Source organism: Streptomyces sp. NPDC050549, assembly GCF_040655035.1.
Taxonomy (GTDB): Bacteria; Actinomycetota; Actinomycetes; order Streptomycetales; family Streptomycetaceae; genus Streptomyces.
In genome coordinates this window covers 1-57,671 of the sequence record NZ_JBFAJD010000019.1, presented here as the reverse complement: position 1 = coordinate 57,671, position 57,671 = coordinate 1, and the positions used below count along the sequence as shown (strand labels likewise).

49 protein-coding genes and 1 pseudogene (1 of these 50 running past the window's edge) are annotated in these 57,671 nt (G+C 70.3%); 26 read left to right on the top strand and 24 right to left on the bottom strand.

All coding sequences use genetic code 11. From position 1 onward, the window contains the following. Together AB0I51_RS26390 and AB0I51_RS26385 are read left to right on the top strand one after the other, a co-directional pair. Positions 1 to 423 carry the 3' portion of a glycoside hydrolase family 2 TIM barrel-domain containing protein gene (locus tag AB0I51_RS26390; protein ID WP_362979131.1) on the top strand. It extends 2,676 nt beyond the left edge of the window, so the window shows 423 of its 3,099 coding nt (coding positions 2,677-3,099); its start codon lies off the left edge, out of view; it ends in the stop codon at positions 421 to 423. Positions 424 to 582: 159 nt separating this feature from the next. Further along, the gene (locus AB0I51_RS26385) at positions 583 to 2,826 is read left to right on the top strand and encodes a glycoside hydrolase family 9 protein (RefSeq protein ID WP_362979129.1); all 2,244 of its coding nucleotides are present in this window, start codon (positions 583 to 585) and stop codon (positions 2,824 to 2,826) included. 470 nt (positions 2,827 to 3,296) lie between these two features. Here AB0I51_RS26385 and AB0I51_RS26380 read toward each other — a convergent pair whose 3' ends face one another. Together AB0I51_RS26380 and sigJ are read right to left on the bottom strand one after the other, a co-directional pair. Then, positions 3,297 to 4,763: a cytochrome bc complex cytochrome b subunit gene (locus AB0I51_RS26380; RefSeq protein WP_362979127.1), complete on the bottom strand. Its 1,467-nt coding sequence runs from the start codon at positions 4,761 to 4,763 to the stop codon at positions 3,297 to 3,299. Next, positions 4,760 to 5,683 (bottom strand): RNA polymerase sigma factor SigJ, encoded by a 924-nt coding sequence (sigJ, locus tag AB0I51_RS26375; protein ID WP_362979125.1) that lies wholly within the window; start codon positions 5,681 to 5,683, stop codon positions 4,760 to 4,762. The genes AB0I51_RS26380 and sigJ overlap by 4 nt, the downstream gene beginning before the upstream one ends. Before the next feature lie 167 nt (positions 5,684 to 5,850). Between sigJ and AB0I51_RS26370 the strand changes: the two genes are divergently transcribed. The 4 genes from AB0I51_RS26370 (at position 5,851) to AB0I51_RS26355 (ending at position 8,778) form a co-directional block, all read left to right on the top strand. Further along, positions 5,851 to 7,464, top strand: a complete 1,614-nt coding sequence (locus tag AB0I51_RS26370) for an MFS transporter (RefSeq protein ID WP_362979123.1) — start codon at positions 5,851 to 5,853, stop codon at positions 7,462 to 7,464. After that, positions 7,461 to 8,072, top strand: a complete 612-nt coding sequence (locus AB0I51_RS26365; protein ID WP_362979121.1) for a hemerythrin domain-containing protein — start codon at positions 7,461 to 7,463, stop codon at positions 8,070 to 8,072. The genes AB0I51_RS26370 and AB0I51_RS26365 overlap by 4 nt, the downstream gene beginning before the upstream one ends. Positions 8,073 to 8,154: 82 nt before the next feature. After that, entirely contained in the window at positions 8,155 to 8,400 is a 246-nt protein-coding gene (locus tag AB0I51_RS26360) for a hypothetical protein (protein WP_019068554.1), read from the top strand. Positions 8,401 to 8,403: 3 nt separating this feature from the next. Continuing rightward, entirely contained in the window at positions 8,404 to 8,778 is a 375-nt protein-coding gene (locus AB0I51_RS26355; RefSeq protein WP_362979119.1) for a toxin Doc, read from the top strand. 3 nt (positions 8,779 to 8,781) lie between these two features. Here AB0I51_RS26355 and AB0I51_RS26350 read toward each other — a convergent pair whose 3' ends face one another. Next, positions 8,782 to 9,654 (bottom strand): helix-turn-helix transcriptional regulator, encoded by an 873-nt coding sequence (locus tag AB0I51_RS26350; RefSeq protein WP_362979117.1) that lies wholly within the window; start codon positions 9,652 to 9,654, stop codon positions 8,782 to 8,784. 134 nt (positions 9,655 to 9,788) lie between these two features. On the opposite strand from AB0I51_RS26350, the gene AB0I51_RS26345 reads away from it, so the two are divergent. Next, positions 9,789 to 10,670: an oxidoreductase gene (locus AB0I51_RS26345; protein WP_362979115.1), complete on the top strand. Its 882-nt coding sequence runs from the start codon at positions 9,789 to 9,791 to the stop codon at positions 10,668 to 10,670. A 388-nt stretch (positions 10,671 to 11,058) separates the two neighbouring features. Next, a complete protein-coding gene (locus AB0I51_RS26340; RefSeq protein ID WP_362979113.1) occupies positions 11,059 to 12,687 on the top strand; it encodes an RICIN domain-containing protein in 1,629 nt (542 codons plus the stop codon). Between the two features lie 192 nt (positions 12,688 to 12,879). Here the strand turns inward: AB0I51_RS26340 and AB0I51_RS26335 are convergent, their stop codons facing one another. Both AB0I51_RS26335 and AB0I51_RS26330 read right to left on the bottom strand, forming a co-directional pair. Then, positions 12,880 to 14,466 carry a cytosine permease gene (locus AB0I51_RS26335; protein ID WP_362979111.1) on the bottom strand — a complete coding sequence of 529 codons (1,587 nt, stop codon included), beginning with the start codon at positions 14,464 to 14,466 and terminating at the stop codon, positions 12,880 to 12,882. Between the two features lie 202 nt (positions 14,467 to 14,668). Beyond that, complete coding sequence (locus tag AB0I51_RS26330) at positions 14,669 to 15,220, bottom strand: hypothetical protein (RefSeq protein WP_362979109.1); 552 nt, start codon at positions 15,218 to 15,220, stop codon at positions 14,669 to 14,671. A 359-nt stretch (positions 15,221 to 15,579) separates the two neighbouring features. On the opposite strand from AB0I51_RS26330, the gene AB0I51_RS26325 reads away from it, so the two are divergent. Further along, complete coding sequence (locus AB0I51_RS26325) at positions 15,580 to 16,017, top strand: protease inhibitor (protein WP_362979107.1); 438 nt, start codon at positions 15,580 to 15,582, stop codon at positions 16,015 to 16,017. Between the two features lie 138 nt (positions 16,018 to 16,155). Here the strand turns inward: AB0I51_RS26325 and AB0I51_RS26320 are convergent, their stop codons facing one another. From AB0I51_RS26320 to AB0I51_RS26305, 4 genes are all read right to left on the bottom strand, one after another. Further along, positions 16,156 to 16,533: an STAS domain-containing protein gene (locus tag AB0I51_RS26320; RefSeq protein WP_362979105.1), complete on the bottom strand. Its 378-nt coding sequence runs from the start codon at positions 16,531 to 16,533 to the stop codon at positions 16,156 to 16,158. Positions 16,534 to 16,753: 220 nt separating this feature from the next. Continuing rightward, entirely contained in the window at positions 16,754 to 18,256 is a 1,503-nt protein-coding gene (locus AB0I51_RS26315; protein WP_362979103.1) for an MFS transporter, read from the bottom strand. Positions 18,257 to 18,421: 165 nt separating this feature from the next. After that, positions 18,422 to 18,679: a hypothetical protein gene (locus tag AB0I51_RS26310; protein ID WP_362979101.1), complete on the bottom strand. Its 258-nt coding sequence runs from the start codon at positions 18,677 to 18,679 to the stop codon at positions 18,422 to 18,424. A 532-nt stretch (positions 18,680 to 19,211) separates the two neighbouring features. Continuing rightward, positions 19,212 to 19,877 carry a helix-turn-helix domain-containing protein gene (locus AB0I51_RS26305; protein ID WP_362979099.1) on the bottom strand — a complete coding sequence of 222 codons (666 nt, stop codon included), beginning with the start codon at positions 19,875 to 19,877 and terminating at the stop codon, positions 19,212 to 19,214. An 87-nt stretch (positions 19,878 to 19,964) separates the two neighbouring features. Here AB0I51_RS26305 and AB0I51_RS26300 point away from each other — a divergent pair, with 87 nt between their 5' ends. The 3 genes from AB0I51_RS26300 (at position 19,965) to AB0I51_RS26290 (ending at position 21,418) form a co-directional block, all read left to right on the top strand. Beyond that, complete coding sequence (locus tag AB0I51_RS26300) at positions 19,965 to 20,405, top strand: VOC family protein (RefSeq protein WP_362979097.1); 441 nt, start codon at positions 19,965 to 19,967, stop codon at positions 20,403 to 20,405. Positions 20,406 to 20,503: 98 nt separating this feature from the next. Then, positions 20,504 to 20,884 carry a metalloregulator ArsR/SmtB family transcription factor gene (locus AB0I51_RS26295; protein ID WP_362979095.1) on the top strand — a complete coding sequence of 127 codons (381 nt, stop codon included), beginning with the start codon at positions 20,504 to 20,506 and terminating at the stop codon, positions 20,882 to 20,884. Positions 20,885 to 20,890: 6 nt separating this feature from the next. Next, positions 20,891 to 21,418 (top strand): SRPBCC family protein, encoded by a 528-nt coding sequence (locus tag AB0I51_RS26290; protein ID WP_362979093.1) that lies wholly within the window; start codon positions 20,891 to 20,893, stop codon positions 21,416 to 21,418. 46 nt (positions 21,419 to 21,464) lie between these two features. Here AB0I51_RS26290 and AB0I51_RS26285 read toward each other — a convergent pair whose 3' ends face one another. The 4 genes from AB0I51_RS26285 to AB0I51_RS26270 form a co-directional block, all read right to left on the bottom strand. Then, positions 21,465 to 24,281 (bottom strand): NHLP bacteriocin export ABC transporter permease/ATPase subunit, encoded by a 2,817-nt coding sequence (locus AB0I51_RS26285; RefSeq protein ID WP_362979091.1) that lies wholly within the window; start codon positions 24,279 to 24,281, stop codon positions 21,465 to 21,467. A 1-nt stretch (position 24,282) separates the two neighbouring features. Beyond that, entirely contained in the window at positions 24,283 to 26,505 is a 2,223-nt protein-coding gene (locus tag AB0I51_RS26280) for an NHLP family bacteriocin export ABC transporter peptidase/permease/ATPase subunit (RefSeq protein ID WP_362979089.1), read from the bottom strand. After that, the gene (locus AB0I51_RS26275) at positions 26,502 to 27,308 is read right to left on the bottom strand and encodes an HlyD family efflux transporter periplasmic adaptor subunit (RefSeq protein ID WP_362979087.1); all 807 of its coding nucleotides are present in this window, start codon (positions 27,306 to 27,308) and stop codon (positions 26,502 to 26,504) included. The genes AB0I51_RS26280 and AB0I51_RS26275 overlap by 4 nt, the downstream gene beginning before the upstream one ends. Before the next feature lie 106 nt (positions 27,309 to 27,414). Continuing rightward, positions 27,415 to 27,630 (bottom strand): type A2 lantipeptide, encoded by a 216-nt coding sequence (locus AB0I51_RS26270; protein WP_362979085.1) that lies wholly within the window; start codon positions 27,628 to 27,630, stop codon positions 27,415 to 27,417. A 761-nt stretch (positions 27,631 to 28,391) separates the two neighbouring features. Here AB0I51_RS26270 and AB0I51_RS26265 point away from each other — a divergent pair. Further along, positions 28,392 to 29,786: a S1 family peptidase gene (locus tag AB0I51_RS26265; protein WP_362979083.1), complete on the top strand. Its 1,395-nt coding sequence runs from the start codon at positions 28,392 to 28,394 to the stop codon at positions 29,784 to 29,786. Positions 29,787 to 29,867: 81 nt separating this feature from the next. Here AB0I51_RS26265 and AB0I51_RS26260 read toward each other — a convergent pair whose 3' ends face one another. Continuing rightward, complete coding sequence (locus tag AB0I51_RS26260) at positions 29,868 to 32,018, bottom strand: SpoIIE family protein phosphatase (protein ID WP_362979081.1); 2,151 nt, start codon at positions 32,016 to 32,018, stop codon at positions 29,868 to 29,870. Between the two features lie 171 nt (positions 32,019 to 32,189). Here AB0I51_RS26260 and AB0I51_RS26255 point away from each other — a divergent pair, with 171 nt between their 5' ends. The 6 genes from AB0I51_RS26255 (at position 32,190) to AB0I51_RS26230 (ending at position 38,796) form a co-directional block, all read left to right on the top strand. Continuing rightward, complete coding sequence (locus tag AB0I51_RS26255) at positions 32,190 to 34,622, top strand: SpoIIE family protein phosphatase (RefSeq protein ID WP_362979079.1); 2,433 nt, start codon at positions 32,190 to 32,192, stop codon at positions 34,620 to 34,622. Between the two features lie 81 nt (positions 34,623 to 34,703). After that, positions 34,704 to 34,988, top strand: a complete 285-nt coding sequence (locus AB0I51_RS26250) for a hypothetical protein (protein WP_362979077.1) — start codon at positions 34,704 to 34,706, stop codon at positions 34,986 to 34,988. 91 nt (positions 34,989 to 35,079) lie between these two features. Continuing rightward, a complete protein-coding gene (locus AB0I51_RS26245) occupies positions 35,080 to 36,147 on the top strand; it encodes a glucose-1-phosphate thymidylyltransferase (RefSeq protein WP_362979075.1) in 1,068 nt (355 codons plus the stop codon). Continuing rightward, a complete protein-coding gene (gene rfbB, locus AB0I51_RS26240) occupies positions 36,144 to 37,115 on the top strand; it encodes a dTDP-glucose 4,6-dehydratase (protein WP_362979073.1) in 972 nt (323 codons plus the stop codon). Before AB0I51_RS26245 ends, rfbB begins: the two co-directional genes overlap by 4 nt. Then, positions 37,115 to 37,996: a dTDP-4-dehydrorhamnose reductase gene (gene rfbD, locus AB0I51_RS26235; protein WP_362979071.1), complete on the top strand. Its 882-nt coding sequence runs from the start codon at positions 37,115 to 37,117 to the stop codon at positions 37,994 to 37,996. Before rfbB ends, rfbD begins: the two co-directional genes overlap by 1 nt. Beyond that, entirely contained in the window at positions 37,993 to 38,796 is an 804-nt protein-coding gene (locus AB0I51_RS26230; protein ID WP_362979069.1) for a class I SAM-dependent methyltransferase, read from the top strand. Before rfbD ends, AB0I51_RS26230 begins: the two co-directional genes overlap by 4 nt. Here AB0I51_RS26230 and rfbC read toward each other — a convergent pair. The 4 genes from rfbC to AB0I51_RS26210 all read right to left on the bottom strand — a co-directional run bounded on the left by rfbC (position 38,786) and on the right by AB0I51_RS26210 (position 42,700). Further along, positions 38,786 to 39,394: a dTDP-4-dehydrorhamnose 3,5-epimerase gene (rfbC, locus tag AB0I51_RS26225; protein WP_362979067.1), complete on the bottom strand. Its 609-nt coding sequence runs from the start codon at positions 39,392 to 39,394 to the stop codon at positions 38,786 to 38,788. The two genes, AB0I51_RS26230 and rfbC, sit on opposite strands and share 11 nt — an antisense overlap. A 51-nt stretch (positions 39,395 to 39,445) precedes the next feature. After that, positions 39,446 to 41,410 carry a glycosyltransferase family A protein gene (locus AB0I51_RS26220; RefSeq protein WP_362979065.1) on the bottom strand — a complete coding sequence of 655 codons (1,965 nt, stop codon included), beginning with the start codon at positions 41,408 to 41,410 and terminating at the stop codon, positions 39,446 to 39,448. 137 nt (positions 41,411 to 41,547) lie between these two features. Further along, positions 41,548 to 42,141: a hydrolase gene (locus tag AB0I51_RS26215; RefSeq protein WP_362979063.1), complete on the bottom strand. Its 594-nt coding sequence runs from the start codon at positions 42,139 to 42,141 to the stop codon at positions 41,548 to 41,550. A gap of 97 nt (positions 42,142 to 42,238) precedes the next feature. Next, the gene (locus AB0I51_RS26210; protein ID WP_362979061.1) at positions 42,239 to 42,700 is read right to left on the bottom strand and encodes a MarR family transcriptional regulator; all 462 of its coding nucleotides are present in this window, start codon (positions 42,698 to 42,700) and stop codon (positions 42,239 to 42,241) included. A gap of 128 nt (positions 42,701 to 42,828) precedes the next feature. On the opposite strand from AB0I51_RS26210, the pseudogene AB0I51_RS26205 reads away from it, so the two are divergent. Both AB0I51_RS26205 and AB0I51_RS26200 read left to right on the top strand, forming a co-directional pair. Next, positions 42,829 to 43,645: pseudogene (locus tag AB0I51_RS26205) on the top strand (SAM-dependent methyltransferase). Positions 43,646 to 43,671: 26 nt separating this feature from the next. Next, positions 43,672 to 44,172, top strand: coding sequence for a metallophosphoesterase (locus tag AB0I51_RS26200; protein ID WP_362979060.1), 501 nt, complete (start codon positions 43,672 to 43,674; stop codon positions 44,170 to 44,172). 8 nt (positions 44,173 to 44,180) lie between these two features. On the opposite strand, the gene AB0I51_RS26195 is transcribed toward AB0I51_RS26200, so the two are convergent. Beyond that, positions 44,181 to 45,287, bottom strand: coding sequence for an XdhC/CoxI family protein (locus AB0I51_RS26195; protein ID WP_362979058.1), 1,107 nt, complete (start codon positions 45,285 to 45,287; stop codon positions 44,181 to 44,183). 177 nt (positions 45,288 to 45,464) lie between these two features. Between AB0I51_RS26195 and AB0I51_RS26190 the strand changes: the two genes are divergently transcribed. Both AB0I51_RS26190 and AB0I51_RS26185 read left to right on the top strand, forming a co-directional pair. After that, positions 45,465 to 47,432 carry a translation factor GTPase family protein gene (locus AB0I51_RS26190; RefSeq protein WP_362979057.1) on the top strand — a complete coding sequence of 656 codons (1,968 nt, stop codon included), beginning with the start codon at positions 45,465 to 45,467 and terminating at the stop codon, positions 47,430 to 47,432. A gap of 87 nt (positions 47,433 to 47,519) precedes the next feature. Next, entirely contained in the window at positions 47,520 to 49,376 is a 1,857-nt protein-coding gene (locus tag AB0I51_RS26185; protein WP_362979055.1) for a cellulase family glycosylhydrolase, read from the top strand. A gap of 50 nt (positions 49,377 to 49,426) precedes the next feature. Here the strand turns inward: AB0I51_RS26185 and AB0I51_RS26180 are convergent, their stop codons facing one another. Next, positions 49,427 to 50,674, bottom strand: coding sequence for a YncE family protein (locus AB0I51_RS26180; RefSeq protein ID WP_362979053.1), 1,248 nt, complete (start codon positions 50,672 to 50,674; stop codon positions 49,427 to 49,429). Between the two features lie 163 nt (positions 50,675 to 50,837). Between AB0I51_RS26180 and AB0I51_RS26175 the strand changes: the two genes are divergently transcribed. Continuing rightward, on the top strand, positions 50,838 to 51,491 hold the full coding sequence (locus AB0I51_RS26175; RefSeq protein ID WP_362979051.1) for a TetR/AcrR family transcriptional regulator: 654 nt from the start codon (positions 50,838 to 50,840) through the stop codon (positions 51,489 to 51,491). Here the strand turns inward: AB0I51_RS26175 and AB0I51_RS26170 are convergent. Continuing rightward, complete coding sequence (locus tag AB0I51_RS26170) at positions 51,488 to 52,462, bottom strand: YafY family protein (protein WP_362979049.1); 975 nt, start codon at positions 52,460 to 52,462, stop codon at positions 51,488 to 51,490. The two genes, AB0I51_RS26175 and AB0I51_RS26170, sit on opposite strands and share 4 nt — an antisense overlap. Positions 52,463 to 52,569: 107 nt before the next feature. Between AB0I51_RS26170 and AB0I51_RS26165 the strand changes: the two genes are divergently transcribed. Next, positions 52,570 to 52,968: a VOC family protein gene (locus tag AB0I51_RS26165; RefSeq protein ID WP_362979047.1), complete on the top strand. Its 399-nt coding sequence runs from the start codon at positions 52,570 to 52,572 to the stop codon at positions 52,966 to 52,968. A gap of 121 nt (positions 52,969 to 53,089) precedes the next feature. Here AB0I51_RS26165 and AB0I51_RS26160 read toward each other — a convergent pair whose 3' ends face one another. Beyond that, positions 53,090 to 54,316, bottom strand: coding sequence for a glycosyltransferase (locus tag AB0I51_RS26160; RefSeq protein ID WP_362979358.1), 1,227 nt, complete (start codon positions 54,314 to 54,316; stop codon positions 53,090 to 53,092). Between the two features lie 181 nt (positions 54,317 to 54,497). On the opposite strand from AB0I51_RS26160, the gene AB0I51_RS26155 reads away from it, so the two are divergent. Continuing rightward, positions 54,498 to 56,456: a ricin-type beta-trefoil lectin domain protein gene (locus AB0I51_RS26155; RefSeq protein ID WP_362979045.1), complete on the top strand. Its 1,959-nt coding sequence runs from the start codon at positions 54,498 to 54,500 to the stop codon at positions 56,454 to 56,456. A 49-nt stretch (positions 56,457 to 56,505) separates the two neighbouring features. On the opposite strand, the gene AB0I51_RS26150 is transcribed toward AB0I51_RS26155, so the two are convergent. Continuing rightward, positions 56,506 to 56,856, bottom strand: a complete 351-nt coding sequence (locus tag AB0I51_RS26150) for a hypothetical protein (protein WP_362979043.1) — start codon at positions 56,854 to 56,856, stop codon at positions 56,506 to 56,508. Next, on the bottom strand, positions 56,853 to 57,671 hold an 819-nt coding region (locus tag AB0I51_RS26145; RefSeq protein WP_362979041.1), incomplete at its 5' end, for a cbb3-type cytochrome c oxidase subunit I. The genes AB0I51_RS26150 and AB0I51_RS26145, both read right to left, overlap by 4 nt.

The window sequence follows — 57,671 nt, the reverse complement described above, 5'->3', positions numbered from 1 at the left end:
TACTCGGGCCGCCCCGACACCCTTCCGGCCACCGTGCTGGACGGCGACCCGGCCACCGGCTGGTCCAACGCCTTCGCCAAGTCGGCCACGGCCCTGCTGCCCGCCTTCAGCGGTGCCCGCGAGCAGGACTGGTTGTCGGTGGACTGGGGGAGGACGCGGTCCTTCGACCGGGTTGAGGTGTCGTTCACCGTGGACGCGACGCACAGTCTGCCCGCGGCGGTGGCGGTCGCGGTGTGGGACGACGGTGGATGGGTGCCGGTCGAGGGAACGGCCGTCGACTGGGCCACGGCCTCGGACAGCCCGACCGTCGTCACCTTCGACGCCGTGCGCGGCTCCCGGCTGCGGCTGACCTTGACGAGCAGCCGTCCGGGGGTGGCCCAAGGGGCGGTGCGGATCGGCAAGTTGGAGGCTCCCGCCGGATAGCGGGCAGTCGCTCGGTCAACGGTCCGGACGGAAATCTGGCCTGTCCGGACCGTTGACGGGATGTCATGTCTAGAACAGCATGGCCTGCGTCCGCATCTGGGAGCGCTCCCATCGTGCATGGCGTCGGAGCGCGCCCCCACCTCCCCGAGGAGCCCAGACGTGAAACGACGCAGAACGACCCTGCTCGCCGCCACTGCCCTCCTCGCGGCGGCCCTCACCGCCCTGCCGGCGGGCCCGGCCGGAGCCGACGAGATCGAACAGGTCAGGAACGGCACCTTCGACACCACCACCGCACCCTGGTGGACGACGAGCAACGTCACCGCGGGCCTCTCCGACGGACAGCTCTGCGCCGACGTCCCCGGCGGCACGACCAACCGCTGGGACGCCGCGATCGGCCAGAACGACATCACGCTGGTCAAGGGCGAGTCGTACAAGTTCGCCTTCACGGCGTCGGGTTCGCCCGAGGGACACGTGGTGCGGGCCATCGTCGGGCTGTCCGTGGCGCCGTACGACACCTACTACGAGATCAGCCCCGAGCTGAGCACATCGGGCAACTCCTCTGCGTACACGTTCACTTCGCCCGTCGACACCACACAGGGGCAGGTCGCCTTCCAGGTCGGCGGGAGCGCGGAGGGCTGGCACTTCTGCATGGACGACGTGTCCCTGCTCGGCGGTGTACCGCCAGAGGTGTACGAGCCGGACACCGGACCCCGTGTGCGGGTCAACCAGGTCGCCTATCTGCCGGGCGGGCCGAAGAACGCGACGCTGGTGACCGCGTCGACGGCCGTGCTGCCCTGGGAGTTGAGGAACGCGGCCGGTGCGGTGGTCGCGCACGGGCGGACCGTGCCGCGCGGCACCGACGTGGCGTCCGGGCAGAACGTGCAGTCCATCGACTTCGGTGCGTACCGGGGGCGCGGCGAGGGCTTCACACTGGTGGCGGACGGCGAGACGAGCCGGCCCTTCGACATCGGGACCGCCGCCTACGAGCGCTTGCGGCTCGACTCGTTGAAGTACTACTACACGCAGCGCAGCGGCATCGCGATACGCGACGACCTGCGCCCCGGGTACGCCCGTCCGGCCGGTCACCTGAATGTCGCCCCCAACCAGGGCGACGCGAACGTGCCCTGCCAACCCGGCCTGTGCGACTACACACTTGACGTCACCGGCGGCTGGTACGACGCGGGGGACCACGGCAAGTACGTCGTCAACGGCGGTATCTCCGCCTGGGAGTTGCTCAGCACCTACGAACGCTCACTGCTGGCCCGTACCGGACAGCCCGCGAAGCTGCGCGACGGAACCCTCGCCATCCCGGAGAGCGGCAACAAGGTGCCGGACGTGCTCGACGAGGCCCGTTGGGAGCTGGAGTTCCTGATGAAGATGCAGGTGCCGGACGGGCAGCCGCTGGCGGGCATGGCCCACGACAAGGTCCACGACGAACAGTGGACCGGGCTGCCGCTGCTGCCGAGCCAGGACCCGCAGAAGCGCGAACTGCACGCGCCGACCACGCAGGCGACGCTGAACCTGGCGGCGACGGCGGCGCAGGCGGCCCGCCTGTACCGGCCCTACGACCGTCAGTTCGCGGCGAAGGCGCTCAAGGCGGCGCGGAAGGCCTGGGCGGCGGCGCTGGCACACCCCACGGTCTACCCGGACCCGAACGACGGCACCGGCGGTGGCGCCTACCCCGACGACAACGCCACCGACGAGTTCTACTGGGCGGCGGCCGAGCTGTATCTCACCACCGGGGAACGGCAGTTCGCCGACCAGGTCACCAACTCGCCGCTCAACACCGCCGACATCTTCGGCAGCCTCGGCTTCGACTGGGCGCGGACGGCGGCCCTCGGCCGGCTCGACCTCGCCACCGTCCCCAGCCGACTCCCCGGCCGGGACAAGCTCCGCCGCTCCGTGATCGAGGGCGCCGACACCTACCTGGCCACGCTGCGGAGCCAGCCCTACGGCATGCCGTATGCACCGCCCGGCAACCTCTACGACTGGGGCTCCAACAGCCAGATCCTCAACAACGCGCACGTCATCGCCACTGCGTACGACCTGACCGGCGCCGCGAAATACCGTGACGGCGCGCTTCAGAGCATGGACTACATCCTCGGCCGCAACGCCCTCAACATGTCGTACGTCACCGGCTACGGAGAGGCCAACTCCCACAACGAGCACAGCCGCTGGTACGCCCACGAACTCGACCCGGTCCTCCCGAACCCACCGAGTGGAACCCTTGCGGGCGGCCCCAACTCGTCCATCCAGGACCCCTACGCACAGAGCAAACTCACCGGCTGCGTCGGCCAGTTCTGCTACATCGACGACATCCAGTCGTGGTCGACGAACGAGACGGCGGTGAACTGGAACGCGGCGCTGGCGTGGATGGCCTCGTTCGCGGCGGATCAGGGATGATCTCCGGACGAGCACATTCGCCGAGGTCGTCGTGCCGGCCCCGTACGCGCCGAGGTGAGGGAGCCGCTGACCCGGGACGATCCGGAGCGCACCCGGCGTGGCCGGTTCGTTCCGATCCAGAGCCAGTGGGGGACGTCGTTCGGCGCGGGATGGGCCACCGGGTTCGAGCGCATGCGCTCACGGGAGGGGCTCCTGAAGCATCTCGAGTCGCTCCCGCGGCCCATGCCGGAGAGCGTCCAGGTGCTGATCCACGACCAGGACGACGAGTGCTTCGGCCTGTGGATGCTCCATGACGGGAAGCTCGTGGAGGTAACCCTCCCGCGCACCGTCAGGTTCCACCAACCGGCCCCGCCCACAGAGGAGTTCCCGCCTGATCCGGGCTGCCTTCTGCGGACGGACCAGGACCGCGAGCTGCCCGAGCGGACCCCGGTGCACCTCCAGGATCCGCGGCCGGCCCGGCAGCGGACGCGCTACGGCTCCCGCTCGACCAGTTCCCTCGGCCGTTTGTGCGCGGTGAGTGTGTGGAGTTCCGCCTGGTCCAGTGGCCGGTGGACCTCCACGTACCCGCCGTGCGGCAGGCGCTTGATCACGCCCGTCTCGCGGCCGTGCAACACCAGTTTCGCGTCCCGGAGTTGGAGGCCCAGGCAGATGCGGCGGGTGACGGCGAAGGAGAGGACCGGGACGGCGAACACCGCCACCCGCACCGTCCACGTCACCGTGTTGATCGACAGATGGAGGCGCGTCGCCACGATGTCGTTGCCGCCGCCCGCCAGGAGGATCAGGTAGAGGCTGATCCAGGCGACGCCGAGGCCCGTGCGGTTGGGACGGTTGCGGGGGCGGTCCAGGAGATGGTGTTCGTGGTGGTCGCCGGTTCGCCGGGACTCCAGGAACGGGTACGCGCCGATGAGGACGAGGAGGAGCGGGAAGACCACGATAGGGATCAGTACGCCGAGCACCAAGGTGTGGCCCCACAAGGTGACTTCCCAGCCCGGCATCACGCGGACCAGGCCCTCCGCGAAGCCCAGGTACCAGTCGGGCTGGGCGCCCGTGGAGACCTGGTCGGCGCGGTAGGGGCCGTAGGACCAGACGGGGTTGATGGACGCCACCGCCGCGAGGAGGGTGAGCGCGCCGAAGACCAGGAAGAAGAAGCCGCCCGCCTTCGCCAGATAGACCGGCATGAACGGGGAGCCCACCACGTTCCGTTCGGCGCGTCCGGGGCCCGCGAACTGGGTGTGCTTGTGGTGCACGACGAGGATGAGGTGGACGACCACCAGTGCCGCCATGACGCCGGGGATCAGCAGCACGTGCAGTGAGTAGAAGCGGGACACGACGTCGTGGCCGGGGTACTCGCCGCCGAACAGGAACATCGACAGATACGTCCCGACGACCGGGACCGAGAGCAGCGCGCCGTCCACGAAGCGCATCCCCGTGCCCGACAGCAGGTCGTCCGGCAGTGAGTAGCCGAAGAGGCCCTCGAACAGGCCGAGGAACAACAGGGTCCAGCCGAACAGCCAGTTGAGCTCGCGCGGCTTGCGGAACGACCCCGTGAAGAAGTGCCGCATCATGTGCGTGACCATCGCGGCGATGAACACCAGCGCTGCCCAGTGGTGCAGTTGACGGACCAGCAGTCCGCCGCGCACGTCGAAACTGAGGTGCAGCGTCGAGGCGTAGGCGTCGGACATCCTGATGCCGTTCAGGGGGACGTAACTCCCGTGGTACGTCACCTCGTTCATCGACGGGTGGAAGAACAGGGTGAGGTAGACGCCGGTGAGGATCAGCACCACGAAGCTGTAGAGACAGATCTCGCCGAGCAGGAACGACCAGTGGTCCGGGAACACCTTGCGCAGATACTGCTTGGCGAGCGAGTGGATGCCGAGGCGGCCGTCGAACCAGTCGGCGACGCGCTCGCCCCGTGAGGACTCGGACGGGGTGGTCACTGGTCCTCCTCGTCGTCCTTGCGCACATGCGTGAGCTTCTCGGGGTTGGTCACGATGTAGACCCCGGACACCTGGTCGCCCTCGGGCGTGAGGTCCATGACCATCACCGCGTACGGCGCGTCGCCCTCGAACAGCACGGCCGCCTCGTCGCCGTTGACGCGCCGGTAGCTCAGCTCCAGGTCCTGCGGACGGCGCCTGCCCGCGAAGGAGTTGATGAGGCGGACCGCCTTGTCCCGGCCGTGCACCGGACGCAGGCCCGCCGGCTTCCGGTTGCCCCCGCTGTCCGTCCAGACCGTTACGTCCGGCGCGAGGATCTCCATCAGCGAGGCGATGTCCCCGCCGATCGCGGCCCGCACGAACCGTTCCGTAGCCTCCCGCCGCACCCGGGGATGCGCCTCGTACAACGGCCGCCGCGCGTGCACATGGGCCCGCGCCCGGTGCGCCAGCTGGCGTACGGCGGCAGGGGAGCGCTCGATGATGTCCGCGATCTCGGTGTGGGCGTAGCCGAACACCTCGTTGAGGACGAACACCGCCCGCTCCAGCGGGCTCAGCGACTCCAGCACCACCAGCATGGCCAGCGAGACGGACTCGGCGCGCAGCGCCGGGTCGACGGGGTCGTCGGCCGGGCCGAGCAGGGGTTCCGGCAGCCACGGGCCGACATACGTCTCGCGGCGGCGGCTGATGGTGGCGCGGCGCTGCAGCGCGTGGTTGACGGCGATCCGGACCAGATAGGCGCGCCGGTTGGTGATGGTGTCGAGCGGCGAACGGCGGGCGCGCGCCGTCCAGGACAGCCAGGTCTCCTGGAGGACGTCGTCGGTGTCGGCGACGCTGCCCAGCATGTTGTAGACGAGACTGAACAACAGCTCCCGATGGTCCATGAAGTCATCGGTCGCCTCTTCGGTGACAGCGATCTCGGACATACCTGCGCCTCCCCGGTGCGTGCTCACTACTGCGAGGGCTGCCGGGGGCCGGAATGTGACAGCCGAGGGGGCAAATGTGACGTACGTCTCTGCGCATCGGCGCCGTGTCACATCCGGCGGCCGCCCCGGCCTCTTGACCGCGAGTCCTACGCAAGGAGACCGACATCGTGTTCAAGAAGTGGCACGGCAACCCGTGGGCGATCCTCGTGACGCTCTCGCTCGGGTTCTTCATGACCCTCCTCGACCTCACGATCGTGAACATCGCGATCCCCCGGCTCGGAGCGGACCTCGACGCGTCCCTGGACGAGATCCTCTGGGTCGTCAACGCCTACACCCTGGCGCTGGCCGTCCTGCTGATCACCGGCGGACGCCTCGGCGACCTGCGCGGCAAACGCAATCTGTTCGCCGCCGGAGTCGCCCTGTTCACCCTGGCCAGCCTCGCCTGCGGCCTCGCGCAGGACCCGGCGCAGCTCATCGGGTTCCGCGCGGTGCAGGGCCTGGGCGCGGCGCTGCTCATGCCGCAGACCCTGTCGATCATCACCGAGGTGTTCCCGGCCGACCGGCGCGGAGTCGCGATGGGCATCTGGGGCGCCGTGGCGGGCGTCTCCGGCGCGCTGGGCCCGATCCTCGGCGGAGTGCTGATCACCCATCTGTCCTGGCGGTGGATCTTCTTCGTCAACCTGCCGATCGGCGCGCTGGTGCTCGTACTGACCAGGGCGGTCATCCCGGGAGCCGAGCGCACGGTACGGCGCCGCTTCGACGTCCCCGGCGTCACCCTCGCCTCAACTGCCCTGTTCTGCCTGGCATTTGGGCTGACGGAGGGGCAGCGCTACGACTGGAATGCCTGGATCTGGGGCCTGTTCGGCGCGGCGGCCGTCCTCTTCGCGGCCTTCCTGCTCCACGAGCGCGGACAGCAGACCGGCGAACCCCTGGTCCCCTTCTCGCTGTTCAGGGACCGGAACTTCACGCTCGTCAACTTCGTGGGCGTCACCGTGTCGTTCGGTGTGGTCGGCATGTTCCTGCCCCTGACGATCTATCTGCAGTCCGTGCTCGGGTTCAGCGCCCAGAAGGCGGGACTGGTCCTGCTGCCCGTCGCCCTCGGCTCGTTCGTCGTGGCGGGACCCGCCGGAGCCCTCGCGGACAGGCTCGGCGGCAAGTTCATCCTGATGGGCGGGCTGCTCGCCTGGGCGGGCGGACTGATGTGGGTGGTCGGCGTCGCGGACGTGGGCACGGGCCGGCCGACCATCGCCTTCCCGCTCTTCCTCACCGGCCTCGGCGTCGGCTGCACCTTCGCGCCCATGGCCACCGAGGTCATGCGAGGCGTTCCGCCCCGGCTCGCCGGAGCCGCCTCCGGTGTCACCAACGCGCTGCGCCAGGTCGGCTCGGTGCTCGCGGGCGCCGTGATCGGCGCGGTGCTGCAGGCCCAGCTCGCCTCCTCGCTCACCGAACAGGCCCGGGCCGGCGCCGGGCAACTCCCCACCGCCTACCGGGAGTCCTTCGTCGCCGCGTTCTCCAAGTCCGAGTCGGACATCGGCGCCGGGCAGCAGGGCGGCGCCCCGTCCGGCGTCCCGCACGACATCGCCGAGCGGATGCGCGCCCTCGGCGGTCACGTCTTCGCCGACGGCTTCGTCAACGCCATGGGACCCGCCGTGTACGTCGCCGTGGCCGTCCTGCTGACCGGCGCTCTCGCCTGTCTCGCCGTACGACGGCACCAGGGGCCGTCCGCCAACCCGCACGCTCTGCCCGTGTCCGGGCCCGAACTGGAGGAAGCCGCACGATGACCATCGACTTCACGCCCATGTACGCCTCCCACGACGCCTTCCGGCGCGACCTGGAGCGGCTCGCCGGGGCGGTCGCGGACGGCAGGGCGCACACCGCTCCGGTCCTCGCAGGCTGGGAGAACTTCAAGCACCAGCTCCACATCCACCACACCGCCGAGGACAGTGACCTGTGGCCGCGCGTCCGGACGCGGGTCGGCGCGCGTACGCGGGACCTCGGGATGCTGGACGAGATGGAGGCCGAACACGCCCGTATCGACCCGCTGCTGGCCGCGGTGGACGCCGCGCTGGCCGATCGGGCCTTCGAACTCCCCGATCTGGTAAGGGCGTTGCGGGCGACCCTCGACGATCACCTCAAGCACGAGGAGGACAGCGCGCTGCCGCTGATGGGGGAGGTGCTGACCGACGCGGACTGGGCCGCCTTCACCGGGCGGCTGCGGGAGACACAGGGGCTGCGCGGGGCCGCGGTGTTCGTGCCGTGGCTCGTCGACGGGGTGTCGGCGGTGGACCGGGAACGGTTCCTGGGGGCGTTCCCGCCGCCGGTGCGGGTGCTGAACCGGGTCTTCTGGGAGGCGAGTTATCGGCGCAGGGGGCTGTGGTCGACGCGCTAGGGCCAGGTCGCCCGGTACCGTCGGGTGTGCCTCCTGACCTGGTGTTATTTACGGGTGAGTACCCGAGCGGTACCGTGAGGTCATGCCAGCTCTCAACGTGGAGTTCAGCGATCGCGAGCTAGAGGACCTGCGGCAGATCGCCAAGGAGCGCGGTACGTCGATGAAGGCCCTCGTCCGGGAGGCCGCCGCCGCCGACATTGCCCGGCACCGGGCGCTGCAGGAGGGGGCCGAGGCCTTCCGTCGTTTCTTCGCGACGCACGCCGACGAGTTCGCCGCGGCCTTCCCGGAGGACGAACCGGCGGCCAAGGGCGAGGGGCGGGTCGCCTGACGCATGCCCGTCATCCATATCGACGTGCCGTGGCTCCTCCAGCGCCATGAGGAAGTGCTCCCGGACCAGCCCGCCATCAACGACTTCTCGGCGTTGGTGGCGGCCGTCGCCCGGCACCGCGTCGACCCGCCCCGCCTCGGTGTCGACTCCGACCCCGCCTGGCGGGCCACCGCCCTGCTGCACACCCTCGCCCTGCTCAAGCCCCTGCCGTCCGCCAACGCCCGTTTCGCCTGCGCCACGGCGGTCGCCTACATGTTCGTCAGCGGCGTCGGCATCGATCCGCCGTACGGCGCGCTCGTCGACCTGACCCGCGACCTGATCTCCGGGAAGACGGACGTGTACGGGGCGGCGGAACGGCTGCGTTCCTGGCAGATCTGAGCGTCACCGGTCCTCGTGCGCCGGTGACGTGTCCTCGGGTACGCCGTCTCCGGACGCGGCGAGGCTGCCCAGCAGGCCCAGCAGCTCCGCGCTGCGGCTGCCCGGCTCGGCGTGGAAGACGACCGTGCTCAGGGCGTCCGTGCCCGGGATCTCGAACTTGTTGGACCGCAGCTCGAAGTCGCCGACCAAGGGATGGCTGAGGAGACTGATCCGGCCGACCATCGGCCGCACCTCGTGCCGGCTCCACAGCAGCCGGAACCGCTCGCTGCGCACGGACAGCTCGCCCACCAGCTCCACCAGCCGCGGATCGTCGACATCGGGACCGATGTGACCGCGGAGCGTCGCCACGCCTTCGGCGGTCAACTCCTCCCAGTCGCGGCGCAGTTCGCGTTCGGCGGGGTCGAGGAACACCGCTCGCAACAGGTTCGTACCCGGCACATAGTTCGGGGACAGCGCCCGGCACAGCGCGTTGGCCGCGAGACAGTCCGTGAACCGGTTCTGCACATACGCCGGATGCCCCGACCAGGTGTCCAGCAGTTCACGCACGCTCGCCGGCACCGTCTCGGGCCTCCTGGCCCGCCTGCGGGACGCGGCCGGCCGCTCCGGCTGCGCCAGGCCCAGGAGATGGGCGCTCGCGGCGGCGTCCAGGCGCAGCACCCTGGCCAGCGCCTCCAGCACCTGTGCGGACGGGTTGCGGTCCCGGCCCTGCTCAAGGCGCAGGTAGTAGTCGGAGCTGATACCGGCCAGCAGGGCGACCTCCTCCCGGCGCAGCCCCGGCACCCGGCGCAGCCCGCCGCCGCTCAGGCCCACGTCCTCGGGCCGGACCCGCTCCCGGCGGGCCCGCAGAAACTCACCGAGCGCGTTCTTGCTGTCCACCCCACCACCGTAGATCCGAATCCGCGCAGGTGGGTGTCCCCGTCACTACCAGGAACATCCGGGTACTGCCTGCCCGGCCGCGACGGACGCAGAGTCGGTCACCAGACGCCCCATCTACCGAAAGGCGCGCCATCATGGCCGACACCGTTTCCGGCGGCACTCTCACCCCCGCAGAGGGCCTCACCCTCACCCGCATGGGATACGGCGCCATGCAACTGGCCGGCCCCCACGTCTTCGGCCCGCCGAAGGACCGCACCGAAGCGGTGGCCGTCCTCCGCGAGGCCGTCGAGCGGGGTATCACCCACATCGACACCAGCGACTTCTACGGCCCGGTCGTCGTCAACGAGATCATCAAGGAGGCCCTCCACCCCTACCCCGACGGCCTGCACATCGTGACCAAGGTCGGCGCCCGGCGCGGCCCCGACGGCAGCTGGATCATGTCCCGCCACCCCGAGGACCTCAAGGCGCAGGTCCACGACAACCTCCGCAACCTCGGGCTCGACGCGCTCGACGTGGTCAACCTCCGGCTCGGTGCCCAGGACACCGCGGACGAGGAGTCGATCGGCGAGAAGTTCGGCGCCCTGGCCGAGTTGCGGAAGGCGGGGCTGATCCGGCACCTGGGACTCAGCACGGTCTCCGCCGCCCAACTGGCCGAGGCGCAGGCCATCGCCCCGGTGGTCACCGTGCAGAACCTGTACAACCTGGCCAACCGGCAGGACGACGCCCTCGTCGAGCGGTGCGCCGCGGAGAACATCGCGTTCGCCGCGTACTTCCCGCTCGGCGGGTTCACCCCGCTGCAGTCGAAGATCCTCACCGAGGTCGCCGCCCGGCTGGACGCCTCGCCCCAACAGGTCGCCCTGGCCTGGCTGTTGCAGCGCTCGGCGACCACCGTCCTGATCCCGGGCACCTCGTCCCGCGCCCATCTGCGCGAGAACATCGCTGCCGCGGACCTGGTGCTGCCCGCCGACGCGATCGCCGAACTCGACACGATCGGTGGCGAGGCCCAGGCCCGGTGAAGGGAGGGCGGGGGTGGGCCGCCCCCGCCCTCGGGGCCGCCGACCGAGGGCGGGAGGAGCAGGGTCGGCGGCCGTTTGGCGCGGGAGAGCCGCCGTCCAGCGCGTGGCCTCCGAGAAGGGCCGATTCCAGTGGACCGCGCGGTGCCGTGCGCCGGGAGCGTGCGCGACGCACCGGAGTGTGCGCATGGTTCACACGGGGCGCATGGAAGGTCGAAAGCCGGTGCCGGGGAACCCAGTTGCCGGCGCATCTGACTTTCTTTCAAAGGTATGGATGTTGCCCAAGTGCCTTGTTGGGTTCAGTGGGTTGTGCAAGGGTGAAACGCCCGCGCGAGGGTAATGCCCGGGGCTCATTCACCTGTTGATGAACCGAATCCGAGGAATCCACTCCGTGTCCACCCCTCCCCCTCCTCGTCCTCCTTACCCTCCGCCGGACAGCGGGGCTCCCGGGGAATCCGACGAGACCCTGGCCGCCCGGCTGCGGGGCCGCCCGGAGGGTGAGGCCGCACATTCCGTCGCGCTGCTGATGGCGCGGCACTGGCAGCCGGTCCAGGATTACGCGGAAGTCTGCCTCGCCGCCACGGGCAGTGCCCCCGCCATGGCCACCGCGGCCGCCTTCCATCAGGTGTTCGACCGGCTGACGTTCGGCGAACACGGCGTGGCACTGCGCCCCCGGCTGCTGCTGACCGTGCGCGACACGATCCGGGAGTGGGCGTCCGAGGAGCGAATATCCGGTGTTCTGCCGGACCTGGAGAATGCCTCCGGGGGTCGCGCGATGCGTTTTGCCAAGTCCATGACACCAGAAAATCGCAAGCTGGCCGAGCGGTCTTTCCAGACGCTTCAGCCGTTCGCCCAGTGTCTGCTGTGGCACACCGAGGTCGAGGCCGAGACGATATCGGTGCCGGCGGCACTGCTCGGCATGGATACCGACACCGCGTCGGCCGCTCTCCAGCAGGCGCACGAAAAATTCCGCGAGGGCTGTGTACGCGCCCACCGGGAACTCGCGCCGACCAAGGATTGCCGCTTCTACAACCGACTCCTCGACGTTCCCATTCGACGCGGCGGCACACTGCTGCCCGATGTCCAGCAGCATCTGGCCCAGTGCCCCTACTGCCGATTCGCCGCCGAACAACTGAGTTATTTCGAAGGCGGGCTGGGAGTCCTCCTCGCGGAGGCGGTGCTCGGCTGGGGAGCCCGCCCCTACCTCGCCTCGCGCCCCGGCCGCGCCAGGCCCGACACCCGGACGCGGACCCCCGGCCGGCACGGCGGACACGGCGGCGGCACGGGACGGCACCGTCTGTTCTCCCGGCTCCCCGCGCCCGGCCGCCGCATCGTGGAAGCGGCCAGGTCGGCCGGCTCCGGTCGATCGCCCCGCTCGTTCTTCGTCGGTGCCGGGCTGATCGGCGCCGGAGTCGTCGCGAGCGTCGTCGCCGTCAGCCTGTGGCCGGCCAACGGCGGCACCGCCGACCCGGTCGCCTCCACCAGCGGGAACGGACACGTGTCAGCCTCGGCCCCCGGTACGGCTCGGCTCCCCGCCGTACCCGGGCAGACAAGGCTGCGCAACGCCGCCGCCGACCTGTGCCTGGACATCGGGGGCACCGTGAAGGCCGGCGCCGACACCGTTCTCGCGACATGCTCCTCGGCCGAGACCCAGGAGTGGTCGTACGGGACCGACGGCCTGTTGCGCAGTGCGGCGAACTCCGGGTTGTGCCTGGACTCGCACGCGGACGCCGGCGTCGTCGTCCTCGGCACCTGCGCGGACGCGAAGGCCAAGCGCGGCAACGATGTCCGCTACGACCACACCGTGCGGGGCGAGTTGCTGCCCCGCTGGGGCTCCGGGCTCGCGCTCACCTCGACCACCAAGGAGCCGGACGCCGACATCGTGCTCAAGGTCCGCGACGGCTCCGCCTCGCAGCGCTGGCTGACCGACTCGGTGTCGGCCAGCCCCGGTTCGCTGTCGATCGCCGGCACGGGAGCCCCGTCCCCACGCCCCGCGCACAGCGCGGACCGGCTCAGCTGACGGCATCCCCCGGCCGCTCACCCGTCAGGAAACCGGCCGTGTTCTGCACGGCGGCCGGCGCGACAGGCGCAGATGAAGGACGTTGACGCCGTCGTGGGCTGCGGTCGGGGCGGGAGAGACCTCGACGGCCGGGTCACCGGGATACACGGGCCCCGGTGACGACGGACACCGACAGGTCGATCCAGGTCGGCATCAGCTGCCCGCGGTGGCCGGTGCGGGTGCCGGGGCCGGCGCTCCGGGGCCGGTGATCGGCGGTACCGGGATCTCTACGGTGCGGGCCAGCCGCGCCCCCTCGGGCCCGTACACCGCGCGGGGTTCGGGGAACAGCCGGAGCAGCGAGAGGAACAGCACGGCGGCCACGGCCAGGGACAGCGGCAGACTGATGTCGACGCCGTTGGCCAGGTCGCCGAACGGGCCGACGAACTGTCCCGGGATATTGGTGAACAGGACGCCCACCACGGCGGCCACCCACCAGGCGGTCATGCCGCGCCAGTTCCAGCCGTGCGCGAACCAGTAACGCCCGCCGCGCTGACGGCGGTTGAAGACCTGCAGGGCGTCCGGGTCGTACCAGCCGCGCCGGGTGTAGAAGCCCAGCATCATCACGACCATCCACGGTGTGGTGCAGGTGATGATCATCGTGGCGAAGGTGGAGATCGACTGCACGAGGTCGAGGCCGAAGCGCCCGATGAAGATGAACGCGATGGACAGCACGCCGACCAGCAGCGTCGCCTGGACCCGCGACAGCCGGGGGAACACCGACGAGAAGTCGAGCCCGGTGCCGTAGAGCGAGGTCGTGCCCGTCGACATGCCGCCGATCAGGGCCAGCAGGCAGACCGGGAGGAAGAACCAGCTCGGCGAGATGGCGAGGAGGCCGCCCACGAAGTCGGGGGCGGCCGGGTCGACGTACTTGGGGGCCTTGGCGGCGATGATGCTCGCGGTCGCCAGGCCGAAGACGAACGGCAGGAGCGTCGCGATCTGGGACAGGAACGCGGCCCCAACCACCTTGCGGCGCGGGGTGTTCGCCGGGATGTACCGCGACCAGTCGCCGAGGAACGCCCCGAACGACACCGGGTTGGAGAGCACGATCAGTGCCGCGCCGATGAACGACGGCCAGAACAGCGACTGCGTGGCCGCGTCCGCCGAGGACGTGAAGACGCCGGCGTACGACGGGTCGAAGTCCCCGGCGAACGCGATCGCGCCGAGCAGGAACAGGACTGTCGCGGACGTCACGGCGATCTTGTTGACGAACAGCATGAACCGGAAGCCGTAGACGCAGACCGCGAGAACCAGTCCGGCGAACAGCGCGTACGCGACGACGTACGACAGCGTGCTCTGCTCCAGGCCGAACAGCCGGTGCGCGCCGCCGACCAGGGCGTCGCCCGAGCTCCACACCGAGATCGAGAAGAAGGCGACGGCGGTGAGGAGGGACAGGAACGAGCCGACGACCCGGCCGTGCACGCCCAGGTGCGCGGAGGAGGCGACCGCGTTGTTCGTGCCGTTGACCGGGCCGAACACCGCCATCGGGCACAGGATCAGTGCGCCTACGACGACTCCGAGGAGTGTGGCTGCGAGGCCCTGCCAGAAGGAGAGGCCGAACAGGATGGGGAAGGCGCCGAGGACGCAGGTGGAGAAGGTGTTGGCGCCGCCGAACGCGACCCGGAACAGGTCGAGCGGGGTGGCGGTGCGGTCCGCGTCGGGGATGCGCTCCACGCCATAGGTCTCTACCTCGGTCAGGGACTGGCCGGGCGCGGCGGGGGAGGGGGCGGGCTGCGAGGACAAGGGGGCTCCAGCGGGAGACGGCGGTGGAGCGCGGGGTGGCGCGGTGGCGGTGCGGACGGCAGTTCACGCGCGCGGGGTGGGCGGGGTGAACGGATGCCGTCCTCGGGGTGTCCGCCGACGCTACGGTCGGCCGCGATGCCCGCGCCAGAGGACGGTTCATCCATCTTCGCTGCCGTGAGTGGAGGAATCGTCCCCCCTCATGTCACTCGCTGTCGGTCGGGGAGTCCTCCGGTTCGGCGTCGGGGCCCTGGGCGCGGACCCGCTGGACGTGTTCGAGGGAGTCGCGCAGTTCGGTGAGCCAGTCGTCGGTGTGGCGCTGGACGAGACGCACGCACCAGGCGAGGGCGTCGCTGCGGCTGCGGGCCACGCCGGCGGCGATGAGGGTGTCGAGGACCTGGCGCTCGGGCTGGCGCAGCCGGGTCATGACGGGTGCGGAGATGTGGGTGAACAGGGAGCGTTCCCCGGCGCACTCCACACCCCACGAGACCTTCCTGCGGAACCGGTGCTCGGCCTCGCGGGCGACCGCGATCCGGGTCTCCCGGGTGCGCTCGCGGAACTCCTGGACGCGACCCTGGACGGCCGCCTCCTTCTCGGCGTCCGAGACGTCCTCGGCGAGCCGGGGCGCGGGGATGCGGCCGATGACCGTGACCTCCTCGCGGTCGACCGTGACCTCGACCAGCTCCTCGAACAGGTCGTCGGGCAGACGGCCGGTGAACCAGCCGCGAAGCTTCTCCTGCTGCTCTGTCGTAATCATGTAATGACGATTACTCGCGAGCAGCGCGAACGCAAGGGGCTGCGGTGGAGTGCGCCGAGAGCTGAAGCGGAATGTTTCGGGACTGTTTCAGGACGATTGGCGAGGGCGGGTAAACCGGCCAACCGGCCCGATTCGGCGATCGGGAAGCCCGTGGTTCCGGGGTCCGCGCGTTCGAATTCCGTGACTTCACGCCACTGATTCAACACGCAAGGTTACTGAAACCTGTGGGTCGGATGTGTGTTCCGGCGACGGACTCGGCAGAGTGGCGCCCGCCGGTTCGGCACCGACCGAGCGGGACCGGCATCTCTTCGAACCGACCGTTTCGTGATCGGTTCGTATCGAGCGGAAGGAAGCACACAATGCGGAACACCGCGCGCTGGGCAGCGACTCTGGGCCTGACGGCCACCGCCGTCTGCGGGCCCCTCACCGGGACCGCCCTCGCGGCCCACGGCACTGGCCCGTCCGCGCTCTACGCCCCGTCGGCCCTGGTGCTGACCATGGGCCACGGGGACGACGCCGCCCTCGCGACACCGGAACGCGCGGTGACCCTCACCTGCGCGCCCACCTCCTCCGGCACCCACCCGTCCGCTGCCCAGGCGTGCGCCGAACTGCGCGGAATCGGGGGCGACTTCGACGCCCTGGCGGCCCGGAGCGATGTGCTCTGCAACAAGCTCTACCGTCCCGTCGTCGTCACTGTCGAGGGTGTCTGGCAGGGCAAGCGCGTCTCCTACGAGCGCGTCTTCTCCAACGAGTGCGTGAAGGACTCCTACGGGTACGGAGGTGTCTTCACGTTCTGAGAGACCGGGGTCGCACGGTCTCCGTGAGCATCAGGAAGGGTCCGTAGCTGGGGAGTGCGCGCCCCTGTCACGGAGCACTGCGATCCCGCAGCAGGGGTCGGCCGGGCGGTGTGGGGTCGCCCGAGCCGGCCCCTTCCTTCATTGCGGCTTCTCCTCCTGGGAGGGCATCGCGCGCAGCGGTGGAAAGCGGCCCAGCAGACCCGAGGCGCGCAACAGCCGGTCGATGCGCGGCCCGTCGGAGACGATCCGCAGCCGTCCGCCGCGTTCCCTCGCCCGTCCCTCGGCACGGCACAGGACGCGCAGCCCCGAACAGTCCAGGAACTCGACGGGCCGCAGATCCACCAGTACGTCGGGCTCCACGACCGCCGTCGCGGCGTCCAGGTGCTCGACTACCAGGTCCGCGGTCGCCATGTCGATCTCCCCCGAGACCTCGACCACCGTGAAGGGGCCGTACGGCCGCGTACGGGCACAGGAGTTGGCCGCGGGACTGTCGCGTTCGTCCGCTTCCGCTGTCATGGCCGCTCCACCTCGGCACGGGGCGCATTCGGTCTCGGTAGTTACCCCGGAGAAGCCCTGAACATCCATGACACGCCGCCCGCAAGATCTGGTTCACTCGACATGGTGAACTTCGGTCAGAAAGGTTGACTTTCTGTCAGTAGGACAGTGGAGAGGGGTCGCCGTCTCCCTGCGGACGGCGACCCCTCAGTCTGTGCGGCTCAGCTTTCGGCGGAGCGGATCACATGTGGACGACCGGTGCGGCGTCCGCGTCCTGCTGCGGAACCCCGCGACGGTAGAGCCCGAGCGCGATCAGCGTGCCCGCGGCGAAGAAGCCCGCCGACCACCAGAACGCGGTCGTGTAGCTCTCGATCGTCGCCTGTGCCTGGACCAGCTTGCTGGTCGCGTCCTTCCCGGCCAGGTAGTCGGTCGCGGCGCTCGCGGCCAGCGTGTTCAGCAGCGCCGTACCGATCGAACCGCCCACCTGCTGCATGGCGTTGACCGTCGCCGAGGCGACGCCCGCGTCCTCGGCGGCCACCCCGCCCGTGGCGAGCTGCATCGCCGGCGGCATCACCATGCCGAGGCCCGCGCCGATCACGATCAGCTGCGGCAGCACATGGCTCGCGTAGGACGAACCGACCCCGATGCCCGTCAGCCAGGCCATGCCGACCATGGCGATGGCGAAGCCCAGCGGAATGACGACCTTCGGGCCGAGGTGCGGCACGAGGACCGTGGTGCCCACCTGCGCCATCACCATCAGCGCGCCGATCATCGGGAGGAACGCGACACCGGTCTTGGTGGGGCTGAAGCCCAGGTTGAGCTGGAGGTAGTAGGTGAGGAAGAGGAACACACCGAACATGCCCGCACCGGTGATCAGTACGGCGAGGAACGAGGCACCCCGGTTGCGGTCGAGCAGGATGCGCAGCGGCAGCAGCGGGTGCTCGGCGCGGTTCTGCCACCAGACGAAGGCCGCCAGCAGTACGACGCCCACGATCAGGAAGCCCCAGGTCTGCGGTGAACTCCAGTCGTGCGTCTCGGCGTTGGAGAACCCGTAGACGAGGGAGAACAGACCGCCGGCGACCAGCACCGTGCCCGGCACGTCCAGCTTGGAGCCCGCGGCGTCGCGGTGGTTGGAGAGCAGGACCCAGCCGCCGGCGAAGGCGACGAAGGCGATGGCGACGTTGACATAGAGCGTCCAGCGCCAGTCGAAGGCGTCGGTCAGCACACCGCCGAGCAGCAGGCCGACCGCACCGCCGGCGCCCGCGATGGCGCCGTACACGCTGAAGGCCCGGGCGCGCTCGCGGGCGTCCGTGAACGTCGTGTTGAGCAGGGAGAGCGCGGCCGGCGCGAGCAGCGCGCCCGCGACGCCCTGGAGGGCGCGTGCGGTGACCAGCATGCCGAAGCTGTTGGCGGCACCGCCGAGGGCGGAGGCGCCGGCGAATCCGACGACACCGACGAGGAAGGCGGTCTTGCGGCCGAAGAGGTCGGCGATCCGGCCGCCGAGCAGCAGCAGGGAGGCGAACGCCAGGGCGTACGCGGTGACGATCCACTGCCGGTTGCCGTCGGAGAAGCCGAGGTCCTTCTGGGCCGACGGCAGGGCGATGTTCACGATGGTGGCGTCGAGGACGACCATCAGCTGGGCCACGGCGACGATCGCGAGGATCCACCAACGCTTCGAGGAGGACGCGGGCTGCGCCTCCACGGCACCCGACCGGGTGCCTTCGCTCAGAGTCTTCTGGGACATCGGGAACCACTCCAGGGAAGTCGTTCGGGGTTTACCAAAACGTAAACGAAACGGTTTCGTACACATCGACACTAGAGTACTTTCAGCGAAACGGCAACGTTTCGCTGGAGGCGGGGATCCAGGCACGCGCAAGGGCGTTTTCGAGGCCGACGGGGCCGGGCTGTACTACGAGGTGCGCGGTGCCGGCCCGGCGCTGTTGATGATCAGCGGGGCCGGGGGGGAGACGCCGGCTACGACGGCGTTGCGGAGATCCTTTCCGACGCCTTCATGGTGATCTCCTACGACCGGCGCGGGAACTCGCGCAGCACCGGCCGCTCCGGGACACCGATGGACCTCGCCGTGCAGGCCGCCGACGCCCGCGCGCTCGTCGACGGCCCGGCCGGCGGGCGGGCGCTGGTGTTCGGCAACAGGGGGAGCGATCATCGGCCTCGTGCTGGCCGCACTTCACCCGGAGGTGATGATGGGCCTGATCGCCCGTGATCCGCCCGCCGTGAACGTCCTTCCCGACGGCGACCCCGGGCGCGGCTTCTTCGCCGAACTCGCCGCGCTGTACGCGCAGGGCGGAGCCCCGGCTGCGGGGCGCCGGTTCGCCGAGACCACCCGGGGCGAAGGCACGTACCGCTGGCCCGGTGAGCTCTGGAAGCGGTTCCTGGGGAACCAGGACCACCTCTTCGGCGCGGAGTGGTCGGGCTTCGCGGGCTTCCGGCCCGACGAGAACGCGCTCAAGTCGGCCCGTTTCCCAGCGCGTTGGGCGCGGGAGTGGAGGACCGGGGCGCGTACTGCGCCCGCCCGTCGATCGAGATCGCCCGCCGGATCGGGGCGCCGTGGGCCGAATTCCCCGGCATTCACATGGAGTTCCTGCGCCACCCGGACCGATTCGCGGCGGCGGTACGGGTGTTGGCGACGCAGCCGCACAGCCGCGACGCCGACGTCCCCGCGCTCTGGAAGGGGCGGCTCAGTGAGGGCCGAGCAGCTCCGCGACCAACACCCGCCGCAGCCATGCCCGGTAGGCCTCCCGTGTCCAGCCCCGGTGTCTGCGCAGGAGTTGATGCATGTGCGGTGACGCGAGCGCATAGAGCGTGTCGGCGGCGGTGCGCGCGTCGAGGCCCGCGCGCAGCGCCCCGCGCTCCTCAAGTGCCGTGGCCAGCGCCAGATGCACGCCGTACGTCGCCTCGGCACCGGCGTCCGCGGAGGCCCGCATGTCCGGGTCCGCGCCCGCCGCCTCGACGGTCACCATGATCAGGTCACCGGCGCGTTCCAGCAGTTCGGTGATCTGGTCGACGCTGCGGCCGATCGCGCGTCCGGGGTCGGGGTCGTCCCGGATCTCCAGGGTCTCGGGGCGGTCCGGGACGGCGACCGGCTCCTCGTCACCGGCGATCGCGACACCCAGGGTGTGCCCGAACAGGGCGGCCTTGGTGGGGAACGTGTCGTACAGCGTGCGCTCGCCGACCCCGGCCAGCGCCGCCACCTCCTTCATGCGTGTGCCCGTGAACCCCCTCTCCGTGAACAGCCGGGCGGCCGCCTCCCGGATGCGGGCGCGGGTCGCCGCCGCCGACTCGGCGCGCCTGGCCGAGCGGTAGGGCCGCTTCCGGTCGCTCTTCTGGTTGACGGGTTCGGGCATGGGGAGGAGTCTAGAAGGAAATCGGCGCAGTGATACTGCGGTGAAATTCAGCGGAGTGAAACCGGAGCGATGAGGAGCGTGAGCGCCATGCCGGAGCTCGCCGGAATCCACCATGTGAAGCTGCCCGTCACCGATCTCGACCGCTCGCGCGACTGGTACGGCCGCGTCCTCGGCTTCAAGGTCACGCACGAGTTCCCGGACGCGGAGGACGGCGTCGTGCGCGGACTGGCGGGGGAGGTGCCGGGACTCGGCGACTCGATGCTCTGCCTGCGGGTCAACTCCCGGGCCGCGCAAGGCTGTCAGGGCTTCGACCCGGTCAGCTTCGCGGTTCCGGACCGCGCCGACATCGAGGCCTGGGCCGCCCACCTCGATACCCTCGGCGTCCCGCACTCGCCGGTGATCGAGGCCTCGATCGGCTGGCTGCTGGTCTTCAACGACCCGGACGGCCTCGACCTGCACCTTTACAGCTGGGCGGCGCACGGGGTGGATCACGAGGGCGTCCCCGGGTACGGCCGCCCGGTGTCCTGACCGGGGCGCTCGGGTTCCTGCGCGGGGCGCGCGGTTCCTGAGCGGGCGTCGCCATACATGCCTTGACCGGTATATAACCGCGGAGGCATATTGGATCTATGTCCGACGCCTCGCTCTGGGCCGCCCTCGCCGATCCCCACCGGCGGGCCATCGTCGCCCTGCTCCTGGAGCGGCCCCGGCCCGTCGTCGAGTTGGGGGAGGCCTGCGGTCTGAGCCAGCCCAGCACGTCGAAGCACCTGCGGGTGCTGCGGGACGCGGGCCTGGTCCGGGTACGGCAGGACGCGCAGCGCCGCGTCTACGCCCTCGACGCCGCCCCGATCGCCGCACTCGACGCATGGCTTGCCCCCTACCGCGAGCTGTGGAACCGCAGCCTCGACAATCCCCCACGCTCGGCTTCGCTCGCGCGGGGGCACCCCCACGGCCGACGCCTCGACAAGACGTCGGACGACGATGCCCGGAAACCCGTCCCGAAGGACTGATCCACCATGTCCGTCGATCTCACCGGCACCTTTCTCACCCTCGACGACGGCCGCCCCGCCGTCCGTTTCAGCCGCACCTACGACCAACCCCTCGACCGCGTCTGGCAGTTCGTGACCGACCCCGACGAACTCGCCCAGTGGTTCCCCTCACGCGCCGAGTTCGGCTTGCGTCCCGGCGGCACGGTCGCCTTCAGCGGCGACCCGAACATGCCGGAGTCGACCGGCAAGGTCATCGCCGTCGAACCGCCCCGGCACCTCTCCTTCGAATGGGGCGGCGACGAGCTGCACTTCGACCTGGAGGAGGTCGAGGAGAAGCGCACCCGTTTCACCCTCAACAACGTCCTGAGCGCGGAGGACACCGCGTCCCGCAACGGCGCCGGCTGGGAGGTCTGCCTCGGCGCCCTGGACGCGAAGGCCCGCGCCGAGCGTGTCGAGGGGCCGCATGCCGGTGGCGGCGCGCCCTGGAAGGCGTTCTACGACGGCTACTTGGCGGCCGGAATCCCCTCCGGCGCGCCCGTGCCCGGCCTGGACTGATCCGTGCCGGGCTCGGACAGTCCTGTCCCCGGCCCGGACCGACCCGTCACGCCATCTGCCGCCGGACCAGCTCGTGCAGGCGGCCGCCCGTGTCCGCCAACAGTTGTGCGGGCGGGCCCTGTTGGGCGACCTTGCCGTCCTCCATGACGACCACGCGGTCGGCGTCCAGGACGGTCGACAGGCGGTGCGCGATGACGATCCGGGTGGCGTTGAGTGCCTTGGTGCTCTCGATCACCGTGCGCTGGGTCTCGTTGTCGAGGGCACTGGTCGCCTCGTCGAAGAAGAGGATGCGCGGCCGGCGGATCAACGCCTGCGCGATCATGAGGCGTTGACGCTGACCGCCCGAGACCGCGCCGCTGCCCGCGACGATGGTGTGCAGGCCCATCGGCATCCGCTTGATGTCCTCGGCGAGCCCCGCCATCTCGGCCGCCGCCATCGCCTCCTCCGGCGTGAACGGCTCGGTGCCGCAGATGACGTCCAGGACGGAACCGGTGAACGGCTGCGCGTGCTGGAGCACCACCCCGCACTGCCGCCGCACCGCCGACTGGTCGAGGGCGCCCAGGTCCTGGCCGTCGTAGAGGACGCTGCCGGAGACCGGTTTGTCGAAGCCGATGAGGAGGCGCAGCAGAGTGGACTTGCCGCAGCCGCTGGGGCCGACGATCGCCACGAACTCGCCCGCGCGGACCTCGAAGGACACGTCGTCGAGGACGAGGGGGCCGTCGTCGGCGTACCGGAAGGACAGGCGGCGGGCCTCGATCGCGCCGGACAGCTGTCCGGGGCGGGTGCTGGCGGTGCGGACCTCCGGGGCCGCGTCCAGGACCGGCCTGATCTCCTCGAACAGCGGCAGTGCGGAGACCACCGAGACGAAGGCGCCGGTCAGGCTGGTGACGGAGGTCAGGACCATCGTCACCGAGGTGTTGAAGGTGAGGAAGTCGGCGGCCGACATCGAGCCGCGTGCCGGGCCCGCGAGCAGCATGAACATCAGCAGGGTGCAGACGGGCAGGTACACCGCGCCCATCACCGTGGTGAGGTTCTTGATCCGGCCGACCCTCTGCTGGAGTTCACGGCTGCGCGCGAACTCCGAGGCCCAGGCCGCGTAGGCGTAGTTCTCCGCCGCCGCCACCCGCAACTTCGGCAGTCCGCGCAGCGTTTGGAACGCCTGGTTGTTCAGCTTGTTGCCGAGCACGACCAGCCTGCGCTGCCAGCGCACCTGCCACAGACCGAGGCCCAGGAACACTGCGGCGATCACGACGAGCATGCCGATCGCGGCGAGTGCCATCGAGGGGCTGTACCAGAACAGCAGCCCCAGGTTCATCGCGCCGACCGTCACCGACTGGGCGACGACGGGGCCAACTCCCGCCAGCAGGCGGCGGATCGAGCTGATGCCCATCGCCGCGCTCGCCAGCTCGCCCGTCGAGCGTTCGGTGAAGAACTTCGTCGGCAGCCTCAACAGGCGGTCCCAGACCGCCGGTTGGAGCGTGGCTTCGATCCGGCCCTCCAGACGGAGCATGGTGAGGTTCTCCAGCAGCAGGAAGGCCGCCGCCACCACGCTCGTCACCATCACGGCCAGACAGACCTGCACGATCAGGCCGGTCTGCGCCTTCGGCACGAACTCGCCCAGCACCTTGCCCGTCGCGATCGGCACCAGCGCCCCGATCGCGACCGTCACCAGTCCGCTGATCAGCAGGTTGGAGAGATCGCTTCCGGTGCCCTGCATGCTGAAGCGCAACAGCCTCAGCGGACTGAGCCGACGCTCGGGCAGCGGGCGGTAGAACATCACCGCGCGCGGCTCGAACTCCTCCGCGTTCGCCTTCTCGATCGGCGTCTCGCGGCCCGTCGCCGGGTGTACGGCGACATAGCCGCCGCGCCGCCACAGCAGTGCGACCGGAGCCCCGGACAGCCCCCGATGGCCCACCAGCGGACCGAGGTTGTCCCGCCACCAGCGTCCGTCGAGTCGTACGGCCCGCACCCGGACCCGGGAGGCGAGAGCGATCCGCTCGACCGGGTCCAGACGCTCGCTCTCGCTGCCGCTCTGCGCGGGTTCGGCGAGGGTGATGCCGGCCGCCTCGGCGACCAACTTGCAGGCCGCGTACGACGCGTCGGCATCCGCGGCCGTCGTGCGCCGCGCCGATGACTTGCCGATCGACGCGAGCAGCGTCCGGTCGGCCTGGGCGCGCACCGCCTCACCGGCCTTGATGCCGGCGGCGGTTCGCGTCTCGTGGGTGCGCTCCAGCTGCTCGATCCACTTGTCCAGCGTGGACAACAGCCGGTACTGCTGGTCGACCATGCCCTGCCAGACACCCGGGTCCATCAGCAGATCGGCCGCCGCCTCCGCGCCGTACAACGACCCGTACTGCACGCTGCCCGGGGGCACTTGCATCCAGAAGACGTCGTCGTCGGTGAGCGCGGCGGCCCGTTCGGTTGCCATCGGCGCCTGGAAGAGGATGGAGAGGCCGCGGCCGACACCGAGGGCGAGGGCGTATTCGAGGGGGCTCGAAGTCGGGGGCACGTACTGGGGGTTGCCGTACTCGTCGTACGACCAGGTCTGGGTGTTCGCGGGCTGGTACAGCTCACGCAGGTTGATCCGGTGCACCACGCAGTCCCGCAACGGGCGTGCCACCAGCGTGTGTTGGGGGCCGGCGACCGGGCCCAGCAGCAGTGCGCCCGCCTCCAGCCGGCCGAGGTGGTGCCAGTGCCCCTGCTGTTCGGCGTCCACCGCGAAGAGGTCGATGGCACCCGACGCGACCAGCCAGAGCACCTGCGGGCCTTCGAGGTCGAGGCGGTTGAAGCCGGCGCAGTCGATCGGTGTGCCCAGGGATCCCAGCGCGCCGAGGACCAGGTCGCCTTCGTGGACGGACGTCATCTCACCGCTCCTTGACCAGCGTGGCGTACGCGCCACCGGCCGCCACCAGGGCGTCGTGCCGGCCGCGTTCCACGATCGTGCCGTGTTCGAGGACGACGATCTCGTCGCTGTCGCGCACCGTGCTGAGCCGGTGGGCGATCACCACACAGGCGCAGCCGCGCTTGCGCAGGTTGTCCATCACGACCAGCTCGGTCTCCGCGTCCAGCGCGCTCGTCACCTCGTCGAGCACCAGGATGCTGGGCCGGCGCACCAACGCCCGTGCGATCTCCAGGCGTTGGCGCTGACCGCCGGAGAAGTTGCGCCCGTCCTGCTCGACCCGGCTGTGGATACCGCCGGGACGCCGCATCACCACGTCGTAAAGGGCCGCGTCCCGCAGCGCGTCCGTCACGGCCTCGTCCGGGATCGACGGATCCCACAGCGCCACGTTGTCGCGGACCGAGCCCTCGAAGAGGAACACGTCCTGGTCGACGAAGGAAACGGAGGCGGCGAGCGCGCCGCGCGGAATGTCCTCCAGCCGGTGGTCGTCGATGCGGATCACGCCCTCCCAGGGCGTGTAGAGCCCCGAAATCAGCCTGGACACCGTTGACTTGCCGCTGCCGGAGCCGCCGACCAGCGCCACCTGCTGGCCCGGCCCGACGGTGAGCGAGAAGCCGGTGAGGAGGGGCTTGTCGAGGGGGCTGTAGCCGAAGGTGATGTTCTCCAGCTCGACGTGTCCCTGGAGCCGGCGGGTCGAATCGGCGCCGCCCGCACGGGAGTAGAGGGGGTCCGCCTGGAAGTTCTCGACGTCCTTGAGGCGGGCCACGTCGGCCGCGAAGTCCTGGATGCGGCCCGCGACGCCGTTGAGCCGGGTGATCGGCGCGGTGAAGCGGGTGACCAGGGCCTGGAAGGCGACCAACAGGCCGACGGAGATGTGCCCTTCGACGGCCCGCATACCGCCGATCCACAGGATCAGCGCGCTGTTGAGAGAGGCCAGCGTCGGAGCGACGACGCCCAGCCAGGCGCTCGGCACCCCGAGCCGCTGCTGCTCCTCCAGGGTGGTGGCGTGCTGCCCGGCCCACTTGCGGAAGTAGCCGTCCTCGCCGCCGGTCGCCTTCATCGTCTCGATCAACTGGAGCCCGGTGTAAGCCGTGTTGGTGAGCCGGGCGGAGTCGGCGCGCAGTTTCGCGGTCCGGGTCGCGCGCAGCCGGACGACGACGCGCATCGCCACCACGTTCAGCAGCGCAACACCTATACCTACGTACGTGAGTTGGGGGTCGTACGTATAGAGGAGCACCGCGTAGAGCACCACGACCACGGCGTCCACGCCGGCCGCCGAGAGATCGCGGGCCAGCGTCTCGGCGACGGAGTCGTTGGACTGGAGGCGCTGGACCAGGTCGGCCGGGCTGCGCTGGGAGAAGAACGTCACCGGCAGCCGCAGCAGATGGCGCAGGAAACGGGCGCTGGAGAGGGTGGAGGAGATGATGCGGCCGTGCAGCAGGTTCGCCTGTTGCAGCCAGGTCAGCACCAGCGTGAGCAGCACACAGGTCCCCATGGACGCGAACAGCACGCCCAGCAGGGAGGTTTGACCACCTATCAGAAACATGTCGATGTAGGTGCGGCTGAGCGCGGGCATCGCCGCGCCGACCAGGACCAGCAGCAGGCTGGAGAGGACGGCGGCGGGCATCGTGCCCGCGGTGCCGCGCAGCCGGGCGGGCATCGCACCCAGTACGCCCGGCTTGCGGCCGCCCTTCTCGAAGCCGTCGCCCGGCTCCATGACCAGCACGACTCCGGTGAAACTGGAGTCGAAGTCCTCCATGGGCACGAACCGGCGGCCCTTGCCGGGGTCGTTGATGTACACCCCGCGCCGGCCGAAGCGGCGGCCCATGCCGTCGTAGACGACGTAGTGGTTGAACTCCCAGAACAGGATGGCGGGGGACCGCACTTCGGCGAGCGCGGCGGTGTCCATCTGCATGCCCTTGGCCGTGAGGCCGTAACTGCGTGCCGCTTTGAGGAGGTTGCTGGCGCGCGAGCCGTCGCGGGAGACACCGCAGGCGATGCGCAGTTCCTCCAGCGGGATGTGACGGCCGTAGAAGCCGAGGACCATCGCGAGGGAGGCGGCGCCGCATTCCACCGCCTCCATCTGGAGCACGGTGGGTGAACGGACCGTCTTCGCACGGCCCTTGGGCACCGGGCGCTTCGGCGGCGCGGAGCGGCGTCTGCTTCGGGTGTCCTGTGCGGGGCTCACGGCAGCAGCCAATCGAGGGGACGCTGATCGGCCAGCCGGATGGAGGCCGAGGCCATGGTCATGGAGGTGAGCGCGAACGGCGGCCCGTCGGCGGACGACCACTTGTAACCGCTCTTCGTGCGCGCCGACCTGTCGAGTTTCACCAGCACGGCCACCGGCCTGCCCTTCTTGGTGAACTGCTCGCCCAGCTGGCTGTCCCCGAGGAACGCGGCGATCTGCTGCGCCGACTGGGCGGACCGGTCCACGGCCTTCACATGGCCGCGCAGTACGCCGTAGGTCTGTGTCGGCACGGACGAGACGGTCAGGTCGACGGCAGCGTTCGCGGGGATGGAGGCCGCGTTCTCGGCGGGGACGTACACCGTCGCGTAGAGCGGGTCGGTGGCGCGCGCGACCTTCTCCACGGCGGCGACGTTCGCGCCCGTCTGGATGATCTGGCCGATGGTGGCGGCGAGCGCGGTGATCCGGCCCGCGGCGACCGTGCGCACGACGGAGTCGCCCTCGGCCGTACGGACCTGGAGGACAGGGGAGTTGGCCGGCAGCCGTTCGCCCTCCTGGGCGACGACGGCGGTGACCTGGCCGGCGACCGGGCTCTGCAGGATGTAACTGCCCTCCCCGTGCGTGAGGATGGCGGACGCCCCGACCGTGGAGGCCACGGAACCGGTCACCGCCCACACGGAGGCGGCGGCCACGACGACCACCGTCACACAGAGCACGAGCCAGCCCTGGGGACGCGCGAAGCGCACCGGAAGATCGAGCTCTTCGGGCGACTGGAGCTTGGCGAGGGCCTGTTGGCGGAACTGCACGGGACTTCCCTCACCTGTGGGAGAGATCTTTTACGGCACACGAATACGGCACCCGAAAGTCCCGGAGCCGGGAAACGGCTCCGGGACTCGGTGTAACAAGGTGCGATCAGAGACCGGCGACCAGGTTCGTGACCGGGGTCACGTTCAGGCCGGTGGCACCCTCGACGGTGCCGACGACCGTGTCGACCAGGCCGGAGACCGGGGCGACGCCGTCCACCACACCGGTGACGGTGCTGAGGGCGTTCAGGGACAGGCCGCCGGAGACGTTGTCGAGCTCGGCGTCGGAGATCTCGACGGTCTCGACCTGGGGGGTGGAGTTCATGATGGAACTTCCCTTCATATGGATATTCACAAGGGGGGAGCGGCCCCCTCTGGGGGACAGACGACGGCCGCGACCGCAGGCGTCGGGCGCCGTTTCCGGAGCCCCATCGGCTCCTGCGGTGCGATGGATCAAAGCACGCCGCTGACGGGCGCAGCCAATCAAACTCTTGTCCCACCAGGGCACTTGAGCCTCAGGAGATGCGAACCGTGCAGGCGTGGGCACGAGGTGTCGGCGAGTTCTTCACACGCTGCACGGCATCGCTCCGCAGGAGGGCTTGCGGCGCCGAAGCGGAATCGGGCACTCCCCACCAAAGGCGCTCCGTGGAGCGTGTGCATGTGCAGATCCGCCGGATCCGGTGGCTTCGTTGGGTACGCGCTGTGCAGATTCCCTGAAGCCGGGATTCCGCTCGCCGTTCTCGACGGAACGTTACTGATCGATCGCTTTCTGTTCCGGGGGCGGGAGTCGGGTAACTGGGCGCGCGCACGCGGCGGTTCGGGCGGCCACCGATTCGATCAAGACATCCGGCCGCTCGGCGCACACCGGACGCGGAGGGCCCGTCATGCCGTGGGCACAGGCCCGAAGCCACCTCGTACCCCTACCGGGTCAGCGCTCGGGCATGGCCGATTCGCGTTTTCGCAAAGGAAGTTGAGAAACGGAATTGAACACCTCGCGTGACACGTGCGTATCAACGGGCATCCAGGCGCCCCCATAAGCCGCCACCCCCGGCGGCACAGACCCCGGTCCCCAGGAGGTCGAGAAGTTTGAGTCACAAGCGAATTCCGAAGCGCAAGGCCGCGATAGCTGTCGGCGGTGTCGCTGCACTCGGAGCGGCGGCGATCCTGCTGCCGAACGCCAACGCGTCCCAGGACAACTCGGCAGGCGCCGCCACCCCCAAGACCCTCAAGGCGACGGGCGCCTCGGACCTCTCCTCGCAGATCGCCGGACTGCTCGGTGACGCCTTCGCCGGGTCCTACTACGACAGCGCCACCCAGCAGCTCGTCGTCAACGTGATCTCCGGCGACAACAACAACGTCGTCGTACAGGCGGAGAAGGCCGGCGCCAAGGTGCGCGAGGTGCAGAACAGCACCGCCGAACTCACTGCCGCTGCCAAGGTGTTGAAGACCAAGGCCACCATCCCCGGCACCGCCTGGTCCGTCGACCCGAAGACCAACAAGATCCAGGTCCTCGCCGACAGCACCGTCACGGGCAGCAAGTGGGACACCGTGCTGTCGACCGTCAAGAGCCTCGGCACGGACATGGCCACGGTCAAGAAGACCGGCGGCTCCTTCAAGACGCTGGTGTCGGGCGGCGACGCCATCTTCGCCCAGACCGCCCAGGGCGGAGTCCGCTGCTCCCTCGGCTTCAACGTCACCGCGAGCGACGGCACGCCCGCCTTCCTGACCGCCGGACACTGCGGCGTCGCGGCGAAGCAGTGGTCCGACACGCAGGACGGCCAGCCGATCGCCACGGTCGACCAGGCCGTCTTCCCCGGCAACGACTTCTCCCTGGTGAAGTACGACGACCCGGCCACCCAGACCACGAGCGACGTCAACGTGGGCAACGGCCAGACCGTCCAGATCACCCAGGCCGAGGACGCCACGGTCGGCACCCAGGTCTTCCGGATGGGCTCCACCACCGGTCTGCACGACGGCACGGTCACCGGTCTCGACGCGACCGTCAACTTCCAGAGCGAGACCGACCCCAACGGTGTCGACACCGTCAACGGCCTCATCCAGACGGACGTCTGCGCCGAGGCGGGTGACAGCGGCGGCTCCCTCTTCACCCAGGACGGCGGCGCGGTCGGCCTCACCTCCGGCGGCAGCGGCGACTGCACCAGCGGCGGCGAGACCTTCTTCCAGCCGGTCACCGCCGCGCTCACGGCGACCGGGGCCACCCTCGGCGACGCGGGTGCCGGCGCGGGCGCGGGTGCGGGCGGCGACACCGCCACGGCGGACCCGTCGGCGACCGCCGCCGACCCGTCGGCCACCGACGGCACCGGTGACCAGTCCGGAGCGGTCGACCCGTCCGCGACCGACGGCACGGGCGACCAGTCCGGAGCCGTGGACCCGTCCGCGACCGACGGCAGCGGTGACGCGACCGGCGATGGCACGGGCACCGGAACCGGCGACGGTTCCTCGCTCACCTCAAGCCACTGATCCGACCCCTTCCAGAGTTTCAGGTCGGCGGTGGATCGGTCCGGCCCTCCGGCGGGAGGGCCGGACCGCCCTGCGTGTACGTCAGTTCCGACCCGGCTCCCGGGCCCGCAGCAGAAGCAGCGCCACGTCGTCGATCCGCTCCCGCGCCGCGGCGCTGTACCGCACCAGTTCGTCGGCGATCTCCTCCAGCGGCAGGTCCCCGGCCGCTGCGAGGCGTTGCCCCAGTTCGGCCAGGGCGTCCTCGATGTCGACGCCGGGCGACTCGATGAGCCCGTCGGTGTAGAGCGCGAGGACCGAACCGGGCGCGAGATTCACCTCCGTCGTCGGATAGGTCGCGTCGGCGTCGATGCCCAGCAAGGGACCACCGGCCAGGTCCAGCACCCGCACCCGCCCGTCCGGACGGCGCAGCAGCGGCGGCGGATGCCCGGCCCGCGCCATCACGGCCGTACCGCGCGCGGGATCCAGCCGTAGATACAGACAGCTCGCGAACAGCTCGACGCCCAGGTCGATCAGCAGCCGGTTGGTGCTGCGCATGACCTCCTCCGGGGCCTGACCGACGGTCGTGTACGCGCGGACGGCCGTTCGGATCTGGCCCATCAGCCCGGCCGCGGTCACGTTGTGCCCCTGGACGTCGCCGATCACCGCCGCCGGACCCGAGGTGGTCACCAGGTCGTAGAAGTCGCCGCCGATCTCCATGCCCTGGGTGGCAGGCAGATAGCGGGCGGCGGCCTCGATGCCCGGCAGCGACGGCAGCGAGTGCGGCAGCAGTGCGGCCTGCAGTCCGTGGGCCAGCTGGTACTTCGCGTCGTAGAGCAGCGCACGCTCCAGCGCCTGCGCGATCAGCCCGCCCAGACTCGTCAGCACCGCCCGCTCGTCCGCGGGGAAGACATGCGGCTCGGCATACGCCAGCACACAGGTGCCCACCGGCCGACCGGACGCCACCAGCGGCAGATACGCCCAGGCCGCGAACCCGTCAGGGGTGGCGTGCCGGCTCGGATACAGCCGCTCCAGGTCCCGCCGCGAATCGAAGAACGCGGGCACCCCGCTGTTCAGCGCGGCCGTACCCGGCGTCGACTCGGTCAGCTCCATCCCGTCGAAGCGCTCCACCACCTGCGGATCGGGATAACCGCGGTGTCCCAGCACATGCAGCCGCCCGCCCCGCGAACCGAGCACAACCAGCGCCTGACTGCCCACGGCCGGCGCGACCTCGTCCGCGATCAGCTGCACCACGTCCTCCACCCCGACCGCCTCGGTCAGCGCCCCCGCCAGGCTCAGTACCTGGGAGATGGTCACAAGGCGCGACGGCCCTTCTCCCACCCGCGGTGCCGCCCGCCCCAGCTCCGTCACCGCCCGCGCCCGGCTGATCCGCACACTCAGCCCGGTCGTGTTCGGATACATCCGGAACGACAGCCACTCGCCCGGTGGACGCAGCGCCACGAACGACGTGACCTGCTGACTGAGCAGTGCGGCCCGGTAACGGTCCTCGTACACCGGGTCGTTGAGCCAGGGCACCGCCGCCCACAGCTGGGTGCCCAGCAGACCGCTCACCGACTTGCCGAGCAGCTCCCCGGCCGCCGAGTTCGCGAAGCCCACCCGCCCGTGCAGATCCAGCGAACACAGCCCGTACGGCAGCCGGGCCACCATCCGCGCCGCCTCGACCGTGCCCAGCGTCCCGGCCACACTCGTCGCGGGCCCCGTCGCCAGCAGATCGGGCTCCGCACGCGCCGGGCGGCGCTCCTCCACAGCCCGCTCCAGCCGCACCGCGAGCCGGTCGCAGGCGCTGGTCAACTGCTCGCGGTCCCGGTCGGACAGCACCGGCGGATGCGAACCGGGCCAGGTCACGAAGACCGAGCCGTAGACCGTGGACCCGGTGGCCACCGGCACCGCCGCCAGCGCGAAGGGATACGGCAGCACGACCGCGATCCGCGGATAGCGGCGGGCCATGTCCTCCTCGCCGCCGACCCAGATCAGCCGCTGCTCGCGCACCGCCTCGGCGACCGGGATCGGCGCGCTCAGCCCCACCCGCTCCCAGGGCGCGGCGAACGCCCGGGGCAGGCCCGCCATCACCGCCATCTCCAGCACCGGTTCGTCGGGCGTCAGCAGATACACCGCGCCCGAGTGCGCGTGGACGGCGTCCATCATCGCGGCCAGCGCGAGCGACAGCATCGGCCGGCCGACCGGCGCCCCTCCGGACACCTGCTGGGACAACTGCCCGTCGGACACGCCGACCACCTCCTCGCCCGGCCGTGCCGTTTCGGGACTCAGAGTCAGGCTCCACCCTGCGGGCCCGACGCGCACGGCGAGCTGTGCCGCGGCACAGCACCGAGGGCCATCCGGCCCCTCATCTCCACGGAACGGTCACAGGGGCTGCGCGGCAGCCGCATAAGCGCTGTAATTGCGGACGTGGTCAGTGAGGGCTCTGAGGGACGCAGAACGAGAACGCTGCGGGCCGAACTTGCCCTCAAAACGATCACCACCGATCTCGACTCCCGCGAACGGCTGCGCCGGGTCCTCGAACAGACCCTCGTCTTCGCCGGCGCGACCTTCGCCGGGGTGTACACGTCCGGTGAGGCCGACCTGCTGTGCCTGGCCGAGTCGGTCGGTGTGCCGCGCACGCTGTACGGCCTGCGGGACGGCTATCCGGCGTCCGGGGGAGCACCGGTCGCCGAGGTACGGCGGGCCGGGCACCCGGTGTGGCTCGGCCCCGAGGAACTGGCCGCCGGCTGCGACTCGCGACGGCTGCCGACCGGGGAGTTCCATCTGGCGGCCCTGCCCGTGCGCGATGGCGGCTGTCTGCTCGCGGTGAGCGAGCACCCGGCCGGTTTCGACACCGACGACCGCGCCTGCCTCGCGCTGATCGCCGAGGCGGTCGCGATCCCGGTCCCGGACGTGGCCGTGGCGGGCGAGGAACTGTCCGCGGGCTCCTTCGACCTGGCCATGGACACCGGACGGGTCGAGGTCGGCGGCGACATCCTGACGCTGTTCGGCCTGGGCCCGGACGACTTCGACGGCAAGGTCGAGACCCTCCTCGGACTGACCGTGCCGGAGGACCTGCCCTCGCTGATGTCCGTCGTCGAGGCCGACCACATGGCCATCGGCGACCGGGAGCTGGAGTTCCGGGTCCTGCAGCCCTCGGGACCACCGAAGTGGCTGCGGCTGCGCGGCCGGCTCCTGCCCGGCGGCGACGGCCGCCCGGCCCGTCTCGTCGGCACCGTCGGCGACGCCTCCCAGCTGCGCTCCGGCGTCAACGACGTGGCCCGCGTCCAGCGTCTCGCCGCCGCCCTCGCCATGGCCGGCACGGTCCGAGACGTGAGCCAGGCCGTGGTCGCCGCCCTGCGCAAACCGCTGCGCGCCGACCGGATCGCGCTCGCCGAGCTGGAGGGCGACCGGCTCGTCGTCACCGTCCTCGACCCGCCCGAACCCGAGTCCTGGCCCGAGCTGTGGCGCCAGGAGTGGCGCAGCGAGTGGCCCGACGCGCCCGTGCGCACCATGCCCACCCTCGCCGCCGCCCTGCGCGAGGGCCGCGCCGCGATCTGGCCCGCCGGCACCGACCTGGAACCCGCCCTCGCCGAGGTCGGACCGGGCGGCCTCGCCGTGCTGCCGCTGTCCGCCGGCGGCCGGGTGTCGGGGGCCTGTCTGATCGGCTGGGACGACCCGCACGTCTTCGGCCCCGACGAACGCGCCCTGCTCACCGCCTCCGCCGGCCTCGCCGGACAGGCCCTGATGCGCGCCCACGCCTTCGACGCCGAGCACGAACTCGTCGGCATGCTCCAACGCCAGCTGCTGCCGCGCAGGCTGCCGAAACTGCCCGGCGGGGTCGCCGTCGCCCGCTACCTGCCGACCACGGCCGGTCTTGAGGTCGGCGGCGACTGGTACGACGTGATCCCGCTGCCCGACAACCACGTCGCCCTCGTTATCGGCGACGTCCAGGGCCACAACGCGGGCGCCGCCACCCTCATGGGGCAGATGCGCACCGCGCTGCGCGCCTACTCCGTCGAGGGACACCCGCCCGACGTCGTCGTCTCGCACGCCAACCGGCTCCTCATCGACCTGGAGACCGACCTCTTCGCCACCTGCTGCTATGTCGACGTCGACATGGAGGAGGGCTCCGCCTGGTATGTGCGGGCCGGTCATCTGCCGCCCGTCCTGCGTCACCCGGACGGCGGTACCGAGATCCCCGACCTGGACGGCGGCCCACCGCTCGGCGTGGTCACGCAGGCCGACTTCCCGATGAGCCCGCTGCGGCTCCAGCCCGGCACCGTCATCGCGCTGACCACCGACGGCCTCGTGGAGTCCAAGGAGGCCGACATCGACGAGGGCCTCGACCGGCTCGCCCACGGTCTCGCCGTCTCCGACCCCGCCCACCTCGGCCTCGTCGCCGACGCCCTGCTCGGCAACGCCCGCCGCGACGACGACGTGGCCCTGCTCCTCATGCGCTACGACGGCCTCGCCACCCGGCCCCGGCGCGAGAACTGGACGGTGTGGCGCGTCCCCGAGGCGGCCCGGCACGCCCGCCGCTTCACCAAGCGCACCCTGCGCGTCTGGGGCGTCACCGACGAGGTCGACACCATCCTCCTCGTCGTCTCCGAGCTGGTCACCAACGCCCTCGTGCACACCGACGGCCCGGTCCGCCTCGACCTCACCCTCGTCAACCACCGGTTCCGCGTCGCCGTCGCCGACTCGTCGCCGCGCACCCCGGTGAAGCCGACCAGCATCGGCTGGGAGGCCACCGGAGGCCGCGGGATCCTCCTCGTCGAGGCCGTGTCGGCGGCCTGGGGCACGGTGCCGGTGAGCGGCGGCAAACAGGTGTGGGCCGAGATCGCGTTCGACCGGTAGACGGCCGCACGGGTGCCCGTCGGGGCACATAGCGGCAGGTCGCGGCGCCTGTACGCGTTCCCCGTGATGGGGTGCCTGTTTGTGGCACACACCTTCGAGGAACTGGTCGAGAAGCAGCGCGCGGCCGACCAGGCGCGCGGCCGGGTCAAGGAGATGCGGGACGCCCTCGGCGCACCCGCCCACGAACCCTGGACCGAGGCCCAGACCGAGACCTACGAGACCGCCTGGCGGGCCTGGCGCGACCTGAGTCGTGACGCGCAGGCCGCGGTGGGCGAGTATGCCAAGGACGAGGGCCTCGACCGGGCCGAGGTCGTCGCCGACGTCGAGCGGGCGGCGGGTGAATTGTCCGATCAGGCGGGCGATTAGACACCTCCCGTCCCACCTATCGTTGGATGGTCGTAATAAACGAACATAGGGAGGAACGATGCGCGTCCGAAGATGACGCTAAGGTGAAGCGATGAAGGCTCTCGTTCTCTCCGGCGGCACTGGATCCCGCCTGAGGCCGATCACACACACATCGGCAAAACAGCTCGTCCCGGTGGCCAACAAGGCCGTCCTTTTCTACGGGCTCGAATCGCTCGCCGACGCGGGAATCACCGAGGTCGGCATCATCGTCGGTGACACCGCGGCGGAGATCGAGGAGGCGGTGGGTGACGGGTCGAAGTTCGGCCTGAAGATCACCTACATCCCGCAGGACCGTCCTCTCGGACTGGCCCACGCCGTTCTGATCGCGCGCGAGTACCTCGGCGACGACGACTTCGTGATGTACCTCGGTGACAACTTCATCGTCGGCGGCATCACCGGTCTCGTCGAGGGCTTTCAGGCCAACAAGCCCGACGCGCAGATCCTGCTCACCCACGTGCCCGACCCGCGCTCCTTCGGCGTCGCCGAACTCGGCGAATCCGGCCAGGTCATCGGCCTGGAGGAGAAGCCGGAGCACCCCAAGAGCGACCTCGCTCTGGTCGGTGTCTACCTCTTCACGCCCGCCATCCACGACGCGGTGCGCGCCATCAAGCCGTCCTGGCGCGGCGAGCTGGAGATCACCCACGCCATCCAGCAGCTGATCGACGACGGCGCCGACGTGCGCTCCTCGGTCATCCACGGCTACTGGAAGGACACGGGCAACGTCGTCGACATGCTCGAGGTCAACCGGACCGTCCTGGAGTCCATGGACCGCCGCATCGACGGCGAGGTCGACGACGTCTCCGAGACCATCGGCCGCGTGGTGATCGAAGAGGGCGCGCGCATCGAGCGCTCGCGCATCGTCGGACCCGTCGTCATCGGGTCCGGAACCGTCGTGAGCGACTCCTACATCGGACCGTTCACCTCGGTCGCGGAGAACTGCCGGATCACCGACAGTGAGCTGGAGTTCTCCATAGTGCTGCAGGACTCGTCCATCGCCGGGGTGGGCCGGATCGAGTCCTCGCTCATCGGCAAGCACGTCGAAGTGACCCCCGCTCCGGGGGTACCCAGCGCCCACCGCCTCGTTCTCGGAGACCACAGCAAGGTGCAGATCCGTTCATGAATCTCCTCGTCACCGGCGCCGCCGGCTTCATCGGTTCCGCGTACGTCCGCATGCTCCTCGCCTCGGACGCGCCTGACGCGCCCCGCATCACGGTGCTGGACAAGCTCACGTACGCCGGCACGCTCGACAACCTGGAAATAGGCCACCCGCGCCTGGAGTTCGTCCAGGGCGACATCTGTGACGCCGAACTGGTCGACAAGCTGATGGCTGAGGCGGACCAGGTGGTCCACTTCGCGGCCGAGTCCCACGTGGACCGCTCGATCAACGGCGCCGCCGACTTCGTCCGCACCAACGTGGTGGGCACCCAGGTCCTGCTCGACGCGGCCCTGCGCTACAACGTCCCCTTCGTGCACATCTCCACCGACGAGGTCTACGGCTCCATCGAGTCCGGCTCGTGGCCGGAGACCCACCCGCTGGCGCCCAACTCGCCGTACTCCGCGTCGAAGGCATCCTCCGACCTGCTCGCCCTGGCCTACCACCGCACCCACGGCCTGGACGTGCGCGTCACCCGCTGCTCGAACAACTACGGGCCGCACCAGTTCCCCGAGAAGGTCATCCCGCTGTTCGTCAGCAACCTCCTCGACGGCAAGAAGGTCCCGCTCTACGGCGAGGGCCTCAACGTCCGCGACTGGCTGCACGTCGAGGACCACTGCCAGGGCATCGAGCTCGTGCGCACCAAGGGCCGGGCCGGCGAGGTCTACAACATCGGCGGCGGCACCGAGCTCAGCAACAAGGAGCTCACCGGCCTGCTGCTCGAAGCCTGCGGCGCGGACTGGGACCGGGTCGAGCGCGTCGAGGACCGCAAGGGCCACGACCTGCGCTACTCCGTCGACTGGTCCAAGATCCACGACGAGCTCGGCTACACCCCCAAGCACGACTTCGCCACGGGCCTGGCCGACACCGTCGCCTGGTACCGCGACAACCGCGCCTGGTGGGAGCCGCTCAAGGCAAGGGTGGAGCGCGGCTGATGAAGTGGCTGGTCACCGGTGCCGGCGGGATGCTCGGCCACGACGTCCTGGACGAACTCGCCCGGCGCGGTGAGCAGTTCGTCGGTCTCGACCGCGCCGCCCTGGACATCACCGACCCCGCGTCGGTGGACCGGGCGTTCGCGGAGCACCACCCCGACGTGGTGGTGAACTGCGCGGCGTACACCGCCGTCGACGACGCCGAGACCGACGAGGAGCGGGCCCTTCGCATCAACGGCGAGGGGCCCCGGCTCCTCGCCCGCGCCTGCGCCGCCTCGGGCGCGCGGCTCGTGCACGTCTCCACCGACTACGTCTTCGACGGCGAGGCCCGCAGCACGCCGTATCCGGAGAATCACGCCACCGCTCCGCGCACTGCGTACGGGCGTACCAAACTGGCGGGCGAGCAGGCCGTGTTGGCCGAACTGCCCGGTAACAGCGCGGTTGTCCGAACGGCTTGGCTGTACGGAGCCTGTGGGGGTAACTTCGTCCGCACGATGATCGAGCTGGAAGCACGTCGCGACACTCTCGACGTCGTCGACGACCAGCACGGACAGCCGACCTGGACCGCCGACGTCGCCGTACGGATCGCCGACCTCGGCGCCCGTATCGGCCAGGTCGAGGGCGCGCACGGGGTGTTCCACGCGACCAGCTCCGGTGAGACCAGCTGGCACGGTCTCGCGCAGGAGGTGTTCCGGCTCATCGACGCCGATCCGGAGCGTGTCCGCCCCACCACGAGCGCTGCTTTCGTCCGTCCCGCGCCCCGCCCCGCCTACAGTGCCCTGGGGCACGAGCGGTGGCGGGAGGTCGGCCTGGAACCGCCTAGGGACTGGCGGTCCGCCCTGCACGAAGCACTTCCTCACATCCGCAAGGAGATTTCTTCGTGAAACGTCATGAGTTCCTGCGGGGGCTCCACAAGTCAACCGCGAACCGCAACTACCTGGAGATCGGCGTCAACGACGGCCGCAGCCTGACGCTCTCCCGGGTGCCCAGCGTCGCGATCGATCCCGCGTTCAAGGTGGTCACGGAGATCCGCTGTGACGTCCACCTGGCCAAGGCGACCAGTGACGACTTCTTCGCCCGGGACAACCCGCTGGTGCACCTGCGCGGCGGCCGTCACCCGCTGCGTCAACTGGCCCGCAACCGGAGCCCGTTGGGCTGGTGGAAGACCACCACGCTGGACCTGTCGTTCATCGACGGCATGCACCTCTTCGAGTACGCGCTGCGCGACTTCATCAACGTGGAGAAGCACTCGGGCTGGGCCAGCGTCATCGTCTTCGACGACATGCTGCCGCGCAGCATCGACGAGGCGGCCCGCGACCGGCACACCGATGCCTGGACCGGCGACGTGTACAAGCTGGTCGAGATCCTCGCCCGCTACCGTCCGGACCTGGTGACGGTCCTGGTCGACACCCAGCCCACGGGACAGCTCGTGGTCTTCGGCGCCGACCCGACCAGCACCGTCCTCAAGGACAAGTACGACGAGATCATCGCCGAGTTCGAGGTCCCGGACCCGCAGAAGGTGCCCGAGGCGATCCTGGAGCGCACCACCGCGGTGAAGCCCGAGGCGCTGCTCGACGCCGGTTTCTGGGGCCCCCTCGCCAACGCCCGCAACCGCGGGACCAAGCGGTCCCGCGGCTGGGAGCCCCTGCGCCGTGCGGTGGAACAGCTCAGCGTCAGTCGCTGAGCCGGCCACCACGCAGTCGCTCGTAGTAGGCGGAGCAGTCCGCGTAGGACGGAAGAAGTCCTGACTGCTCCGCCTCTGCCAATGTCGGCGCCTCGGCGTCCTTCTCCGACAGCACCGGCTCGAAACCCTCCGGCCAGGCGATGCCCAGCGCCGGGTCGAGCGGGTTGATCCCGTGCTCACGGCCGGGCGAGTAACCCGTCGAGCACAGGTACACGACCGTCGCGTCGTCGGTCAGGGCCATGAACGCGTGCCCGAGGCCCTCCGCGAGGAACACGGCGTGCTTGCTGTCGTCGTCCAGTCGGACGGCCTCCCACTGACCGAAGGTGGGAGAGCCGACGCGGATGTCCACGATCACGTCGAGGACGGCGCCGCGCACGCACTTGACGTACTTGGCCTGGCTCGGCGGCACGTCGGAGAAGTGCACTCCGCGCACCACACCACGCCGCGACACCGAGCAGTTGGCCTGTGACAGCTCCAGGTCGTACCCGGTGGCCTCGCGGAACTCCTCGCCGCGGTACCACTCGTGGAAACTGCCCCGGTCGTCAGGGAAGACCTTGGGCTCCAGGACCCAGGCGCCTTCAATCCCCAGTGATCGCACGTTCTTCCGTCCTCCATGGCTTGCTCGGGTACTGCGACTTGCTCGGTACCGCTACTTGCTCAGGGCACGCTTCAGCTTGCGCGCCACCCGGCGGGCCAGCCCCGGCTTGGGCTTGGGGGCCACCGGCTTCGGCGCGGGCTTGGGCTCGGCGGGCTTGGCCTTCGGCGCCGCCTCCACCCGGATACCGCCGGCGTCACCGGCCAGCCGCACCGGCAGAGCCAGGAAGCGCTGCCCGGTCGCGGTCGGGGTCAGGCACACCGACGCGGCCCACGCCAGGTCCTTCAGCTCGGCGGCGGGCACCTCGGCCGCCAGCCGCGCACCGGAGGACTCGGGGGAGAGCACACCGGGCACGTCCAGCGTCGTACCGGACGCCTTGTGGGTCAGACGCAGCAGTACGTCGGTGGCCGCGGGGACGTGGAAGGGGAGCAGTACGCCGACGCGGGCGCCGGTGACCGTGAAGTCCTCGGGCTTGAGGTCGGCGAGGCCGAGGCGCTTGCTCGCCTTGTCGACGTCCAGCGAGAAGTTGCCGTGCGGCTCCGTGTAGTACGGCAGCAGCACCTGGCCGGCGACGACACCGGCGTGCCCGGCGTTCTCCCCGTGCTGCGGGACCGGGCCGAGGCGGCACTCCTTGTTCCAGGAGCCGATGACGACCCGGACGTAGGTGTCCCAGAGGCCCTCGCTCAGCGGGGCGCCGCCGGCCGCGGTGGCGGGGTCGACGGTGGCCGTGGCGTGCAGCACCAGGCGGACGCCGTCGCCCTCGGGGACCGCCTCGTGCGAGATCTCCACGGGCTGGAAGTGCGAGGCGGCGCTGGTGCGTTCACGGACGACGAGGTCGGCCGTCGCCTTCTTGAAGTTGGCGGTGGCGTCGGCCGTGAGCATGGCGGTCGCCTCGGCGAGGGTCTTCGGCTCCGGGTGCTTGGGAGCCGGGGCGCCCTTGGCCTCGTAGATCGCCGGCTTGCCGTCGACGACGAACTCGGCACGGTAGTGGACAAGCAGCTTGCCGTCCCGCCACTCGATCTCGCCCGGGGACGCCTGCGGCTTGAGGGAGGCCTCCCACTCGGCGAGCTCGACGAGGTCGTCGTAGCGGTCGGCGGCGGCGAGGGCCGCGACGACCCGAAGCCGCGGGCCGAGACCGGCCGCGACACCGGGGCCGAAGCGCTCGGTCATGACACCGCGGATCTCCTTGAGGAGTTCACGCCGGTAGTCGTCGGGGGCCTTCAGGAGCCGGCCGCCGCCGAGGCGCTCCATCATCTCCACACGCAGCCAGCGGCGGAAGATCTTGTCACGGGCCGGACCCGGCTCGGTGTACTTCTCGACGACGTCGAGGGCCTCGCGCAGGTTCTTGAAGTAGCCGACCGGGTCGAAGCGCTGGAAGCCGGCGTTCGAGGCGTCCTCGCGCTTGATGTGGTAGTAGCAGACGTAGTCGCTGAGCACGGCGACGTTGTCCGCGGCGAGGTAGGCCTCCGTCACGAAGACGTGGTCCTCCAGGCGGCGACGCCCCTCCGGGAACCGCAGGTTGATGCGGTCGAGGAACGCGCGGCGGAGCATCTTGTGCGGGGTGAGGCTGTCCATCAGAGGCGCGGTCTCGACCGACGCGTGCGGGTAGTTCTTGCGGAACAGCTCCACGGGCACGGCGCGGCCCTTGCCGGCCATCTTGCCGACGATGACATCGGCGCCGTTGGCCACGCCGTAGTCGTACATCCGCTCAAGGGCCTCGTCGCCGAGGTAGTCGTCGTTGTCGACGAACATGACGAACTCGCCCTTGGAGGCGGCGATGCCGACGTTGCGGGGCTTGCCCGACCAGCCGGACGCCTCCTGGTGGATGACGTGGATGTGGGGGTGCTGCGCGGCGACCTCGTCGAGCCTCGCGGGCGTGCCGTCCGTCGAGCCGTCGTCGACGAAGATCGCCTCGTACTCGTCGTTAGGCAGGGACTGCCTGAGGAGAGAGGAGATGCAATCCTCGATGTAGGGCCCTGGGTTGTACACAGGGACGACGACACTGACCTTGACCGACATCCGGCTTCTAGCCCCCTTGTTTGCGCTCACCGTCCCCCGTTGCGGAACGGCGCGAGTGGGGTGATGCTAACCCGGTCTGTCTCGATGCCGCCCATTGGGCCGGTGTTGGGCAACGGTTAACCCGCCGTGGGTCGAGGTCAGCCCCCGTTGTGGGTCTTGGCCAGAAGTTCCAGGATTTCGGCCGATGTGCCCGTTTCGCCCAGGCGAGGGAAGATCCGCTCGACGCTGTGGGCGTGCGAGACGGCGTCCAGATCGCTCATCGCGTCCGTGGCCAGGGTCACGTGATAGCCGTGCTCGTGGGCCGCGCGGGCGGTGGACTCGACGCCGATGCTGGTGGCGATGCCGGTCAGCATGATCTGCGTGACACCGCGCCGGCGCAGCTGCACGTCCAGGTCGGTGCCGTGGAAGGCGCCCCAGTTCCGCTTGACGACGTGGATGTCGCCGGGGTGCCCGGCCAGTTCGTCGACGACGACGTCCCAGCCCTCGGGGCGGCCCGCGCCCCCGGCGCGCTGTCGCTCGGTGCGGCCGTGAACCGCGTCGGCACCGTCGTCCGCGAAGCTGACCCGGACCAGGACCACGGGCAGGCCGGCGGCCCGGAAGGCGTCGGCGAGTTCGACGGTACGGGCGACGACCTCGGGCCCGCGGTACGGCTCGGTCGGTGCACCGACGACGCCGCCCTGGAGGTCGATCACGACGAGGGCGGTGCGCTGGTCGAGAGTGGTGAGTGCCATGAGGGAGGCCTTTCAGGGGCTACGGGGGCTCAGCCGGCTGTCGGGGTGAGGGGCGCAGGGCGCCGGCGGGCGGGGTGATGTCCGGGCGGGTTCCGGTTCACTGCTCCGACAGCCGTTCCAGCAGCTTCAGCGCGTCGACGATCGTGCGCCGTTCCCGCTCGGTGTAGCGGTCCTCGAAGGCGCGCGCGAGCCACTCCTCACGGACCTGCCGGTTGTCCGCGACGCGCTCGCGGCCCGCCTCGGTGAGAGTGACCAGTTGTCTGCGGCCGTCCTCGGGGTCGGGGCTGCGCCGGATCAGCCCGTGCCGGTCGAGGGCGGCGAGGGTGGCCGCCATCGACTGCGGCCTGACCCCCTCGGCCGACGCCAGCGCGCTGGCCGTGGCCGCGCCGTGCTTGCCGACCAGGGTGAGCGCCGACTCCTGTGAGGGAGTCAGGTCCTCGTCCGTCGCGACCTCACGGATCCGGCGCCGCAGCCGGCTGAACACCACCCGCAGGTCCCGCGCGGAGCGGGCGGCCGAGTCCGAGATGCCGGCGGGTGTCCGGGAGCTCTGCTGATCCATGGGCCCACCGTAAAACTGTCAGTGAAAACTGTCCAGTCACAACTGAACAGTCTGCCCTGAAGATTCCTTCGAGTGCACTGCCCTGTGCGCCGGCGGAGGTACCAAGGGCGAGTGGGGAGCGGATCGCGATGAACGAGTACTCGGCAGGCGGAACGGCCCCGACCGACTCGTCCGTGGCACACCCCGCCCGCGTCTGCAACGCCTGGCTGGGCGGCAAGGACAACTACCCCGTCGACCAGCAGGCCGCCGAGCCGGCCGCCGCGGCCAACCCGGAGATCGTGCCCGCGGTCCGCGCCAACCGGGCCTTCCTCGGCCGGCCCGTCCGCGAGCTGAGCGGCAAGGCGGGCATCCGCCAGTTCCTCGACATCGGCACGGGCATACCGGCCGCGGACAACACCCACGAGGTGGCCCAGCGCGTCGACCCCGAGGCCCGCGTCGTCCACGTCGACAACGACCCCATCGGTCCTGGCACACGCGCGTGCCCTGCTCGTCAGCAGCCGGGAAGGCGCCACGGACTACCTGGAGTCGGACCAGCGCGACGCGGACCGCATCCTCGCTGCCGCGGCCGAGACCCTCGACCTCTCCCGGCCGGTGGGTCTGATGCTGGTGGCGATCCTCCAGTGCGTCCCCGACCGCGACGACCCCTACGCCATCACCCGGCGCCTCCTGAACGCGCTCGCCCCCGGCAGCCACCTCGTCCTCCCCAATCCGGCGGCCGACGTCGGCGCCGAGGAGGTCGCCGAGTCGATGCGCGTCTACAACGAACGCGCCCTCGAACACGCGGGCGCCACCCCGCGCACCCACGCCGACGTGGCCCGCTTCTTCGACGGCACGGACATCCTCGACCCCGGTGTCGTCCAACTGCCGGTCCGGTGCACCGACCCCGAGGACACCCCGGCGACCGGTCCCCTCCCGATGTGGTGCGGGGTGGGCGCCAAGCCCTGACAGCACCATGGACCTAGGCTGACCCCGTGCGTCTGCTGCTGATGTCCGACACCCATCTCCCCAAGCGCGCCAAGGAACTCCCCGCGCAACTCCTCGCCGAACTCCCGCGCGCCGACGTCGTGTTCCACGCCGGCGACTGGGTCGACACGGCCACCCTCGACCTGCTGGAGAGCCGCAGCCGCCGGCTCGTCGGCGTGTACGGCAACAACGACGGCCCCGAACTGCGTGCCCGGCTCCCCGAGGTGGCGTACGCCGAACTCGGCGGCCTGCGTTTCGGAGTCGTGCACGAGACGGGCCCCGCCCAGGGCCGTGAGACGCGCTGCGCGGCCCGCTTCCCGGACCTGGACGTGCTGGTCTTCGGACACAGCCACATCCCCTGGGACACCACGGCCCCCACCGGTCCACGGCTGCTCAACCCGGGCTCCCCGACCGACCGCCGACGCCGGCCGCACTGCACGTACCTGACGGCGGCGGTCATGGACGGCACCCTGACGGACCTCGTACTGCACCGGCTGCCGCCGAGGTGACCCGCGGTTCACCCGGACGGCGCCCGGTGGATCGCCCCCGCCACCCCCGTCAACGGCATCCCCGTGCCGCTCCACCGCAGCGCGACGATCTCGGCGGCCACGGAGACGGCCACCTCCTCCGGGGTGCGGGCGCCGAGGTCCAGACCGATCGGTGAGCGCAGCCGGGCCAACTCGCCCTCGGCGAGGTCGGATTCGAGCAGTCGCCGCATACGGTCGTCATAGGTGCGGCGGCTGCCCATCGCCCCGATGTACGCGGCCGGCCGGCGCAGCGCCTCCTCCAGCAGCGGTACGTCGAACTTCGGGTCGTGGGTCAGGACGCAGATCACCGTCCGCTCGTCGGTGTCCGTGCCGGCCAGATACCGGTGTGGCCAGTCCACGACCACCTCGACGCCGGCCGGGAAGCGCTTCGGTGTCGCGAACACCGGGCGGGCGTCGCACACCGTCACCCGGTAGCCGAGGAAGTCACCGATCCGGGCGACCGCCGCCGCGTAGTCGATGGCGCCGAAGACCAGCATCCGGGGCGGCGGCGCGAAGGAGCGCAGAAACACGGTGACGGAGTCCTCGCGTCGCTCGCCGTGCGGCCCGTAGTGCCGCAACCCCGTTGCGCCGAGGGCGAGTTCACCACGGGCGTCGGCCGTGACCGCTACGTCCAGGCCGGTGGAGCCGAGGGTGCCGTCCACCCTGTCGGGCCATACGGCGAGGGTGGCTCCGCGCGGCGCCGGACCGTCGGTCACCGTCGCCACGGTCACCGGTTCGCGGGCCGCGACCGACCGCGCGACCGCTCCGAACGTGGGATCGGCCTCCGGTGTGACGGGCCGTACCAGCACGGTGATCTCGCCGCCGCAGGTGAGCCCGACCGCGAAGGCGTCCTCGTCGCTGTACCCGAAGGTCTCCAGCCGCGCCTCGCCGCTCGCCACCACTTCCCGCGCCAGCTCGAAGACCGCCCCCTCCACACAGCCCCCGGACACACTGCCCACGACCTCGCCGTCCGGGCCCACGGCCATGGCCGCCCCGGGGTCGCGCGGCGCGCTGCGGCTGACCGCGACGACGGTGGCCAGGCCGAAAGGTTCCCGGGCCGCGTACCAGCGCCCGAGCTCCGGGAGGCTCTCCCGCACAACGTGCTCCTCTCACCGCCGTAGTCCCGCTACGGACGTTAATCCGTTGGCGTCGCCGTCGCCGCTCTGCTGCACTGATCGGTGTCCGTCACCGACGACCGAGGAGCACTGAGATGCGCGCACCGTTCATGTCCGCCCAGGAAGGAAGGCCCCCCTCGACAAAGGACATGACACCAGGTGCACTTGCTCAACCTCGGCATCCTCGCGCACGTAGACGCCGGTAAGACCAGCCTGACCGAACGGCTGCTGCACTCGGCCGGTGTGATCGACGAGATCGGCAGCGTCGACGACGGCAACACGCGCACCGACACGCTCGCACTGGAGCGGCAGCGCGGTATCACCATCAAGTCCGCCGTCGTCTCGTTCCCGGTCGACGACGTGACCGTCAACCTCATCGACACCCCGGGCCACCCGGACTTCATCGCCGAGGTGGAGCGGGTGCTCGGCGTACTGGACGGCGCCGTCCTGGTCGTCTCCGCGGTCGAGGGTGTCCAGCCGCAGACCCGCGTCCTGATGCGCACACTTCAGCGACTGCGTATTCCGACGCTCCTCTTCGTCAACAAGATCGACCGACGCGGGGCGCGGTACGGCGATCTCCTGTCGTCGATCTCCGAGCGGCTCAGGGCAGCGGTCGTACCGATGGGCTCGGTCGACGGCATCGGTACCCCGGCGGCCGGTTTCCGGCCGGGTCTCGACCCGGGCGCACCGGCCGTTCTCGCCGACCACGACGACGAACTGCTCGCCGCCTACGTCGAGAACACCGTGTCGTGCGACCTCCTGCGCACCGCCCTGGCCACCCAGACCCGCCAGGCCCTCGTGCACCCGGTCTACTTCGGCTCCGCCATCACGGGCGCCGGCGTGGACGCGCTGATCACCGGCATCAAGGAACTGCTCCCCGCCGCCGAGGGCGACCCCCAAGGCCCGCTCTCCGGCACGGTGTTCAAGGTCGAGCGCGGTCCGGCGGGGGAGAAGGTCGCCTACGCGCGGATGTTCTCCGGTACCCTCCGCACCCGCGACCGGATCACCTTCGGGGATGCCGGCGAGGAGGGCAAGGTCACCTCGATCAGCGTCTTCGACCACGGCACGGACATCGGTACCGACTCCGTCCCGGCGGGCCGGATCGGCCGGCTGCGGGGCCTCGGCGAGATCAGGATCGGTGACGCGATCGGCACACCGAGGAAGGCGTACGAGCACTTCTTCGCGCCGCCGACCCTCGAAACCGTCGTCGTCCCGGGCCCGGACGCCGACCGGCGCGCCCTGCACCTCGCACTCACCCAACTCGCCGAACAGGACCCGCTGATCGGCCTGCGCCACGACGAGGTACGCCAGGAGACCGCCGTCTCCCTCTACGGTGAGGTCCAGAAGGAGGTCATCCAGGCCACGCTGGCCGACGAGTTCGGGGTGCGCGTCACCTTCCGGGAGACGACACCCCTGTGCATCGAGCGGCCGGTCTGCACCGGTGCGGCGGTCGAGTTCAACAAGAAGGACGCGAACCCGTTCCTCGCCACGGTCGGCCTGCGCATCGACCCCGCCCCGGTCGGCTCGGGGGTGCGGTTCGCGCTCGAAGTCGAGCTGGGCGCGATGCCGTACGCCTTCTTCAAGGCCGTCGAGGACACCGTGCGCGAGACGCTCGGGCAGGGGCTGCACGGCTGGCGGGTCACCGACTGCGTGGTCACCATGACGCACTCGGGCTACTCGCCCCGGCAGAGCCACGCCCACCAGGGCTTCGACAAGAGCATGTCGAGCACCGGCGCCGATTTCCGCGGACTGACCCCGCTCGTCCTCGTCGAGGCGCTGCGGAGGGCGGGCAGCCAGGTGTACGAGCCGCTGCACCGGTTCCGCGTCGAGGCGCCGGCCGACACTCTCGGCGCCCTGCTGCCGGTCCTCGCGGCACTGCGGGCCGTACCGCGGACCACCGAGACGCGGGGTGCGCTCTGTGTGCTGGAGGGGTTGGTGCCGGTAGCCCAAGTGCACGGGCTGGAGCGGCAGTTGCCGGGGCTGACGCGTGGGGAGGGCGAGTGGGAGAGCGCTTTCGACCACTACGCGCCGGTCACGCGCGGCACCGCTCCGGAGCGGGCACGCACCGACCAGAACCCGCTGAACCGGAAGGAGTATCTGCTGAACGTGACGCGTCGAGTGGCCTGAAAAGTGTCAACAGGGCATAGAGAGCGCATACTTACTCATGAGTCAGAAGTGTTGACAGTGTCCGGAAATCACCGGACTGTAGTGGACATGACGAATATCCGGGCGCGTTTGATCGTTGTCCTGGTTGTCCTCTGCGGATTCCTGTCGGTGCTGGGTGCCGGGCCCGCCACCGCCGCCACCCCAACCGACTCCCTCTGGTTCGACGGCTCGCCGCTGACCGTGCAGAACGGCAGCTTCGTCGACAGTTACGGCCGCCAGGTCGTGCTGCGCGGCTACAACGTCTCCGGTGAGACCAAGCTGGAGGAGAACAGCGGCCTCCCCTTCGCGTCGGTCGCCGACGCGAAGAAGTCCGCGACCGCGCTGCGTGCCCTCGGCGGCGGCAACTCGGTGCGCTTCCTGCTCTCCTGGGCCCACGCCGAACCAGTACGCGGCCAGGTCGACAGCACGTACCTGGCCGCCGTCACCGCCCAGATGCAGGCGTTCCTCGACGCCGGCATCCGCGTCTATCCCGACTTCCACCAGGACCTCTACTCCCGGTACCTGTTCAACACCGGAAGCTGGTACACCGGTGACGGTGCTCCCGAGTGGGCCGTGGCGCTGGGGAGTTACCCCCAGGAGTCCTGCGGGATCTGCCTCTTCTGGGGCCAGAACATCACCCAGAACTCGGCCGTCACCAAGGCCCAGTACGACTTCTGGCACAACAACTACGGCCTCCAGGACTCCTTCCTGGCCACCGCCCAGTCGACCATGACGTACATCCAACAGCACCTGAGCAGCGACGAGTTCGCGGGTGTCGTCGGCTTCGACCCGTACAACGAGCCGTTCGCGGGGACCTACGACTCGGGCCAGACCAGCCGGACTTGGGAGCAGAACCTGCTCTGGCCCTTCTATGTGAAGTTCCGCGCGCGGATGGACGCGGCCGGCTGGAGCGCCAAGCCCGCCCTCGTCGAGCCGAACCTCTTCTGGAACTCCAACATCTCCAGCCAGGTGCAGGAGGGCGGACTCCTCGACGCGGGCACGCTCGGCTCGCGCTATGTCTTCAACACCCACTTCTACGACCAGAAGGCGATCTCCGGCATCCTGATGTGGGGGAACGCGGCCGACGGCCAGTACTCGACCGACTTCGGCACGGTCCGTGACCGTGCCTCGGCGGCCGGTACCGCGGCCATCGTCAGCGAGTTCGGGCATCCGCTGTCCGGGTCCGTCTCCGGCAAGGCGCCGACCGTCCTCAAGGCGATGTACCAGGCCCTCGACTCCCGCCTGCCGGGCTCCACTTGGTGGTCGAACCCGGCCGGCTCGGGCCCGGTCCTGTCCGGTACCCAGTGGCAGTGGGACATCTACAACGGCCGCCACCACGAGCTGATGAACGACAACCCCGACAAGGTGCTCACCTCCGGCGACGCCTGGAACGACGAGGACCTCTCGGCCGTCAACATGACCGACTCCGGAACGGTGACACTCCGTCAGGACGCCCGGCTGCTCGACCGGATCTACCCGAGCGCGACCGCCGGCACCACGGTCGCCTTCACCTACGAGGACCGCTCCCGCGACGGCTCCACGACCCTGACCTGGAACCCGGTCCCCAGCACCCTCCCGAACGTGTCCTCGCTGGTCGGCTCCGGCCAGTACGGCCTCCTGATGTGGCGCTCCAACAGCTCCACCGCGCCGACCGAGCTCCATCTCCCGGCGTCCTTCCCGGCCGCGTCCACGACAGTGGTCTCCGATCTGGGAGCTGTCTCCGGGGTTCCGGCGTACACGTCCTCCACCGCGATCGGCTACGCCAGCGAACCGGGCGGGACGGGCAGTCACCGCCTCCTGCTCTCCGCCTCCGGCTCGGGAACCCTGCACTACGCCCTGATCACCAACGGCGCGTCGAGCCCCTCCTCGACGCTGCTGAGCGCGGCCAAGTCCGAACTGGCCACGTGGGCGGCATCGCACAGCTGACAAAGGCAACGGCACCGGCCCCCTCGGGGACCGGTGCCGTTGACGGTCGGTCAACTCGCGGACGGACTCGTCCAGTCGGCCTGCACATGACCCAGCCGTACGCGCTGCGGATGGTCGCCCACCGGGACGGAGAGCACCTTCTGCCCGGTGGCGAAGTCGATGGCCGTCACCTGGTCGGCGCCGGCCTCCGAGATGATGCAGTCCTTGCCGTCACCGCTCACGGTCGCCCAGTACGGCGTGGACGCCGTGACGAGCGGACCCTCCTGCAGAGTGGCCCGGTCCACGACCGTCGCGTAGTTGTCCATCGTCCCGGCGACGCACAGCTTGGTGCCGTCGGGGTTCATCGAGATGCCGTGATGGCGCGAGTCGAGCAGCCAGGTGGTGCGGTCCGTGCTGGTCGCGGGGTTGGCCGGGAGCGTCTTCACGCGGGTGATCTTGTCGGTGGCGACGTCGTACTCCAGGAAGCCGTTGAAGAACGACACCTGGAAGTACAGCTTGGACCAGTCCGGCGTGAAGGCGGCCGGGCGGACCGCGTCCGAGAAGTTCGTGAGACCGATCGCGTCCAGCCGGTCCCGCATGTCGATGATCTTGACCTGCTTGAACGTGGTGGCGTCGACGACGGTGATGTGCCGGTCGCCCTTGGTCCAGTCCCAGGCCGGATCGTCGAGGGAGGTGGTGACCTCGCCGATCGACATGTTCCAGATGTACTTGCCGCCGTTGGTGAAGAAGTTCTCGTGCGGCTTGTCGCCGGTGGCGAACTCACCCAGTTCGGCACCGGTGTTGATGTCCAGCACCTGCACCTTGTCGGCGGTCGAGGCCGAGACCGCGACGCGGGTGCCGTCGGGGGAGACCGCCATGTGGTCGGCGCGGTAACCGGCCACCGGGAAACGCCAGTTGATGGTGTCGGTGGCCAGGTTGATCGACACGACGTCGGCGAAGCTGGGGCGGGAGACGACGAGGGACTTGCCGTCCGGCGTGGAGTACATGTCGTCCACGTACTGGTCGTGTCCCTGTCCGACCTCGTTGTGGATGGACGTGTAGTAGATCCACTTGATCGGATCGGCGTTGATCTCCGCCAGCCGCGCCGCCTTGTCGGGGACGATGTTGATCTCCCCGATCTTCGCGAAGTCGCCGGTGGACTTGATGACGTCCGCGGTGCCGTCCCAGTTGTTGCCGACGAAGAGCACTTCGCGCAGAGCGGCGGAGGAGTCGGCGGTGGCGGCCGTCGCCGGAGCGGCTACGGTCAGGACGAGGGCGGCGGCCATGGAGCAAAGGTGCCTGGGTCTGAAGGCAGGCATGACGGCTCTCTTCTGTGAGGTGAGGGGTGCCGGAGGACGTGAAGAAATCTGAACACGCACGAGTTCAGAATGAACTTACTGAAAAGTAAGGAAGGGCCCTCTTCTCCGCAAGACTGCGGACACGACAAGATTGGCCGATGGCCGACAAGATAGAGGTGTGACAGTGGCGGGCAGGCTCAAGGCGCCGACCGGTCGTTACGGCGGCAAGTCCGCCGAGCAGCGGCAGGCCGAGCGACGCGGACGCTTCCTGGACGCCGCGCTCCAGCTCTTCGGCGACACCCCGGGGTACCGCGGCACGACCGTCGCCGCGCTCAGCGAGGCCGCGGGGCTTTCCACCCGGCAGTTCTACGAGGAGTTCCGCAGCCTGGAGGACGTGCTGGCCGCGCTCCACCTCCAGGTCAACGACTGGGCCGAGGAAGCCGTACTGGCCGCGCTCACCGCCGCCGACGGCCTGCCGCTCGTCGAGCGGGCGACCGCGATCTTCCATGCCTACGCCGAGAACGTCACCGGCGATCCGCGCCGCATCCGCATCACCTTCGTCGAGATCATCGGCGTCAGCCCACGCCTCGAGGAACAGCGGCTGGCCCGCCGCGCACGCTGGGTCAATCTCATCCGCGGCGAGGCGAGGGCCGCGGCCCAGCGCGGAGAGGCGGCGCGCCGCGACTACCGCATCGCCGCGGCGGCGTTCATCGGCAGCGTCAACGGCCTCCTCCACGACTGGAGCGCGGGCTGGGTGGACGCCACGCTGGACGAGATCGTCGACGAACTGGTCCGGCAGCTCGTGGGCATCATGCAGCCACCGGGCTGGAGGGACTAACGCGGCTCGTCGGTCGCGTACTCGTCCAAACGGCGGGCCAGTGCGCGGACGAGGTCGCGCAGGGCGGCGGGGCGTTCGACGACGAACGGGCGGTCGAGGGCGGCGAGGACGGGCGGGATCCAGTCCAGCCGCTCGGCCCGGATCCGGATCCGGACCCAGTCGGTGCCCTCGTCGGGCGTGGTCACGGTGGCGATCCCGGCCGGGAGATGCCCGCGAATGTGCTGCACACCGCTCCGGATCCGCAGGGACACATCGTGGGTCCACGGTGTGCTCGCGATGCTGTCCAGCACAGTGGCCGCCGGGTCGAACTCCGCCGGTACCTCGAACGAGCCGGAGCGCAGGCGCAGCGCGGTGACCCGGTCCAGGCGGAAGGTGCGGACCTCGTCGTCGGCCGGGTCGGCGCCGGTCAGGTACCAGCGTCCGGCATGCGCGACCAGACCGTACGGCAGGACCGTACGGTCGCTGGTGCGGCCCCTCCGGTCGGTGTAGGCGATCGCCACCGGCCGCCGATGGAGCGCGGCCTCGGCGAGTTCGAGCAGTACCCCGGTCTCCGGGGCGGTGGCTGCGCGCGGTCGCGCGGTGAAGTCCGCGGTGTCGAGCAGGGCGTCGAGCCGTCGGCGCAGGGCGGCGGGCAGGACCCGCAGCAGTTTCGCCGTGGCGCTCTCACCCGCCGAGGCGGACGTGGTGACGAGCCCCGCCCTGCGGCCGGCCAGCAGTCCGAGCACCACGGCGAGGGCCTCCTCGTCCGTGAACATCAGCGGCGGCATCCGATAGCCGGGAGCGAGCCGATAGCCGCCGTAGCGACCGCGTACCGAGTCGACCGGCACGCCCAGTTCCAGCAGGTGGCCGGCGTAGCGGCGGACCGTGCGTTCGTCGACACCGAGCCGCGCGGCCAGGTCGGGGACGGTGCGGAGGCCACCGCCCTGGAGGATCTCCAGCAGGGCCAGCACGCGGGCGGTCGATGTGGTCACTCGGAAAGTCTGCCTCGGATACCGGGCGGGAGCTGTCCGGTATTGGTCCTAGCGTGAGGGACGCCGCTTCATCCGGCACGTCACACGACCTCCGACAGGAAACCGCCATGAACTTCGTCTCGATCCGTGTCATCACCGACGACGTCGCCCGTCTCGTCGGCTTCTACGAACAGGTCACCGGCACCGCGGCCACCTGGTCGACCCCCGACTTCGCCGAACTCGTCAACCCCGCCTGCACGTTGGCGGTCGCGAGCACCCGCACCGTGGCCCTCTTCGGCACCGGTTCCGCACAGCCCGCCGCCAACCGCTCGGTGATCACCGAGTTCCGCGTGGCGGACGTCGACGCCGAATTCGAGCGCCTGGCACCCCTCGACTGCGAGATCGTCCAGAAGCCGACCACGATGCCCTGGGGCAACCGCTCCCTCCTCTTCCGCGACCCCGACGGCAACCTGATCAACTTCTTCACGCCGGTCACCCCCGAGGCCGTGGCACGGCAGCAGTGCTAAGCGCTTCGCTGGATGTGCGTTAGAGGTCGGTTTTCGGCCGCAGCGCCGTCGTGGCTGGTCGCGCAGTTCCCCGCGCCCCTTTGGGGCGCTGCCGAACCGCAGTCGACTTCACCAGGTCCGCTTAGACCAGCGTGTCGAGGACGGCGAGCACGGGAGCCGTACCGTCCTCGGCCCGCACCCGGGCGCCGAGGGCTCGCGCGCGCTCTGCGTGGGCGGGGTCGCGGGTGGCCCGTACGAGTGCGGTGGACAGGATGTCGGCGGTGAGCCCGCGCAGGGGTACGACGCGGGGCGCCACGCCGAGGGCGACCAGCCGGGCGGCCCAGAAGCCCTCGTCGAACTGGATCGGCACCGGCACGGCCGGCACCCCGGCGCGCAGCCCGGCCGCGGTCGTGCCCGCACCGCAGTGATGGACCACGGCCGCCATCCGCGGGAACAGCGCCGAGTGCGGCACCTCGCCGATGCTCAGGACATCGTCACCGGTTGCTTCGAGGCCGCCCCAGCCGCGCTGGATCAACCCGCGCAGCCCGGCCTGCCGCAGGGCGCGCACGATCTCTGCGCTGAGCCGTTCCGGATCGGGCACGGTGGCACTGCCGAGCCCCACGAAGACAGGAGCCGGCCCGGAGTCGAGGAAGTCCCGTAGTTCGGGCGGGAGTTGGGCGTCCCTGTCGTACGGCCACCAGTAGCCGGCCACCGTGAGCCCGGGCCGCCAGTCGGCCGGACGGGGCACGATCAACGGGCTGAAGCCGTGCTGGACGGGCCAGTTGTGCGCTTCCCTGGACCGGAGCGCGGTGCCGGGACGGGTGCGGGCCAGACCCAGGCGGGAGCGCACCTCCGGTACGGCGGCGGCGAAGACGTGTTCCACCGCCCGGTTCACCCCGTGTCCGGCGACCCGGTTGCCGACCGTTCCCCAGGAGCCGCCGCCGAGCACGGGCGGGGCGAACTCCCTTGTGGGTGCGAGGGGTTGGAGGTAGACGCCCATGCTCGGCAACGACAGACCCTCGGCGATGGCATGCCCCAGCGGCCCCAGCGAGCCGGACAGCAGCAGCACGTCACTCGCCCGCGCGGCCGTCAGCAGATCGTCGGTCATCCGTCCGACCAGCGCCCGCGCCATCGCGACCACCCGCAGCAACTTGCCCCCGCCCGAGGTGCTGCGATGCAGCCCGCGCCCCCGCGAGGACTCCAACTCGGCCCGTGGATCGACCGGAAGCGGATGAAAACGGACACCCGACCCCGCCACCAGGGGCGCGAAACCTCCGTGGGTGACAAGGGTGACCTCGTGCCCCGCCCGCACCAGGGCATGCCCGAGGCCGGTGTATGGGGCCACGTCGCCCCGGGATCCCGCTGTCATGATCGCTACGCGCACGCCGGTCAGTATCGCGTCCGCCGGCCGACGAGTGGGGGATTCCCGCGGGGATTCCAACTGCCCCTCCTGCCACAGCCGTTGACTTCGCCCTCCGGTGGCTCTACTTTCAGCGCGCTGTTTCGTTCGGTGACCCGATCCTTGTTCGATATATCGGCAAAGGAGCCGCATGTTCCGCACCCCCCTCCTGCGCGCCCTCGCGGTGGCCGCAGCCGCAGTCACCCTGCTTCTCTTCACCAGACCAGCGCCCGCGGACCCTCTCCGCACGGCCCCGGTCGCCTCGACGAGCCGTCAGATCGCCGTGCCCACCGCCCCGATGGGCTGGGCCTCCTGGAACAGCTTCGCCGCGAAGATCGACTACAGCGTCATCAAGGCGCAGGTCGACGCGTTCGTCGCCTCCGGCCTCCCGGCGGCCGGATACAACTACATCAACATCGACGAGGGCTGGTGGCAGGGCACCCGTGACAGCGCGGGCAACATCACCGTCGACACCAGCGAATGGCCCGGCGGGATGAGCGCCATCGCCGACTACATCCACAGCAAGGGCCTCAAGGCCGGCATCTACACGGACGCCGGCGCGAACGGCTGCGGCTACTACTACCCGACGGGCCGCCCCGCCGCCGCCAACACCGGCAGCGAAGGGCACTACGCCCAGGACATGCTCCAATTCTCCCAGTGGGGCTTCGACTTCGTGAAGGTCGACTGGTGCGGCGGTGACGCCGAGGGCCTCGACGCGGCCGGCACGTACAAGTCGATCAGCTCGGCCGTCGCCACGGCCGCGGCCACCACCGGCCGCCCGCTGACCCTGTCCATCTGCAACTGGGGCTACCAGAACACCTGGAACTGGGCGACCGGCCTCGCCCCCATGTGGCGGACCAGCACGGACATCTACTACTACGGTGGTACGGCGTCCCAGGCGAGTGTGCTCTCCAACTTCGACCAGACCCTGCACCCGGCCGCCCAGCACACCGGCTACTACAACGACCCCGACATGCTCACCGTCGGCATGTCCGGCCTCACGGCGGCCCAGAACCGTACCCACATGGCCCTGTGGGCGATCTCCGGCGCCCCGCTGCTCGCCGGCAACGACCTCACCACGATGACCAGTGGGACCGCCGCGATCCTCAAGAACTCGGACGTCGTCGCCGTCGACCAGGACCCGCGCGGCCTCCAGGGCGTCAAGGTCGCCGAGGACACCACCGGCCTCCAGGTCTACGGCAGGGTCCTCTCCGGCACCGGCAACCGCGCGGTCGTGCTGCTCAACCGCACCTCGTCCGCCGCGAACATCACCGTCCGCTGGTCCGACCTCGGTCTGACCGGCGCCTCCGCGACGGTCCGCGACCTCTGGGCGCAGTCGAACCTCGGCTCGTACGCCACGAGCTTCACCGCCAGCGTCCCGGCGGGCGGCTCGGTGATGCTGAAGGTGAGCGGCGGCACCGAGGCGGCGAGCACGAACTACACGGCCACCTCCACCGGCAAGTACACCGGCGTGAGCGCGGCGAGCACCGGCCTGGACGTCGTCGACATCCCCTACACCAACACCGGCTCCACCGCCGTCACCGGCACCCTCCAGGTCAACAGCCAGACCGCGACGACGGTCTCCTTCCCGCCGACCGGCTCCAGCCAGGGCACGGTCTCGGTCCAGGTCGACCTGTCGAAGGGCTCCGCCAACTCCCTCACCTTCACCGGCAGTTCACTGCCGACCCTGGGAGCGATCAACGTCCAGCCCATCCCCGGCACGAACGGGAACCTGATCGTCGGCACCGGGTCCGGCCGCTGCGCCGACATCTACAACAACACCATCACCAACGGCACCCAGGCCGAGATCTGGGACTGCAACGGCGGCCAGAACCAGGCCTGGACGTACACCTCCCGCAAGGAACTCGTGGTGTACGGCAACAAGTGCCTGGACGCCTACAACAACGGCACCACCAATGGCACCAAGGTCGTCATCTGGGACTGCAACGGCCAGAACAACCAGAAGTGGACCGCCAACTCCGACGGCACCCTCACCAACGTCAACGCGGGCCTGTGCCTGGACGCGTCCGGTGCCGCCACGGCCAACGGCACCCTGCTGATCCTCTACACCTGCGGCACGGCGAGCAATCAGAAGTGGACGCTGACGTAGTCGTGGCGCACTGTCCCGCCGGTTGTCAGGGCCGGCGGGACACGTGTCTCTAGGCGAGGGCGATGACGACCAGTCCCGTCGCCACGAGCAGCGCACACCCCAACAGACAGGCGGCGACCAGGCGTTGGCGCAGGCGCCGGTACGTCTCCTCGTACTCGTCCCGCAGCTGCCTGCCCCGCTCGGCCGTACGTTCCCAGGACGCGCGGGAGAGCGCGAGGTACTCCGCCTCGAAGTGCCGTTCCACTTCGGCCCGTTGGCCGTCGGTGAGCCAGTCGAGCCGGGCGGTGAAACGGGCGGCGGCGGCGTGCCCCTCCGTGCGGGCGGCCGCGATCAGCAGATGACCCTCGATCTCGTTGAGGAACGTCCTCGGGTCCAGGGGGAGTCCGTCCATGGTGGTCACCGTGACGTCAACTCCCGTTCCAGGGCCGGGACATCGGGGTGGTGCAGGTCGAACGCCGGGGATTCGCTGCGGATCCGCGGCAGGGTGAGGAAGTTGTGCCGCGGCGGTGGGCAGGACGTCGTCCATTCGAGCGAGCGGCCGTAGCCCCACGGGTCGTCGACCTCGACCTTCTTGCCGTACTTGGCCGTCTTCCACACGTTGTAGAGGAACGGCAGGATCGACAGACCGAGCAGGAACGAGAAGATCGTCGACACGGTGTTGAGAGTCGTCAGGCCCTCTACCGCGAGGTAGTCGGGAATCCGGCGCTGCATCCCGTTCACGCCCAGCCAGTGCTGGACGAGGAAGGTGCCGTGGAAGCCGGTGAACAGCGTCCAGAAGGTGATCTTGCCGAGGCGCTCGTCGAGCATCTTGCCGGTCATCTTCGGCCACCAGAAGTGGAAGCCGGAGAACATCGCGAAGACCACGGTGCCGAAGACGACGTAGTGGAAGTGCGCCACCACGAAGTACGAGTCCGAGACGTGGAAGTCCATCGGCGGCGAGGCCAGGATGACACCGGTCAGACCACCGAAGGTGAAGGTGATCAGGAAGCCGGTGGCCCAGAGCATCGGGGTCTCGAAGGACAGGGACCCCTTCCACATCGTTCCGATCCAGTTGAAGAACTTCACGCCCGTGGGTACGGCGATGAGGAACGTCATGAAGGAGAAGAACGGGAGGAGGACTCCGCCGGTGACGTACATGTGGTGGGCCCACACCGTCACCGAGAGGCCGGCGATGGAGATGGTCGCGGCGATCAGGCCCATGTAGCCGAACATCGG

Bases quoted from the DNA above. Each gene is read 5' to 3' on its own strand.
- sigJ (WP_362979125.1), bottom strand. From the start codon at position 5,683: ATGTCCGAGATCGCTGTCACCGAAGAGGCGACCGATGACTTCATGGAC.
- AB0I51_RS26365 (WP_362979121.1), top strand. From the start codon at position 7,461: ATGACCATCGACTTCACGCCCATGTACGCCTCCCACGACGCCTTCCGG.
- AB0I51_RS26360 (WP_019068554.1), top strand. From the start codon at position 8,155: ATGCCAGCTCTCAACGTGGAGTTCAGCGATCGCGAGCTAGAGGACCTG.
- AB0I51_RS26355 (WP_362979119.1), top strand. From the start codon at position 8,404: ATGCCCGTCATCCATATCGACGTGCCGTGGCTCCTCCAGCGCCATGAG.
- AB0I51_RS26345 (WP_362979115.1), top strand. From the start codon at position 9,789: ATGGCCGACACCGTTTCCGGCGGCACTCTCACCCCCGCAGAGGGCCTC.
- AB0I51_RS26330 (WP_362979109.1), bottom strand. From the start codon at position 15,220: ATGATTACGACAGAGCAGCAGGAGAAGCTTCGCGGCTGGTTCACCGGC.
- AB0I51_RS26325 (WP_362979107.1), top strand. From the start codon at position 15,580: ATGCGGAACACCGCGCGCTGGGCAGCGACTCTGGGCCTGACGGCCACC.
- AB0I51_RS26320 (WP_362979105.1), bottom strand. From the start codon at position 16,533: ATGACAGCGGAAGCGGACGAACGCGACAGTCCCGCGGCCAACTCCTGT.
- AB0I51_RS26315 (WP_362979103.1), bottom strand. From the start codon at position 18,256: ATGTCCCAGAAGACTCTGAGCGAAGGCACCCGGTCGGGTGCCGTGGAG.
- AB0I51_RS26310 (WP_362979101.1), bottom strand. From the start codon at position 18,679: ATGATCGCTCCCCCTGTTGCCGAACACCAGCGCCCGCCCGCCGGCCGG.
- AB0I51_RS26305 (WP_362979099.1), bottom strand. From the start codon at position 19,877: ATGCCCGAACCCGTCAACCAGAAGAGCGACCGGAAGCGGCCCTACCGC.
- AB0I51_RS26300 (WP_362979097.1), top strand. From the start codon at position 19,965: ATGCCGGAGCTCGCCGGAATCCACCATGTGAAGCTGCCCGTCACCGAT.
- AB0I51_RS26295 (WP_362979095.1), top strand. From the start codon at position 20,504: ATGTCCGACGCCTCGCTCTGGGCCGCCCTCGCCGATCCCCACCGGCGG.
- AB0I51_RS26290 (WP_362979093.1), top strand. From the start codon at position 20,891: ATGTCCGTCGATCTCACCGGCACCTTTCTCACCCTCGACGACGGCCGC.
- AB0I51_RS26285 (WP_362979091.1), bottom strand. From the start codon at position 24,281: ATGACGTCCGTCCACGAAGGCGACCTGGTCCTCGGCGCGCTGGGATCC.
- AB0I51_RS26270 (WP_362979085.1), bottom strand. From the start codon at position 27,630: ATGAACTCCACCCCCCAGGTCGAGACCGTCGAGATCTCCGACGCCGAG.
- AB0I51_RS26245 (WP_362979075.1), top strand. From the start codon at position 35,080: ATGAAGGCTCTCGTTCTCTCCGGCGGCACTGGATCCCGCCTGAGGCCG.
- rfbB (WP_362979073.1), top strand. From the start codon at position 36,144: ATGAATCTCCTCGTCACCGGCGCCGCCGGCTTCATCGGTTCCGCGTAC.
- rfbD (WP_362979071.1), top strand. From the start codon at position 37,115: ATGAAGTGGCTGGTCACCGGTGCCGGCGGGATGCTCGGCCACGACGTC.
- AB0I51_RS26220 (WP_362979065.1), bottom strand. From the start codon at position 41,410: ATGTCGGTCAAGGTCAGTGTCGTCGTCCCTGTGTACAACCCAGGGCCC.
- AB0I51_RS26215 (WP_362979063.1), bottom strand. From the start codon at position 42,141: ATGGCACTCACCACTCTCGACCAGCGCACCGCCCTCGTCGTGATCGAC.
- AB0I51_RS26210 (WP_362979061.1), bottom strand. From the start codon at position 42,700: ATGGATCAGCAGAGCTCCCGGACACCCGCCGGCATCTCGGACTCGGCC.
- AB0I51_RS26185 (WP_362979055.1), top strand. From the start codon at position 47,520: ATGACGAATATCCGGGCGCGTTTGATCGTTGTCCTGGTTGTCCTCTGC.
- AB0I51_RS26180 (WP_362979053.1), bottom strand. From the start codon at position 50,674: ATGCCTGCCTTCAGACCCAGGCACCTTTGCTCCATGGCCGCCGCCCTC.
- AB0I51_RS26165 (WP_362979047.1), top strand. From the start codon at position 52,570: ATGAACTTCGTCTCGATCCGTGTCATCACCGACGACGTCGCCCGTCTC.
- AB0I51_RS26160 (WP_362979358.1), bottom strand. From the start codon at position 54,316: ATGACAGCGGGATCCCGGGGCGACGTGGCCCCATACACCGGCCTCGGG.
- AB0I51_RS26155 (WP_362979045.1), top strand. From the start codon at position 54,498: ATGTTCCGCACCCCCCTCCTGCGCGCCCTCGCGGTGGCCGCAGCCGCA.